The 42,698-nt window shown below is 60.9% G+C and carries 30 protein-coding genes; 16 read left to right on the top strand and 14 right to left on the bottom strand.

Annotated elements, in window-relative coordinates; genetic code table 11:
• Positions 1-209: 209 nt before the first annotated feature.
• The 7 genes from NKI38_RS28125 to NKI38_RS28095 form a co-directional block, all read right to left on the bottom strand.
• Entirely contained in the window at positions 210-1,568 is a 1,359-nt protein-coding gene (locus NKI38_RS28125) for a hypothetical protein (RefSeq protein WP_352663445.1), read from the bottom strand.
• Entirely contained in the window at positions 1,565-7,771 is a 6,207-nt protein-coding gene (locus tag NKI38_RS28120; protein WP_352663443.1) for a protein kinase domain-containing protein, read from the bottom strand. The genes NKI38_RS28125 and NKI38_RS28120 overlap by 4 nt, the downstream gene beginning before the upstream one ends.
• A gap of 31 nt (positions 7,772-7,802) precedes the next feature.
• Complete coding sequence (locus NKI38_RS28115; protein ID WP_352663441.1) at positions 7,803-8,462, bottom strand: 4Fe-4S single cluster domain-containing protein; 660 nt, start codon at positions 8,460-8,462, stop codon at positions 7,803-7,805.
• Entirely contained in the window at positions 8,459-10,324 is a 1,866-nt protein-coding gene (locus NKI38_RS28110; protein ID WP_352663439.1) for an AAA family ATPase, read from the bottom strand. Before NKI38_RS28110 ends, NKI38_RS28115 begins: the two co-directional genes overlap by 4 nt.
• 324 nt (positions 10,325-10,648) lie before the next feature.
• Complete coding sequence (locus NKI38_RS28105; protein ID WP_352663437.1) at positions 10,649-14,023, bottom strand: TM0106 family RecB-like putative nuclease; 3,375 nt, start codon at positions 14,021-14,023, stop codon at positions 10,649-10,651.
• Positions 14,024-14,553: 530 nt separating this feature from the next.
• Positions 14,554-15,675, bottom strand: coding sequence for a hypothetical protein (locus NKI38_RS28100; RefSeq protein WP_352663435.1), 1,122 nt, complete (start codon positions 15,673-15,675; stop codon positions 14,554-14,556).
• A 50-nt stretch (positions 15,676-15,725) separates the two neighbouring features.
• Positions 15,726-20,252, bottom strand: coding sequence for a hypothetical protein (locus NKI38_RS28095; RefSeq protein ID WP_352663433.1), 4,527 nt, complete (start codon positions 20,250-20,252; stop codon positions 15,726-15,728).
• A 370-nt stretch (positions 20,253-20,622) separates the two neighbouring features.
• Here NKI38_RS28095 and NKI38_RS28090 point away from each other — a divergent pair, with 370 nt between their 5' ends.
• Positions 20,623-21,009, top strand: a complete 387-nt coding sequence (locus tag NKI38_RS28090; RefSeq protein WP_502899401.1) for a hypothetical protein — start codon at positions 20,623-20,625, stop codon at positions 21,007-21,009.
• A gap of 266 nt (positions 21,010-21,275) precedes the next feature.
• Here NKI38_RS28090 and NKI38_RS28085 read toward each other — a convergent pair whose 3' ends face one another.
• Positions 21,276-21,740, bottom strand: a complete 465-nt coding sequence (locus NKI38_RS28085) for a Ros/MucR family transcriptional regulator (protein WP_352663430.1) — start codon at positions 21,738-21,740, stop codon at positions 21,276-21,278.
• Positions 21,737-21,904, bottom strand: coding sequence for a hypothetical protein (locus NKI38_RS28080; RefSeq protein ID WP_352663428.1), 168 nt, complete (start codon positions 21,902-21,904; stop codon positions 21,737-21,739). The genes NKI38_RS28085 and NKI38_RS28080 overlap by 4 nt, the downstream gene beginning before the upstream one ends.
• A 194-nt stretch (positions 21,905-22,098) precedes the next feature.
• Here NKI38_RS28080 and NKI38_RS33580 point away from each other — a divergent pair, with 194 nt between their 5' ends.
• The 3 genes from NKI38_RS33580 (at position 22,099) to NKI38_RS28070 (ending at position 23,114) form a co-directional block, all read left to right on the top strand.
• Positions 22,099-22,311: a Y4oE-related protein gene (locus NKI38_RS33580; RefSeq protein ID WP_502899400.1), complete on the top strand. Its 213-nt coding sequence runs from the start codon at positions 22,099-22,101 to the stop codon at positions 22,309-22,311.
• A 98-nt stretch (positions 22,312-22,409) separates the two neighbouring features.
• On the top strand, positions 22,410-22,595 hold the full coding sequence (locus NKI38_RS28075; protein WP_352663426.1) for a hypothetical protein: 186 nt from the start codon (positions 22,410-22,412) through the stop codon (positions 22,593-22,595).
• Between the two features lie 306 nt (positions 22,596-22,901).
• Positions 22,902-23,114 (top strand): cold-shock protein, encoded by a 213-nt coding sequence (locus NKI38_RS28070; protein WP_127298034.1) that lies wholly within the window; start codon positions 22,902-22,904, stop codon positions 23,112-23,114.
• Positions 23,115-23,604: 490 nt separating this feature from the next.
• On the opposite strand, the gene NKI38_RS28065 is transcribed toward NKI38_RS28070, so the two are convergent.
• Together NKI38_RS28065 and NKI38_RS28060 are read right to left on the bottom strand one after the other, a co-directional pair.
• A complete protein-coding gene (locus tag NKI38_RS28065) occupies positions 23,605-23,826 on the bottom strand; it encodes a hypothetical protein (RefSeq protein ID WP_352663424.1) in 222 nt (73 codons plus the stop codon).
• A 190-nt stretch (positions 23,827-24,016) separates the two neighbouring features.
• A complete protein-coding gene (locus NKI38_RS28060) occupies positions 24,017-24,259 on the bottom strand; it encodes a DUF982 domain-containing protein (RefSeq protein WP_111543962.1) in 243 nt (80 codons plus the stop codon).
• A gap of 416 nt (positions 24,260-24,675) precedes the next feature.
• Between NKI38_RS28060 and NKI38_RS28055 the strand changes: the two genes are divergently transcribed.
• From NKI38_RS28055 to NKI38_RS28040, 4 genes are all read left to right on the top strand, one after another.
• Entirely contained in the window at positions 24,676-25,872 is a 1,197-nt protein-coding gene (locus tag NKI38_RS28055) for a DUF932 domain-containing protein (protein ID WP_352663422.1), read from the top strand.
• A gap of 281 nt (positions 25,873-26,153) precedes the next feature.
• Positions 26,154-28,304, top strand: coding sequence for a ParB/RepB/Spo0J family partition protein (locus tag NKI38_RS28050; RefSeq protein ID WP_352663420.1), 2,151 nt, complete (start codon positions 26,154-26,156; stop codon positions 28,302-28,304).
• A 117-nt stretch (positions 28,305-28,421) separates the two neighbouring features.
• Entirely contained in the window at positions 28,422-28,814 is a 393-nt protein-coding gene (locus tag NKI38_RS28045) for a hypothetical protein (protein WP_352663418.1), read from the top strand.
• 125 nt (positions 28,815-28,939) lie between these two features.
• On the top strand, positions 28,940-29,572 hold the full coding sequence (locus NKI38_RS28040) for a DUF1419 domain-containing protein (protein ID WP_352663447.1): 633 nt from the start codon (positions 28,940-28,942) through the stop codon (positions 29,570-29,572).
• Between the two features lie 427 nt (positions 29,573-29,999).
• On the opposite strand, the gene NKI38_RS28035 is transcribed toward NKI38_RS28040, so the two are convergent.
• Entirely contained in the window at positions 30,000-31,190 is a 1,191-nt protein-coding gene (locus NKI38_RS28035; protein WP_352663416.1) for a DUF1173 domain-containing protein, read from the bottom strand.
• A gap of 186 nt (positions 31,191-31,376) precedes the next feature.
• On the opposite strand from NKI38_RS28035, the gene NKI38_RS28030 reads away from it, so the two are divergent.
• From NKI38_RS28030 to NKI38_RS27995, 8 genes are all read left to right on the top strand, one after another.
• Positions 31,377-35,891 (top strand): strawberry notch-like NTP hydrolase domain-containing protein, encoded by a 4,515-nt coding sequence (locus NKI38_RS28030; RefSeq protein WP_352663414.1) that lies wholly within the window; start codon positions 31,377-31,379, stop codon positions 35,889-35,891.
• 12 nt (positions 35,892-35,903) lie between these two features.
• Positions 35,904-36,956, top strand: coding sequence for a DUF7146 domain-containing protein (locus NKI38_RS28025; protein ID WP_352663412.1), 1,053 nt, complete (start codon positions 35,904-35,906; stop codon positions 36,954-36,956).
• A gap of 248 nt (positions 36,957-37,204) precedes the next feature.
• Complete coding sequence (locus NKI38_RS28020; RefSeq protein ID WP_352663410.1) at positions 37,205-38,146, top strand: DUF2493 domain-containing protein; 942 nt, start codon at positions 37,205-37,207, stop codon at positions 38,144-38,146.
• A 63-nt stretch (positions 38,147-38,209) separates the two neighbouring features.
• Positions 38,210-38,470, top strand: coding sequence for a type II toxin-antitoxin system prevent-host-death family antitoxin (locus NKI38_RS28015; protein ID WP_352443212.1), 261 nt, complete (start codon positions 38,210-38,212; stop codon positions 38,468-38,470).
• On the top strand, positions 38,460-38,879 hold the full coding sequence (locus NKI38_RS28010; RefSeq protein ID WP_352442715.1) for a hypothetical protein: 420 nt from the start codon (positions 38,460-38,462) through the stop codon (positions 38,877-38,879). Before NKI38_RS28015 ends, NKI38_RS28010 begins: the two co-directional genes overlap by 11 nt.
• Positions 38,880-39,168: 289 nt before the next feature.
• The gene (locus NKI38_RS28005; RefSeq protein WP_352442678.1) at positions 39,169-39,702 is read left to right on the top strand and encodes a hypothetical protein; all 534 of its coding nucleotides are present in this window, start codon (positions 39,169-39,171) and stop codon (positions 39,700-39,702) included.
• A 703-nt stretch (positions 39,703-40,405) separates the two neighbouring features.
• On the top strand, positions 40,406-40,729 hold the full coding sequence (locus NKI38_RS28000; protein WP_006205585.1) for a DUF736 domain-containing protein: 324 nt from the start codon (positions 40,406-40,408) through the stop codon (positions 40,727-40,729).
• A gap of 57 nt (positions 40,730-40,786) precedes the next feature.
• Positions 40,787-41,128 (top strand): hypothetical protein, encoded by a 342-nt coding sequence (locus NKI38_RS27995; protein WP_352663408.1) that lies wholly within the window; start codon positions 40,787-40,789, stop codon positions 41,126-41,128.
• A 118-nt stretch (positions 41,129-41,246) separates the two neighbouring features.
• Here NKI38_RS27995 and NKI38_RS27990 read toward each other — a convergent pair whose 3' ends face one another.
• Positions 41,247-41,654 carry a hypothetical protein gene (locus NKI38_RS27990; protein ID WP_352663406.1) on the bottom strand — a complete coding sequence of 136 codons (408 nt, stop codon included), beginning with the start codon at positions 41,652-41,654 and terminating at the stop codon, positions 41,247-41,249.
• Positions 41,651-42,331, bottom strand: coding sequence for a nucleotide-binding protein (locus NKI38_RS27985; RefSeq protein WP_352663404.1), 681 nt, complete (start codon positions 42,329-42,331; stop codon positions 41,651-41,653). Before NKI38_RS27985 ends, NKI38_RS27990 begins: the two co-directional genes overlap by 4 nt.
• Between the last annotated feature and the right edge of the window lie 367 nt (positions 42,332-42,698).

Raw genomic sequence — 42,698 nt, 5'->3', positions numbered from 1 at the left:
CAGATCGACGCCTCTACCCGCTCAAGGTCTATGAATATCGCGCCATCGCAGAACGAGGCGCCCCTCCCGCGGAGCGGGTTCGTGCATGAGGCGCAAACCGGCCAGCCGCCGCCATTGCAATGCCGGGTCGGGCCAGAAGTCCACTGCGATTATCCAGCATTGCCTTGCGCGGAAATGCATTATTCGTCCGCAGGCATGTTTCTAGGAAGTCAGTTTTTCGTAACCCGCGAATTGTGGGTGCTAGTTAACAATGCCGAGTGCGACGCAGAGTCGATGGATGGAACGGTCTTGACTGGCGTCGCGCCAACCCCCAGCGCCTTAACTATGGAGAGGCCTCCCCCATTTGCCGCTAACAGCTTCTGCAGAGCTTCGAAGTCAGTGCAAAACTCCTTTTCAGCTCTCACATCGCGTCCGACGTCACTCAGCCGATGCGGATCATCAAATGCAACGGTCCTGATCTGGAGCAGGCTTTCAGGATTTCCACCCAGCTCGACGCCATAGTCAGGCGACTTCGAGCTTCGAAGCACGACGCGACCGTGCTCTACCCAAGCTGTCTCCATACCTTGCCGGACTTCGTATCCCAGCTCTGCCAGCCCCTCCAGCATCGCGCGCCTTCGGAGAGACATCGCTTGCACATTCCTGATGGTTTCAAGGGCTAGCTTTGCTTCATCCAACGTAGTCTGCAATCTATCTATAGTTACCCCGGGAGCAAGCGCTTGCTCTACCTTCAGAATGAGACTGTCCGCGACCTGACCTTCAATTGAAGCGAATTCCGCGCGCACTCCCTCGAGCTGGCTCCTGATTTCAATCTTGTGAACGGCTTCACGCCGCGCAGCCGAGAGATCTATGGTGAGGCTGTCGGCCAAAAGGCCGCGCCGAGTGCCACTTTCTGTGGAGACCGTGTCTAAGCGCGCGGCGAAGGTCGTAGCCGCCTCCGGATCGAAAATACGCAGTTCGTCCAATTTCCGGTCGAGTGTAGCGACGAGAGGGTCGTCCACAAAATCCGCGCTTTGCTCTTCAAGCCAGGCAGCGAGGCTCGTGCGTTCTTCTCCGACACCAAGTGAATCAGCAAGCGTGCGCTGTCGATCGGATATGGCCCCATCTGAACTTGCAGGAGCCAATTCGTAAAATGCAGCGCTGATGGCTTTTCGAATAGCCTCGTCCGAGTGCCGGGACGGATTCGAAAGCTCATCCGGCACCGGCAGGCCTTTGTCGTGCAATGATCTCGCGAGTGTTTCTGCTGAGCGCTTGAGTTGATGAGCACGCTTCCTCGCCGTGGCTGCTGAATCGGCGGCTGCATTCATGCGCCGGTCCATGTCGGATTTGAGGAACGAGATTTCTGCGGGAACTCGCTTCTGCACTTCCTCAAAATTGTCGGCAGCGAGCAGGGCTCGCATCGCCCTCACCCGATCGCGCGTCTGTTCAATGTCTTGCTTGTCGACGCATCGATTCCTCTCACCGAAACGTTCCCAAGAACCAACCATTGCCTCGAAAGCAGCGATCTGGCCTTCGCAGATTGCAACCAGTTCCTCACGAGTAACAATTCGCACCACCTTCGGGCCGCTCATTCCGCCGCCTCCCTGTACAATGCACTTTCAATAGCTGCCTTAAGCCGTAGCCGCTCTTCGTCACCGGTGTGATACCAGCCGTGGGAAGATGCGCGATAGACTTGTGGGATTGCTCGACGCAAAACGGCCGGGCGCCAAATCTCCCTTGCACGGGCGCTTGCAAGAATTCGGTGCTGCGGGGCGTCGCACTCGATGCCGATGCCATAGAGCCCGGTTCGAGGATTCTCGATAGCGATGTCTATGCCGAAGGCGCTTCCATCGTTTGCGGCGTGAGCTGTGACGCCCAGGCTGGACACGTAGTCAAAAACAGACTTTGCGAACCCGTCGAAGTCACCGTCGTTCTCGTTCTGGTTGCCACTTCTTTCTGTGACCATGCGCCCAAGCAGTGTTCGCCCGGCTTCGAACTCGCCGCTCGACACAGCGGTTGCGTACTCCATGTAGCCTTGGAGATAGTCACGGGGAATGGAGGGGCGCCTTCGGCTCGCCAACATGTCCGATATCTCGGCAATTGGCATCGAAGTCACCATAATTATCTTAGATTTGGCGCGGGTTACGGCTACGTTTAGCCGACGCTCCCCACCCTTCTGCCCGAGCACACCGAAGTTTCTACGGAAGCTACCTTGCGCATTTCGCCCGAAGGTTGACGAAAAGATTATGTAGTCGCGTTCGTCGCCTTGAACGTTTTCCACGTTCTTTACGAAGAAGCCTACGTCCTCACCCTTCTCAACCCGATCTCGTTCCTTAGCCAGAATGGCACGAAACCATTCATCCTTGTCGGCGGCATCGTCCAGCATTTCCTCGATCAGGTCGGCCTGTTTTCGGTTGAACGTAACAACACCGGTGGTCGGAAGTCGTTCGCCAGATCTCCAGATTGCTGCGACGACTTCGACGACTTTCTGGGCTTCGGTTCTATTGGTCTGGTCCTGATATACACCGTCGACTTTGACGACCTCGATTGGGCGAGCTCTGCGTATCTCTTCGTCTGGATGCCTAACTGGAACGTTGAGCCGATTTGCATAGAAGGATGCGTTCGAGAAGCCTATGAGTTCGCGGTATTCGGACCGATAATGGATCTGTAGAGTGGTCGTCGGCAGAACTGCCTTGGCGAGTTGGAGCAAGTCTGGGCAGTCTTTGATCTCTCGCCGGTTCCAAGTCTCCTCGTAGCTTTCCCGCTCAGCTTCAGTGGCATTTTCCTCTGGCTCATCGCCATCGAAAACGTCGGCTTCGTCATTCTCAACTTTGCTGGAGAAGAAGGCGGTTGGGGGCATCTGCTTCTCGTCGCCGCTGACAATAACCACTTGCCCGCGAAACAGTGTCGGAAGTGCATACTCAACTGGCATCTGCGAGGCTTCGTCATAGATGACGATATCGAACAATCCCCGGCGAAGCGGCAAGACGCGGCTCGCCACGTCCGGGTTCATCAGCCAGACCGGACGGAGTTCCATTAAGCCTAGGTCCGGACCCTTCTCCATAAACTCGCGAAGTCGTTGAGCCCTTTGGCCCCGCAATCTTGTGATCGGCTCCCATTCCCGGTCAGATGCGACCTTGGTGAAGTCTATGCCGTTGGTCAGCATCTGTCGGTTTGCGCGGCGCATCGACTGCTCCGCCTCAAATAGAGACCGGACCTTGCTCTTCAGTTCCGCTGCCTCGTACAAGAGTACCGGATAGGCCGCTTCGAGGCGCGACTTCCAGACCAGAAGCGCCTCCCGCCTGATGATCCGACGCGTCTCGTCCTCAAGTCGTTCAGGAGGTATCGCCGCTAGGTCGTGCGACTTCGGCCTCAGCAGCCGGAAGATTTCAAGCGCCTCTGACGACAATGCACTGAGGCGCAGTCTGAACCGCTGATAGGGGTCCAATTTCGCCAATGTCCGCACGATCGGCTCGATGGCAGCGGCATTTGCTTGATCGACTTCGACCGCGTGGACGCAATGTGCGATCCATTTCTCTTCAAACCACTGCGCCAGATTACTAACGGCTGCTCGGCTGAATTGCTTCGCTTCGTATCGTTCGAACGCCTGTTCGATGCTATCCCTTAGACCCTCGAAGGCGGACAACGTTCCCGCCTTGAGAGTGGCTTCCATCCTGGCCGGCTCCGGATACGCCCGGGCAATATCGGCAAGTTCCTGCCCTTTGGAAACGGACAATGCTCGATCGGTCGCTAACCGAGCGAGATGCGTAGGGTCCAGTTCCGATAGCACGGTAGCTTGCTCTTGGATCTCGCCGAGCGCGGACACAAGTTCTCGCCTAATCGGTCTCAGGCTGCGCTCCCAAAGAGTTGCCTCAAGGAATGTGCGCGGCTCGTCGGGGTTTAGCGCGAGATCCGTGAGAAGCGCCCGTAGTTTTCTAGCTCGCATCCAGCGGAACGGATTTAATCGGCCCAGCGAAGACGGCTCCGCGGTAACGGAAGTGGCAAGGTCGATCGAACCCGAGAGCTCTGCATCGGAAAAAGTGACTGCCCGTTTGACATATCCAACCGGTGGGGGCGGCCCTCCGATCGCCACAAGCTTTTCGGCCAGTTGCTCGAGTCGCTTAACGAGCTGCAAAGCTGGGCTCAACCCGTCCGAATTCCGGCTGAAAAGGTCATGCCACCGAACGAGTTCGCTCCGCCGTTCTTCTGTGAGCCCGAGAAATTCCGCGTCGTGCGCCGTGTGCCAGCTTCGGTAGGGCTCTGGCTCTGCCATTGGGGACGCATTGGCGGTGCGAGCGAGAACACTGATACGCGCTGTCTCACTCCGTACGAACGCAATCAGGTCTTCTTTGAACGCCTCAACATTGGCCGGATCAGGGTTGAAGATTTTGAGCACTGCAAGGGGATTGTCTTCGAAGTCAGCGGGTAGCCAGTAACGCACATGTGGCCCGCACGTCTCTTCGAGCGCAGAAACCTCCGCCGGCACCAGGGCCGAGAGAAACCTGCGCAGCGCAGGGATATTCAACGGGGCGTGTCCCTGCTCTATTTTTATCAGCTCTCCGAGGATAGCGCGGTAGGTGAGTCCAGTTTGCTCATCCTCTGCATGCAGCGCCAGGTGATGCTTGTCGAGTTCACCTTCGACGGATTCAATGCGTTGAGCCAAGCTCTGGCGATCGCGACGCCACGCCTGGCCGGCAAATGCACCGCGCCGGCTTTCTAGCTGGTCTCGGATTGCCTTGAGCATCGGCTCGCGGTCGCCGTTCATGTCCGTGACCATAACAAGGCGGCCATCTAGCCCCTCGGCCACGAGCCTCTTCTTTACGACCTCAAGGGCAGCCTGCTTCTGGCAGATGACCAGCAGGCTCTTCTTTCTGCCGATCGCATCCGCGACCATGTTAACAATCGTTTGGCTTTTCCCCGTTCCGGGCGGCCCTTCGATCAGCAGGCCAGGAGCATTACGGGCTTCCAGAACTGCCGCCTCCTGTGAGGGATCACTGTCAACAGTGAAATACCTATCCACTTCAGGAATGGTAGCCCGGGTCGTCAGATTGGGTTCCGTTTCAGTGACCTTCAGAGCTGTTTCCAGTCCACTGCCACTTAGATCCTTACTCTTCAGTTGTCGCAGATCTTCAGCTATCGCCTGCCCCATGTAGGCAAGGTGGAAAAAAACAGCAGAGCAAGAGATCAGCGGTCTGCCGAAATCCGCTTGTGCATCCTTATTCGGCAGTCGGTCCAGCGTTCTGCCTGTGGGATCAGCGAGGTTGCCAAAGCCATCAACGACGTCGGAGGCAGTCAGGGTAGCTCGACCGAGGAGATCCTTTGCAGCGTCTTGCCAACGGCGTGCTGCATCTATGCCGATCATCCCCTCGAAAGCGGGATTGAGGCGAACCTCCTCCCGGTCGCGATCGAAGACAACCGATGCATGGCCGCGATTGCCGACCTCAGGGATGACCTTGACCGGCCACAGGAGGATTGGCGCTATCTTCGTCTTGGTCCGATCATCGCGATGAAGCAAAAACGGAAAGCCAAGATAAAGCCCGTCTATTCCAGTGTCTCGCTTGTAGAGCGTCGCATGGGAATGCAGCGCGCGCAGTCTCCGCTCAAGCGTCTCTGATACCGCGAAGGCTGCCGGATCCAGTTCCTCGGCTCTCTCGGTTCTGGCCAGCAGATGATCTAGTAGGGCTGCCGCCGGCCTTCTCTCGGTTCCGAGTTCGACGATGTCCACTCGCGGCGTCGTCTTCCCGATAACCATCCGCGTCAGTGGCCCTCGCAGAATGCTGCCGGTCACTTTCTTCGAGAAATAGTCGAGCAGCGTCGCGACGTAAGCCTGCTTTGGGGGTTCCTTCCAGTTTTGCGAGGCAACCGAGAGGAGCACGATCGCCCTCTCAATTGCTATTCGGCGATCGAGGCGGAAGCGGTCCGCCCATTCGTCGACGCGCTCGATCCCGCATCTGGCGAAGCCTTCGAGACGTTCGTCTATCATCCTGTGCAGGTCGCGCCGGGAGTTGCCCAGCAATTGACGAAGTTCGCCGCCCTCAACTGGTGGCACGCCCGCTCGACGTGCTTCTTCTTGAGCCCGGTCCACGATCTCGTCGACCGACCTGAACTGTGACACTTCGGCGGACAAAAGGAGAATTAAATCCTCCTCCGTCGTCTGGCGCCTCTCTATTAGAGAAACAAGGCCGGAATGCTCTGTATCGGGAAGGGTTCGCCGCCGGTCTTCCAACAGGGCACCCAGTCTCGCCTTCGACGTGGACAGGAGATGGATCTGGAGCTCTTCCTCGTCGAGAGCGATGCTGAATTGCTGTGCCTTTGACCGAACTGATTCGCCCCGCAGCCTTAAACGTTGAAGCCATTCTTCTGCGCCAAGGCGGCCTAAAAACTCGGTAGCCGGGCCGAAGATGAGTTCCGTTCCCTCCCGGGGGTGGTCGAGAAGCCAACCGGGCGTGACGATATTGCCTTTGACAACAAGCGGCATCGCCGGGTGAAGCACCTTGAGCGCCATCGCCAGCCTAAGATCCTCAGAAAGTCCCTCGAGGTGACCAAGACGTCGGATCGCGGACTGCATGGAGGGATCGAGGCCAGCGTCTTCAGCCCACGCGGCGATCACTCCACGCGCAGCTTGATTTCGTGCTTCGTCCCAATTGGCGGGTTGTGCCGCGGCCAGGGCATAGCCGGAGGCTTTCCTAAAACTCTTGCCGCCAAGGTTGATCCCGGCATGGCCTTCCGTGTCTACGCCATGCACGGCCTCAGGAGGTAATTCGACATGCTTGCCCTCAAGCCAGGCTCGAACTTCTTGCCACTGCCATCTGGTACGGTGATCCCGAGCAAGCAGCCCGTGCAGTAGCTGATTTACGCTCGGATCAATGTCGTTGGGAATTTCAACCCCGTTGGTCAGCACGTGGATTAGGAACGCCTGTTCGTTGACGCCTTGGAAGCAATTGCCGTCCGTAACTATCTCAAGTACGATTATACCGAGGCTCCACCAGTCGGAGGCAGATGCCACGCCGCCGGCGATGGTTTCTGGAGCCATGTAGCGAGTGGTCTCAAGAGGGGCGACCACGTCAAGATCGTAGTCAGAGAGCCTCGCCGAGCCGAAGCCTGTCACCACAAGATCCAGCGGATCGGCGCTCCTCACCAAGATGTTGGATGCCCTGAGGTCGCGATGTCTTAACCCGGATTGAGAGAATGACCCGAGCGCTTTGCCGATCTCATAGACGACACTCCGGACAGCTTCCAGGTTTTGCCCGTCAGGCCTCGCCTCCTCCAGAGTTCCGCCTTTGATGTCCTCGCTGATCTCATAGGTCCGGTCTTCCCACCGACCCACCTCAAAAATCTCAGGAAGGTGGTCATGGGGCATCGTTCTGAGAGCGTCGTACACCGAAACGTCGGGCTCAGAGCCGTCGGCAAATAAGGACAAGACGCCTGTTCGCTCGTTGTTGCCGTGCGAGACGACGAACCGTTCGCATACTGCACTCGACGACGGCAGTCGTCGTTCGATCGTCCAGCCCGCGATCTCCGTGGGTACATGAACCGAAACTGGTCCTGTATCTGGGATCGCGGAGTCTCCAAAGGACGATCGCTCCAGGCTAGCCTCGCCGACTTCGGCGCCGCAAACTATGCAAATGAGATCGCCTTCCGAGACTTCGTGGCCGTTCGGACAACGCCTCAAAGCTGACTTCTCATTTGGCGCAGTATCTTTGCCGTGGCCGCGTTCGCGGATCGGGACCAACGAAAGATCCCAGTTGCACGTAGCCCCATCTGGCAGTTGCCCCTGGCAGAAGATTTCGCTCAACGGGCGCTCAGTGTTGCAATTGGGGCAAAATCTAATCATGGCTTGTTCTATTCGATCGGTCTTGGCTCGTTTCGACGCGGTGCCCTTGGCTTGCCAATAGCCGGGCGAGGCGATTTAGATCTTCCTTGCCAGGAATGCCCGCCATCCAGATCTCGCCGGATGGATCGACCATCATATCGAGCCTTCTTTCGTCCGGCCGGATTGGCCGTTCAAAGGAGGCAAGGCGTGCCTTCCCCAATTCTGTCAAAAGATGGAGCCGCTGGTTGTCGCTGCCCCTCAAGGCAAGTATTTGGGTAGAGCCGATATCATAGGGATCGGAGATGAGAGCGTCGATAAGCCCGCCCATGTTACGAAGGTGGTGGTCAAGAGCCTCGACGGGGTATCCTGAATAGACCAGAACATCCAATCGCGATCCCTGTCGGATTGCCCGCAGCAGAGTGGCCAATGCGTTAGGCTGATCGAAAGGCTCTCCGCCCGAAATGGTGATGCCGCTTGCTTTTGGAATCCATCGCGAAACTGCATCCACAGCCTGCTCGACAGTCGTCATGCCCCTTTTTTGAGCCCAGGTGTCGGCTGAGATGCAGCCGGTGCAACGGATCGAGCACCCTTGAAACCAGATGCCGATCCGAGATCCGGGCCCCAGCGTTGTGACCGGGAAATGGAGCCGCGATAGAGCGAGGGGCGTTGTCATGTCAGTCTGCTGCTCTGGCTCAACGTCACCGACGTAACGGCTCCGTGCGTTATGTCGGTGATCTCAAACGAGCCGCCGGCTACGTCCGCGTCAAAGAGAGCGCGAGAAAGAGGGTTCGCCAAGTGGGCCTCGACCATGTTTCTGATACCGCGGCCGCCATTTGTCAGGTCGTGTAGACAGAGTTCGCGAAGCGCCGAGTAGGCATTCTCGTTTATCGCGAGGGCGTATCCCAAGGACTTGGAGTTCTCGAGAAGTGCGGAAACAATTTGGTCAAAAATCTGCTCCGCGACGGGGCGTCGGATAAAGTCGAATACAATGATGTTTTCGCCGATGCGGTTCAAAATCTCCGGCCGGTTTAGGACCAGCTTAAAGTGTCGTTCGATCTCGTCGCGAACCTTCGTTGCAACATTCTCATAGGGCTCGTCGGGTTGGACGCTTGCGACCCTCTGTCCCGCTCCATCAGTCTTGTAAATTCCCAGGTTGGACGTGAACAGGATGACTGCCTCTGAGAAGTAGACACGATCGCCGCGACCTGAGGTCAGGACGCCATCGTCGAGAATCTGAAGGAACTTATCGAGAATTCGCGGATGAGCTTTTTCAATCTCGTCGAAAAGCACGACACTGAACGGCTTCTCACGGATGGCGTTCGTCAGCTCTCCGCCGACGTCATAGCCTATGTAGCCAGGCGGCGCGCCGATTAGCCGTTGGTCGGCGTGCTCGGCACTGAACTCTGACATGTCGAAGCGGATATAGGCGGATTCGTCTCCAAAGAGCAGACTTGTCACAGTTTTTGCGAGCTCGGTTTTTCCCACCCCGGTGGGACCGGCAAGGAAAGCAACACCACGTGGTCGGTTGCCCGAACCTGTACGCCCAATGCCGGTAACGGCTCGCTTGATAATGTCGAGCATGTGGACCACAGCGTGATGCTGACCTTTTAGGCGAGAGGCAATAAACTCGTCGGCCCCCGCGATCTTCTTTCGATCAAGGCGACGCCACGGGTCTTCAGTTACCCCGACCTTGTATCGCCTTACGGCATCACCGATCTCGGAGACCCGCAGGCCTTCATTCCTGCTCAATTGGGTGATGGCGCTCATGTCGATCAGCAGCAGCCCGTCCGTAAGGCTTACAAACATATCGACTGCTATTTCGAGTTCGTTTACTGGCGTCTCTCGAGCGCCCGGCAGGCTCTGGAGGAGCGTGCCGGCGAGAGCCTTGCGGGTCATCCCGTCAGGCGGCGAAATCGCGATATGACGGATCCTCGGGTTGCCTACGGTGAGAAAGTCGGGGAGGTCCGCTTCACGATCTGCCAACCAGATGACTGTGTTGAAAAACGGTTTTCGGGCTTCGCCAGCGGGCCGCGTTGATGCTATGTGGGACACGACTTGCGCGCGTGAGAATAGCATGTGCTCGGCTGGGGAAAGCGCATCACTGCGGTTCACCATTCGCGATGCAAAATCAACTATCAGTGCGGTTGGCTTTTCCTTGGACCTAACAAACCCGTCAATCACCGCCGCGAGTAGTTCAATTCCAGCTCCCGATGGGTTCTCCGAACCCAGGCCCGCCTTCGCCATCGCGGCCTGCAGCTCATCGTCCGTTCCCCCATTTGGAAGGCTGAATCCGGAGAATGGCCGGAACGAGATGACTTGCTCGTAGCCGCTGCCCTTCAGTTCTCGTTCCAGACAATGCAAAAGAGGGACAGCGGCGATTGTACCCTCGTCGACTTCCGACGCCTGCAAGTCCCTGATGTTGCCTGTAAGCACGAACTGGCTTTTCAGCGACAAAAATCGGGTCAGATCTCTAAGCCAACGGGGCTTAGAATAGGAAGAACTGTTCATGCGCCCCCCGAGGCTGGCGCCTTCCATGACGCCTTTGCAGAAAGATGCCGGCCCACGATTGGATTGGAGTTGGACCGGACCAAACCTTATGTGACTTTTAGAAAACCAGGGTAGGAGAAAGTGGGATCTCTAGCCAAGTTTCCTTTGCGCCAATGCTTACGAAACCTAAATGCTAAGGCGACGATTACCGCAATTGTTATTCCAATGGCGAGACTGCCAAAAACTGAAAATTAGCAAAGACCGGGCGCCATGCTTCAATCAGCAAACGATCATTACCGCGTCCGATCTATTATTTCATGGGTCGAACCCCGAGCAGATTCAACGCGTTTTTGTTGTGCTCCCGAAGCCGGGCTACGAGAAACTAGAATCAACGACGCTAGCCATTTCGAGATAGCGGCAGAAGCCATTGGCGAGCTGCATCTGACGCGGCGTCCGACATTCCGGCTCGAACACGTCAGGATTGGCCACGAGAATGCACAGTGCCTTGGCGCGGGAGGTGGCTACATTGAGCCGGTTCGCGCTGTAGAGGAACTCCATGCCCCGCCGAGCGTCGGCATGACTGGAGGTCGTGACGGAATAGATCACGATGGGCGCCTCCTGTCCCTGGAACTTATCAACGGTCCCTACTCGCGCGCCCGGGAGGCGCGCCTGGATTTCAAAGACCTGCGCGTTGTAGGGCGCGATAACCAGAATGTCGTTTAGGGTGAGCGACGCCTCGTTATCCTCGCGGTCGCGCCACCGTGCGCCTGAAGCAAGGATACCCAGCACAATATTGCGGATGCGGTCGGCCTCCTCCGGGCTGGAATTCTGGTTGCCACCGTGCTGCACCCCGACATAGCGCAGGCCGCTGCCGCCAAGCGGGCCGGCCATCAGGATGGCCTGGTTCTCGAGACCGGGACGGGGAAGGAGGCGGCTTTCGTAGAAAAGCTCGGAGGTGAAACGGCAGATGTCGGGGTGGAGGCGCCAGGTCTGGTCGAGGAACAGGCCCTCGTCCTCGGCGATGGTCTGCCGTCCGCCGAGAAGGTGGTCGAGGGCCGAGACCTCCGTACCCTCGGGGTGCGAGCCTTGCATCGGCTGCTCAAGCTGCTGTGGATCACCAAGCAGGACAAGGCTGGCTGCGGCCGGCGATATGGCAAGCACGTTGGCGAGCGACATCTGCGCGGCCTCATCCACGAACAGCACGTCGACGAGGCCAGCTGCATCGGGCCGGGCCCACAGGAACCCCGTGCCGCCGAGGACGTGGTAGCCGCTTGCAAAGGCGCCGAGGGCTTCGGGGTTCTTCGTGGTGAAGGTGAGGTGCGGGACATTGTCTTCCGCATCCGTGACCTTGTGCAGGCACTGCAGGTCGAGGTCTTCCTTCGCTACTTCCTCGGCGGCCTTCGCGAGCAGGTTGCGAATGACCTTATGGCTGTTGGCGGTCACGCCGACGCGAAGGCCGGCCCTGGCCAGTGCAAGGATCGCGTGGGCGCCGGTATGGGTCTTGCCCGCGCCCGGCGGTCCCTGGATGGCGAGCACGCCCTGCAAGGCCGGGACGAGGCGACAGGCCGCATCGACCGCGCTCTCGGCCGGCTGGCGCAGCGCCGCGCCGCCGGCATCGGGCGGCCGCCGCAGCAGCAAATCGCGCGCCGGCTTGTAGGCACCGGGACCGCCGATGCCATGGTCGGCCACGTACTCGCCGATCTGCACCAGGGACTCGGCCAGGACAGCCGTGTCGATGTAGGTATGGGCAAAGATCGCTTCGGGGTGAAAACCGGCAGTGTCGCCCCGCTTCTTGATGTCGATGAAGCGATGTTCCAGGTCGACGCTCTCGACCTTGCCGAACCGCTCGCCGCCGACGCTGCGCAAATCCTCGCCGCCGCGAAACTCCGCGTCCTGCGGGGGAAATTGATAGCGGTGGATTGGCGCCTTGGCGGTTCCACCCACGGTATCCACGAACTCGAGGCCGGCGACGCCTGCCCGCTCGTCCTCCAGTTCGTCCGCGGACAGCGCCGCCAGCCGGAAATATTCCCACCAGATCGCCTTCTCTTCCCGGCGATGCCAGTCGAGCACGTTGGCCAGCACGTAGAGCGCCTGCTGCTCGGCGCTGCGCTCCGTGGAGTCCACCGGAATGCCATCGGTCAACTTGGTCACAAGCGCATCGATCCGCGCCTGCCAGGCTGTAATATCCGGCGGAGCGTCCTCTCCAGGCGGAGCTGGCCGCGGAATCTCGATGCCGGAAGCGATCGCGTCAGCCCGCAGGCCCTCCAGCCAGTCCCGGAGCCACGCCGTCGAGACGCAGTCATCTTGGTTGTAACCCGCAACGACGGCACGATCGTCCGCATTGATGCCGGCCGCGTCCCCGAGCTCCAGGCAGGCCTGCACCTTGCTCAAGGCATAGTTGGCATCGGGCAGCGACACCGCGCGTTCGAATTCGTAAAGCGGCTCCAGCCTCTTGATGGAATAGCTCTCGACGCTGGCGCGGATGGCGTGGCGGACCACCGCGTAGAGATCGACCAGGACCTGCCCGCGCAGCAGCGTGTCGATCTCTTCCTCGCACGTGGCGTAGCGCCCCATCAGGCGTTTGAGCGCGCCCACCTCATAGGCCGCGTAATGATAAATGTGCATGCCGGGATGGTGCGCTCGCCGCTCGATCACGAAATCGACGAAGCGTTCAAAGGCGGCCTTTTCATCGGCCGGCGTGAGGCACCAGTCGGCGACGTAGGTGAGCGCGCCCTCCGCATCCTTGAAGGCATAGCCGAAGAGATATTCAAGGCCGCCTTCGCCGACGAAGGGGTCGCCCTCTAGATCGAAGAAAATGTCGCCGTCGTCCGGCACCGGCAGGAGACACAGGCCAAAGCCCGGTTCTATCGGCAGCGCTTCATGGAGCACCTGCCCGGCCGCGCGCCCTGCGACCTGTATCCGGGCCTGCTCCCGGATGCGATTGTAGGACGAAGCGGCGCCGCGCTCCGGCTTCCACGGCAGTGGCAGGGGGAGCTCGGCCAGCGCAGTCATGGTTGCTACGTAGTGGCCGGCGAGCTCGCCGCGCTGCACGGCCGTGATCCCGGCCACAAGGGACAGGTGATCGTCCTGGTGGCGCTGGTCGTCGCATCGGCCGCGCCAGCGGCAGATATCGCAATGAGCGACCGGCTCCGGATAGGTGCCGCCGTTTCCGTTCAAGGACGCGACGAAGCGTTCGCGGACATTGCGGTAGTAGGCGGCATAGTCGCTGAGTCGAAACGCCTCCGGCTCGAAGCCGGTAAGGGGCGCGACAACGTAGGCATGTTCTGGCACGAGGCCCTGCACCTGCCCGACGAGGTCGGAATAGAGGCAGAGCTGCAGCACCGTCCCGCCCTTGGTTTCGCGGGCGAGCTTGGTGTCGATGACTTCATAGGACCAGGCGCCGAGATCGCTTGGCGTCTCGACGCGCCGAAGGATGTCGGCCCGGCCCGTGAAGGGCGGCGCGCGCAATGCCGCCTGCACGACGATCTGCGCGCCGGCGCGCATCGCCTCGATCGTGCTGGCCACTGAGCCGTCATCGATGCCCTTGCCCTCGATGACCGTGACCGCAAAGCCGGACGCACGCAGGTGATCGACATAGGCCGCCTCATGCACGGCGCCGCGCTGCTGCAGGATCTCGAGCAGCGGATCCCAGATCTTCGGCTTCTCAAGCGCGCCGCTCGCCACCTGAAGGTCAAGCGCCGTCAGGTGGAGGCAGTTCAAGTGGCCCACCAGGTCGGTGGCGCTCAACTGTAACTCGGAGCCGATTCTCAGCATAAACAAAGTCTACGCAGATTAGTGATAGTCCCGCAATTCGGGTGATATGAGCGCCGTCATCGCCCGAAATCCCTTTGCCCGCCGTCGTCCGGTGCGCGAAGCCGTTTCAGACTCACTCCAGGGGTCTTGTCAAATGAACTGAGTGGGCCGCGAGCGGAACGGCAGGATTGAAGGGCGGAGACTCGGAAAATTGCCGTTTGTTGATTTAGCTGTGAAGTGTCCGCGTCCGACCCCAGCCATTCCGCAGCTTCTCTCTCAGCCGGATGACGACACGATAGTCCGGGGGATCGGGCCCGCCGACGTCCTAGTCTGCCAACGGTGCGTGATGGAGCAGATCGACGGCTGAAGATCGCACATAACCTCGCACATATTTCGTGCCGAAGTCGGCGACGAAATGGCTTCTATTTTCGTAAAACAAGCATCAGTACTCCGAGGCAGTGGAATACGCCCTGTACGCGGGAACTCAGCGTATTGCGCTGCCAGCACCACGATCACTAACGAACTCAAGAAATTGGATTGGTGCTTACAGCGCTGTGCCAGATTTCCAAGGCACCGCGCGGAAGCAGCGCCTCGACTGGCGTGATTTCGAAGACGACGCCGCGACCGATCACCTGAAAGTCAGATGCCTGAATTCCGCACCACAGTAGCGCTAGATCGCGATCCGCCGTGCAAAGTTGCACGGTCTCGCGAGGAAATAGCGCAAAAATATGGATAAGGATCTCAAGCGAACGCAAGTCTGACAGTGCGTTGTATGCGTCCTCTCTTGAGTAACCGGGTCGCAAATTCAACAAAGTGAAAGCAGGGCTCCGCCCATTCGGCACCGCAATTGAACTTGCGATCGCGAATACCAACAAAGATTGGCGTGGTACATCGAACCGATCTGCTGCATCGATGACGCTCGCAATGCAAGCCGCCACTCGCTTGCTACTAGTCGGTGCGCAGAGTGCCGGCGCAAGCTCAAGTAACATGGCATTTTTTCGACCGAAGCTTGCGCGGGTGTCTTCGATCAGGCCAAGCACACCTTCCAGACTCTTGGCTCCCACTACAATTTCTGCCTTGGGCAGAGCGCGCCTCAGCTTGCTCACCGCCTCGTCAATTTGCGCCCTGGCCTCATCGGAATCGGGGATGCGACGGCTGTTGCCTTCGAGAGCGCAAAGCAACGGATTGACGCGGATGGGACTGTCTTCGAATAGGTCGAGGAAATCCGGTTCGCGGCCCTTCTTAACGCCGCCTTCGAACCGGCTCACAATCTCGGTCATGACATTTCGGTCGATCAGAATTATGGAGTTGGACTTGATCGTCGCCAGAGCTGATGGCATCCATCCGCCTTTAACAAGCCCGATCGCTCGCGACGTGAAACGGCTCTGAAGAGTGGTATTGACGTGAACCATCTCGCCAGGAGAGACACCGTCGAAATCCGTGTGAAGGACCTGCCCATTGTACATATCGAGCGGGATCGTGACAGGCAAATTAGGAGATGCTCCGACGAGCTCCGCATAGCTCCGCGGTTGGATATCGACGTCAGCGAAGCTGATCGTCCTGCCGGCACCGCCGTTGGGCCCTTCGGCCTCTGTGAAGCGGAACGTCCCGCCAGCCCCTGGCGGGGTTTCGACATCCGAAGTCATGAATGATGGTTCCGTGTTAAGAGACTTTCAGGTTCTAGCAGCAACGTTAGTCAGGCCAGTTTCTGCTTGCGCTGACGCAATGCTGAATTCGCGTAATGCTCAAATACTGCCGGCACGTCGTCCGAAAGAATGCTACCTAGCCAGAGCGGGTCTTCACTGTCGGTAAGAAGGTACGGATCGGCACCTTCCGCGACAGCAACCAGCAAGCTCCATTGTCGGTCGACCGATGTAGAGGGAAAAGCGCCCAGAAGTGACTGGATGTTGACTCCCTGGCGGTGACGTTCAAGTGCAATCAGAGCTGCATGTCTGACTTCGCTGTCGCTGTCGTGATCGGCGAGATGGCCGAGCTCTTTCGCGAGTGCTGCGATAGGCAGCCACATCGCCAGTTCGGCTGCGGCTCTGCGATCGGAGACGGTGCCGGTCATTCGCGCTGCGATGAGGCCTGAAACGGTGTCTGGGTCGAGTCGCCGCAATGCCCGCCCCGCCGCGTTCCGCAGCGAGTCTCTTTCGGTCGTGACTGCCGCATTAATCAGCTTCTCCGCCGCGATGTCGGGAGCGATCCGGACGAGGAGACGACACAGGTGGCGCTCGATCTGTGGATGGGAGAGCAGCGCGAGTTCGATCGCGTCGACAGCTCGCGCTGCATCGAATTTTGCCAAGCCTTCTATGGCGCGGAGAGGCTCCGTGGTCACGAATGAGCGCCCGGCAAAAGCCTTGTCGAGGATTTGCTCGCGCAACAACGGTTCGCCCGCTTCCGCAGCTATGTCATACGGACCATCGCGGAGAAACCGTCCGCGCTGACAGCGGTCAACGGCGGCGCTGACGCTCAGCTTCCTGGTCGCAGGATTGGCATAAAGGACGCGGATCACCTCGTCGTCATGCTTCCCGTTGGCCGTCGCAGCGTCCCGACCCTGCAGCCAGTTCCCAAGCAATTCCAAGCCGCGATCGCCGAGCCCGGCCAAAGCATTTATGCCCATCCAAGCATTCTTCGCCGTGTGGGCCATACGGAGGGCAAGTTGCGCGAAATCAGCCGACTGATCGCCTAGCTCCCGAAGCGCGATGCACGCATACAGCGCCACCTTGCCTTCCGACTCGGCTCGCTGGAGGACCAACCGCACGGCCGGAATCAGATCCGTGTCACCACTCAACCAAGCAATCAGCAGCGCGATCACCAGCGGCTCTTCGCTCGGCGCTGTGCTCTGTAGTATCCGCAGAGCTGGGTCCGTTAGCGCATTTGGCATCCGGCCGCGATGACTCCGAAGCTCCGCAAGGTTGGTCGGCACTTCAGCTATCCCGCTGTCTTGCAAGATGTCGACCAGAACTTCGTCTGCGCCGAGGGCCGCAAGCGCTGTTATCGATTGGTGGAACTCGGCATATGGATCGGATTCCAGTTTTCCGTTGGAATCACGCGGGACTGGGCGGCGAGCGATCACGCCGAGCCTTTCAATGATGCCGTCGTCCGCGCGAACGAATGCCCAATTCAGCCCACCGTGGCGAACCCAAAAATGTTCAGATTCCAGCTCCCGTTTGACCAACGTGGTGATTCCCTGACCGCTCATAAGGATCAAGACTCGACGCGCGCTCTCGCGAACGCGATCACGGTAGTTGCTATTGGTACGCAGGCGGCTGCACGCGACTGCAGCAATCATTCGCTCCAATTCGCCTCCAGCCTTCTCCGAAAGGATTGCCAGCAGCTCAGGAGAGACGATGCGTCCGAGAAGATCCAGAGAGTGATAGAGCCAACCTGGATCGCCCTCGATGGATTCATCGAGACGGTCGTGCAGATCCTTTTCAAGCGCGCGAAGCATGAGCCTGAGCGTTGCCTCGTCCATTTCGTCAGGCCGCTCCCAGAAGAGATCTTCGATCAGGCGATGTGCGTTCGGTTCTGCTTCGGCAAGAATACGAATATGTTGTTGCGTCAATTCGGATTGCGCCCGCAATACGCCCGGAAGCCAGTGATTTCGGGTCAGATACCGCTCGAACTTCTCGACTTCGACGAGGCGTTCAATCGCGCCCTGTGGATCTAGGATCGACAAGGCATAGAGCGCCGCACCGCTCGCAGAATCTGCTGCCTGGGATAGGTGCTGGGTCACGAAGTCGAGTTTGCTACGATCCAAAAACCGCGCGATGCAATAGAGCAGGCTACGCGGCTTACTGGCACCAACTTTAGACATCAATACAGCCTTGGTCTCCTCCCATATCGCGAGCGCCTCGGGATGCTCCAGCCCGTTCAGCAGATATCCAAGCTCGGAAACAGGCTCCTTCTCCGCATCGGCTGCATGAATGCGCTTACGGAGCCATTCCGGGTCCAGCTCGAGGCCGGCACGCAGGGCCGTGGAGCTGGCCCTGTAGTCATCATGCCTTGAACCGTCTGTCTTGTCCTCGAGGGCATCCACGCGCTGCTGGTGGATTTCCCAGAGCCGATTGAGATGACGGATGTCGGGTGCGGCAGTGAGCACAGCGATGGCAACTGCCTGTGGGTCTTGGGACGATGAATGCAACAATGAATTGACGACATCCCCCAACTCGACATTGTCCTGCCGGGCGAGATTGGCGAAGGCCTTGCCGATTAACTTGGTCCGGTAGCCCCCGTCCGAGGCAGGGTGGTCGATTGCTTTCAGCCGCTCAAGAAGTATTGGGACGGCCCGCTGCCCGAGGGTCGGCAAGTGCTGAACATAGAGGTCCTCGCCGTAGCTTCCGAATTCCCGGCTGTCTTCCATTTGCGCGACAGTCTGGCCTAGGGCCTCGGAATTCTGCGCGTCCGCTGCCAGCAGCCAGAGCGTGTCCATCGGCACATAACCGAGCCCTCTGCGTTTAGGCTCATTCTCGTTGGCGAGGAAAGCGCCCAAGCTTTGGAGGGTCAATTGGTTGCGCTGGTATTGCCATACGAGAGACTTTGCTACCGCCCAATTGAGCAGGCGATCATGAGCAAACGCAACATCACCGCTTTCGCTGACACGAAGCCACCCGGCGGCATCCAGCCGCAAAGCCGCGTCGTCATTCAGTCCAATCTCATTCCACATCGGCCGGGGTAGAGGATAAGAGCCGTCCATCATGGAAACGGCGAGGGCGATTACGATCCCTTCGTCGCCGATCCGGCCCTTGGCGGCAATCCGCGCCCAGAATCCTTCGAATATCTCGTATTCGCTGCGTGGGGCGCTTTGCACCGAGGCGTACGGAAGGTCTAGGTAGAGTCCGGCCAGTATCGGGTTGCGCAGCAGCGCCTTCAAATCAGGCGGGAGATCCGTCCACCTTCGACCGCTTAACTTCAAAAGGCGATCAAGTTCGTCAACCGAGAACTCGCCAACGGCATGCACATGAACGACATCGCCATCGGTCATCTCCAGTGCCCGTGCCACGGCTTGCGGAACGGTTAAGACTAGGCGCATCCCCCAATCAGCCCAATCCTGACGAACGAGATCGCGCGCGATGTCGATATCCTGGACGTCGTCGATCGCCACGGTTAACCGGGAAGCAGAGCCCTCGCCTAGAAGTTCTCGCAGGAAATGCGATACCGCAACAAGGTATTTTTCGGAGGTGTCGCCAAGACCCGTTTGCCACACGTCGCGCGCCGCCTGCGTCAGAAGGTCTTCACACGTCTTGCCTGCAAGCACCAAGGTTGCGATCTGGCGCTCTTGCCCGAATGCCTCCAGCATCTGTCCGAGTTGCCACGTTTTTCCTGCGCCGCTTGCTCCCGCAATCAACAATATCGCCTTGTCTTCAGGCCAGTCAGGTATGGCACGCACGTCGCGGTCAGGTCGATATTTTAATCGGGCAAGCCGGCGGCACGTTAACGAGCTCATCGTTTCGGCAAGTTCCGCCGCCTTACGCAGCCGCTCCGGATTGAGGCCCACATAACGGAACATAGAATCAATCCTGGCGGCATCGAATTGAGCTTCGCCGTTGCTCAATGTCTCGACAAGCACGCCGATCAGACGCTCTCGGATTCCGCGCTCGTCACCAAGGTCGGGTGCATAGCGCCGTAACAGCTTTTCCACATCGGTTGCGCGGGCGCTGCCGTCGACACCAAACTCCATCTCAAAATGCGACAAGAGATGAAACACGACCGCGCTTTCGTCGGTAGCCGGTTGTTGAGACCCGGCTCGTGTCACTGTAGCGATGTGGTCGAAGAACTCGCGGTTGGTACCGGCCTGATCCTTGGCGAAACTTAGCTTCTCGACGTCGTCGAGGTCATCTGGTCCGGGCGCCGACTTTAAGTCGGCGAGAAAGGCGTTGAACGGGTTCAGCTTGCCAGGGCGCCCATCGGTCACGAAGCGATAGCAGGCATTCGCCGGACGCGATGGCGGTACGGCTTTGCGGAGATCGCTCAGGATAGATTCAATGCCAGCAAGAGGCCATGTGCCATCCTCCCGAGTTTTGTATTGTTCAACGAGGTAGAGACCGATTGCTTCTGCCCGCGCGTCTCCACCGCGACGAGGTTCCAACACAAGACATGCATCCTTGATCTCGCGGCCGACCAGGTTTCCAGAAAGCGTGACATCAGCCAGCCAGCCAAGGTGTTGAATGATTTGATAGAGAAAGCCGTTTATCGCAGCGGGTCCGCCGGCCTGCGTCATATCTGCACCTTGTAAGTGACATCGATTGAGAGCCGGGACTGCACAAACACAGCACTGTTGATGACGCTTGTTTGCCAATGCGGATGACAGCGGTCAAGCTAGCGATCTACACAACTGACAATCTTCGGGATGTGCTGTCGTCGAAATGTCGGCTTTCAGGTAACCGCAAAACTGAACTCTATGACCGACATTAGGCGCGAAGCTCACCCCCGGCGGCGAATTTGAACCCAATACCCCGTCATCCCATGTTCATGATATGTGCTTCGAAAGTCGCATAAATGGCAACGTGGAACGATGGGGGCGGTTGGTGTGTGGATAGTCAGACCTGGCCTATTGCCGATTGTGCCAGCCGGCGCGCATTTTCGCGGCCATGGTGGCGGAGCATGTTGAACTGGCGTTGTTTGAGCAGTCACTCGGCAACATCGAAGGCCTGCATCGGCCATTCTGTGATCGTGTGGCTGACGCTGCGGACAAAACCGCAGGATCAGTTCTTTTCGATGTTCGTGTCGACGGCGACAGCTGCGTTCAGCGTATGGCCGCGATTGGGTATGGCATCACCGGCACAGCAATAATCGTGCTGGCGAAGAACGGACAACTTAGATGCGCATCGGTAAACGGGGACACCGCCGTTTTGGTGGCAGAATTGGCTGCCTGGTATGCGTCTCCGCTGAGTGAACAAGCGAAGGGTGACCACTGCGGAGCGGCCATCATCCTGCTAGCCAAGCTTCGGAACTCAGGTCACTTCACCCGTTTCTAACTGAGCACCGTTCCTACCTTGCGGGCCAAAGCGGCGGAAAGATGATATTCGACTGCAAGTGTGCTTGGCGTCCAACTCGTCAAATTCATCGAGTATCGAAAACGTTCTAACCAGATGGCGCGGCGGCGAAGAGGCACCGGGCCCGCGGATACCAGCCACAAAATCATTTTTTGGAAAAGGGAAGGCGGGATGGCCCCGCCTTTTTATGTTCCCCGCAAATTAAGCCGATGGCTGCAGCGGTTTAGAAACGAAGCTCGTTGCCGAAATCAAGCTACGACCTTCTTGCGGGTCCGCTTCGTCGGTGCTGCCGGCTCCGGCTCTTTCGGTTTGCGGCCGAGCCCCATTGTCTTGGCTAATGCCGAGCGCGCGGCGGCGTAATTCGGCGCGACCATGGGATAATCAGCCGGCAGACCCCATTTGGCGCGATATTCATCTGGCGTCAGCCCGTGGTGGGTCGACAGATGGCGCTTCAGCGACTTGAATTTCTTCCCGTCCTCAAGGGAGATGATGTAGTCCGGTGTTACCGACTTCCTGATCGGTACCGCCGGCTTTAGCGCTTCCGGCATTTCTGCGGAAACGTTGCCGACCGTGCCTTTCAGTGCTGCATGCACTTGGCCGATCAGGGCAGGGAGCTCTCCAACCGGGACCGGATTGTTGGAGACATAGGCTGAGATGACATCGGCGGTGAGTTCGATGAGGACGTCGGTGTTGTTGTCGGCTTCTTCTGTCATGAAAACTCTCCGGGGCGGCTTGAAGACAGTCGGCGAAGTGTTGCTTCATAGTGGCGGTTGTCGGTGAAAGCAATAAAGCCCCGGTGGGAGCAGGCCCGGTCCTCATAAAGGCTGCCGCTGCTCTCCACCTCGATGAGGAAGGGATAATCGTAAACAATATCCACGCCAGACCGCCGAGTGCCACAGCACAAATTTGGTTTCGAGGCGGTCCCGCCTAAGCAGTGGTGCGGCTTGCGGTGTATAGTACTGCGCTGAACTGGTCGGATCTCAATTACGATTAATGTGATTTCTCGAAATGCAGGGGTGACGCAGGGCCGCCCAAGTATTAGTCTTTCCTAGGCGGGTTGAGGAGGCCAACGTGAGAACTTACGATAGCGTAGTTCCAGGATGGGAGTTCTTAGCCGAGGACGAGGCGATTGACGCTGCGATCGACAAATACGGCAAAGACCCGACGACGTCGGTCGCGTACTGTGCGTTCGAGACGTTTGGCGATCGAGGCGGACCCGAGCATCGGTTTTGGTTTGACCTGTTTGTAAAGCTCGCAAAATCGGATCACGTAGGTTGGGCGTAGAGCTCGGTCTCAGTTCTCGCGTCAGCGAATTTAGATGCTCCCACAAAGCCAAACAGCCATTCGACCTACGCCGGAAACAATCGTGTCTCGGGGCGTGGTTGAGCTTGCGGCATTCGTCGCCGGCGCCCTCCCGCATTGGCTATGCTGATCAGCGCGCCACAGCTGGCAGGTTCCTCAACCGCGTCGCGCTGATCGGCTCGCAGATCGGCGTGGGCTATGTCGCTATCCAGTCACATGACGTCTTCCTCTACGCCAGCATGATATTTTCCATCGCGTCGCGTTGATCCGCGCCCGGGCCCTGACTTGATTGAGGGAGTTTCGGTAGGTCTGCACACGCTGTGGCAGCAGGGGCCGGCCGCTGGGGTTGGCGTGGCGTGAATGTGCTGCTTTAGCGGTGAGAACAGCGACTTGGTGTTGCTTGGTCAATTACCGATGCGGCGTCGGCATTCAGCGGACCGCCGCTTGGCGCCAATGCTTAAGACAGGGCAAAGGCTTGCCATTACCGCCATTTGCTGCATCCTATCTGATGGCAGCGGCCGGTGCGGCCAGCCAAACGGACATGTAGACACCTGCGGCAAGGAAACACCTATATGGCGACTGGAACGGTAAAGTGGTTCAACGCGACCAAGGGCTTTGGCTTCATTCAGCCTGACAGTGGTGGACAGGACGTTTTTGTCCATATTTCTGCTGTCGAGCGCGCTGGCCTATCGACGCTCGTTGACGGCCAGAAGGTCAACTATGAGATAGAACAGGACCGGCGGACCGGCAAATCGTCGGCCGGCAACCTGAGCAAGGCTGGCTGAACCAGCCATGTGATTTCGGCAAGCGCATCAGGCACGCAAGCTTCAGTGCACCAAGATGATCAAGTCTGGTGGCCTACCGGCATGTCGTTGAAGTGTCACCTTTGCTGACCTACATGCGCGGTGCGTCGGATGTTTCCTCCCATTCGTCCGGCGCGTTCCCCTCTGGAGGTTTTAACCTTCATCCCTGGCCGGACCATTGGTCCGGCCTTTTTCTTGCGCGCGAGAAACGGGAAAACTGAGGCGACGACGCCCGGCGCCGCTTGGGCGATCTCGCTGCCAGAATTGTGCAGTATCGCGTTGCCACTTCACCGGGTGAAATGAGAACCATGATGAGAGCTGTCGAGCCGACGGTTTAACGTCGCCAGCCCGGCAGGCGAAAAACTGATCTATGGCCGTTTTCTCGACCTGCCATTCTTGCCGGTCATTCGAAGGGCAATGGCAATTCGCTGCCGGCTGTCGCCGACATTTCAAACTGATGTGGAAGAATTGACTATGCTGCAGGCTTGTCGAAGACCATAGGCAAACCACGTTTCGACGCCATCTCGACGACCAGTTCCTCGATTGCTCGATCGGAAAGGCGGGTCTGCAGTGTCGTACGGATTCGTTTGACCAGTTCATGCACCGGCAAAGGCGAGAGATCCTCGGCGTCATCGAGAAGCCGACTGACTTCGATCACAACGTCAGCATCGATGTCGCTCGGCAAATTTCGCATATGCCATCTCCGATCGAGGTAAATATTGCCGTCTTCCTGACCGTTGTCGAGTCAGGCGGATGAACGTCGGGTTGTTTCCACGACGGCAGGGCTTGATGTTCTGCTTCGGCTGCACACATCCCGGTCATCGCTGCGACGGGCGTGAAGCTCAGCTTCCCCCAGTCACTTTGGAAGCCCATCAATTTGGACCTCAGTCGCTGCGTAGGATTTTCGCTTCTAAGGCCGCTACAACGAAGGCCCGTCTAGCTACCGGCGGCTGTGCTTCACCACGCAGAACCTGAAGACATGCATCCATAGCCAGTTTTCGCTTGTTCGTCTGGTGAGGGAAACTCCGCAGCAGGATCGTGGCTGCATCGTTCACATCGAATATGATGCGCTCACGGTCATGCCGGCCAACTTGCACCACCACGGGCCGGACGAACCTGCTCGACATGCAATTACACTCTCAATTCCGACCGTGACACGGTCTTCGCGTATCATGACGTGGGGTCAATTTATACATTTGTGGCTAGGGCCAGAACAGAACTGACGGTTGCCCAATCTCAAGACAAGTTGCCTGTCCAATTTCAGCAGGCCGCTATCTGAATTCGTATGGGGTTCTGGTCTTGTTGCGCAAGAAAGCACCGCAGAATTCTGTCGCGGCCGGAAGGTGAGCGGCGCTTGGTCCAGGCGCGAGCTTTCCTGAAGGCCGAGCCTTCCTTCCTGGGTGCCAGCCGTGACGCGGCCGCTGCCGCAATGGCGTCGCTGATAGTGGCGCGTCGGTGCCGGAGAGGAAGGGGGCGGGCGGGTTGCGGTGGCGGGTAAAGGTCCGGGAGAGAGTCTCCCGGCGCCCGCCAAGGAGCAACACCCATGACCCAGATGGAAATTCTTGCGCCCAAGCGCAACGAGCGTGCCGGTTACAAGGTCGACCCCAGCCGCGGCCAGCGTATTGGCCGCGTGTCGTCAGAATGGTTCAACCGGCCGGCGGACGAGCGATACCTGTCGCTCACCGACCTTCAGAATTCGGTGAAGAGCCGGTCGGTGCGCAGCAAGACCCGCATCGTCGAAAGTGAGCGGATCCGCGTCGAGGCCAGCCGCGACGATCCGGAGCGCCTGAGGCTAATGCTGCCCGATGCGCCTGCCCCAGTTGCCCCCACGCATTGGAGTTTTGGCCAACTCGCCAGCCTGGTAGGCGCGCCGGCCACCTATCTTCGTCAGGTTCCAGCTCCGCTCGCGGCGATCAACCTTCAGCACGGTCTCCTCAACCACCGCGCCGAACAGGTTAAGACGCTGGAAATCGAGAACGGACGCCTCGAGCTGCGAGCGGTAACCGGTCCGGACTACGGCAGAATATTTGACTCAGAATTGATCGACGCCGTGCAGAGGATCGCTGGCAACGGCACCGGGGACACGCGTTGGAAAGTGCCCGGCGTGCTCGACTGGTCGACAGGTATCTACAATCCGCACGTCGACATCTCCCGCGACACCACGACGCTCTACGCGTCAGATCGCGATGTCTTTGTGTTCCTCGTCGACGATCTGAACCCGATCGAGGCCGGGCGGCTGCCAAATGGGGAACCGGATCTCTATTTTCGCGGCTTCTACTGCTGGAATTCCGAAGTCGGCGCCCGCACCCTCGGGATGGCCAGCTTCTATTTGCGCGCAGTGTGTCAGAATCGAAATCTGTGGGGCGTGGAAGATTTCGAGGAAATCACCATCCGCCACTCAAAATACGCGGCCTCCCGTTTCGCGCTGGAAGCCGAGCCGGCGCTGATCCAGTTTGCCGATTCCTCGCCCATGCCGTTCGTCAACGGCATCAAGACGGCGCGGCAACGGATCGTTGCCAGAGACGACGAAGATCGCCAGGGTTTTCTGCGCAAGCGCGGCTTCTCCAAGTCCGAGACCACGAAGATCATCGATACTGTTCTCATGGAGGAAGGCAGACCACCGGAATCGATTTTTGATTTCGTGCAGGGCATCACGCGGGTCGCGCGCGACAAGCCGCATCAGGATGTCCGCCTGGACATGGAGGGCAAAGCCAAGAAGCTTCTCGACTTCGCCGCCTGATCCTGAGGAGGCCGACAACGAACAATTCCGTCGCCGGCCTCGCCTCCGGGCCGTCTCTATCAATTCCAGCGCGGTCCTCCGCGAGCCAAGAGGACGGCGCTCTTTTCGTGGGAGAACCCGGTTACGCAAGCAGGAGGCCCCTCGGGCGGCTCGGTCGGGTCGAGATCCGCGAGCCGGGGCCGGGTCGGCGTGGCCTGGAGGCAGAGGGGGGAGGGGAGGGTTCTGACGGGCTTGGAGGTTCGGGGAGAGGCCCCGGGCCGCCCGTCATGGAGAACCTGACCATGGCAAAGAACGCCATTCAGAAGATTGCGATGAACGCCGCAGAGAATATTCCCTATGACAAGCTGATGCTGTCGCAGAAGAATGTCCGGCGCATCAAGGACGGGGTATCGATCGAGCAGTTGGCCGAAGACATCGGACGGCGAAAGCTGATCCAGAGCCTGAACGTCCGTCCCGTGCTTGACGGCGAGGGCGAGGAGACCGGCACGTTCGAGGTGCCCGCCGGCGGCCGGCGTTATCTCGCGCTCGGCATTCTCATCAAGCAGAAGCGCCTGGCCAAGAACGAGCCAATCCCCTGCATCGTCAACCGCGGGCAGGAGACCTCGGCCGAGGAGGACTCGCTTGCTGAAAACCTGCGGCGCGCCGACCTGCACCCGCTCGACCAGTTTCGGGCCTTCAAGACGCTTAGCGATCAGGGCCTCGATCCCGACGAGATCGGCGCCCGCTTCTTCGTATCGCCTGCGACGGTGAGACAGCGTCTACGGTTGGCATCGGTATCGCCAAAGCTTCTCGAGTTCTACGAGAACGACGAAATCCGTCTTGAGCAGATCATGGCGTTTTCGATCTCCGACGATCACGCGCGCCAGGAACAGGTCTGGGAGCGGATTGCCAGCTCGCACACGCAGGAACCCTACTACATCAGGCGCCTGCTGACCGAGACGGCGGTGCGGGCCGATGATCGTCGGGCCGTGTATGCCAGCGCCGAAGCTTATGAAGCGGCTGGCGGTATCATCCTTCGCGACCTGTTCGAGCAGGATTCCGGCGGCTGGTTCCAGGATGCCGCGCTCCTCGAGCAGCTTGTCTTCGACAGGCTGAAGGTGGATGCCGAGGCAATCCGCGCCGAAGGCTGGAAGTGGGTCGAGGCGGCGATCAGCTTTCCCTATGGCCACACCTCCGGCATGCGGCGCATCTACGCCGAGGCGCAGGAGCTCAGCGCCGAGGAGATCGAACGCTACGACGCGCTGAAGGCCGAATACGACAAGCTGGATGCGGACTACGCCAAGGCCGAGGATGCCGACGAAGCAATCGAGGCGAAGCTCGACCAGCTAGGTGCCGAGCTCGATGCGATCGATGATCGTCCTCAAAGCTACGATCCCGACCAGAAGGCCATTGCCGGTGTGTTCGTTACGCTTGCCGCGAACGGCAAGCTCCAGGTCGACGCCGGCTTCGTGCGGTCCGAGGACGAGCCGCGGACCGAAACCGGCGATGTCGATGAGGGCGAGGAAGGGGGCGCCGACGGCGAAACCCGATCCAATGGCGACGATGATGGCGATGGTGTTGTCGTCAACGGCAAACCGGTGCACGACGCCTCGGGCGACGACGGCGAGGACGATGGCATCAAGCCCCTCCCTGATCGGCTCGTCTTCGACCTGACCGCGCAGCGGACGCTGGCACTGCGCAACGCGCTCGCCGGTGACGTCGACATCGCCATCATCGCCGCACTCCATGCCTTCGCCCTGCAGGTCTTCTATCGCTTCGCGCCGAACACGTGCCTGGAGATCAGCATGAAGAGCGGCAGCTTCAGCCAGGTCGACGGTCTTGCCGAGACATCGTGGGCCAAGGAGATCGCCGAGCGCCACGAAGCCTGGGACCGCGATTTGCCCGATGAGGCGGAAGGCCTGTGGGACTTCCTTCTCGGCCTCGATGAAGCAAGCCGCAAGGCGCTGTTCGCGCACTGCATCTCGCTGACCCTCAATGCGGTGGTCGAACCCTGGAACAGGCGAGCGAAGGCGCTCGAGCATGCAGACGTGCTTGGCCGCTCGCTCCAGTTCGACATGGTCGACGCGGGCTGGACGCCCACGGTCGAGTTCCTCGGGAGGCTCACCAAGGCGCGGATTCTACAGGCTGTCCGTGAAGCGCGTGGCGCAGACTCCGCGCAGCTGATCGACCACATGAAGAAGGACATCATGGCCCGTGAAGCCGCCCGTCTTCTCGAAGGATCGAACTGGCTGCCAGAGCCGCTGCGCGTCGAGGTCGATGAAGGGTCTGCCGATGCTGGCGACGCGGCCGCCGGCGACATGGCGGAGGAAGCGGCTCTCGACGGCGATGCCGCTGAGCTGCCGGCCTTCCTCGCCGACGATACGGATCCGTCCTCCGATGAGCCGGTGACCACCGACGGCGACGAGCCCGACCACCTCCAGGCCGCCGAATAACCGGCCTCACGCTCGCACCGGGCCCGGCACTCCCGCCGGGCCCAATCCAGTTCCAATTCACTCTCGAGCCCAGGATCACCATCGCGACCCGGGCGCTTGCGTTTTATGGAGATCGACATGTTCGACTGGAACAGAAGCTGCTTCTACGACGAGCAGCAGAAGAGACGTTTCCACACCACGGCCCGTTCACGCCTGAAGAAACTTGCCGCTGAATTAAACCTGCCATCGGGCAGCTATGACCTGCGCTCAAACAAGGCGGGCATAGCCGTTTGCGGTGAAATTACCCTGCACCACGACGACGCCTACATCCAGCTCGGCCAGTTCGGTTTGTCCTCAGGTCACGGCATCCTGATCCGCACCTGCAAGGGCCGTAAAGACTACATCGGCGGGGCCAACCACTTCGTTGCGCTCGGCATGCTCGACGACATCCCGGCGCTCGCCGCCGCCGTCCGTGCCATCACTGGGCTTGGTCGAGACGCTTCGCGTTCCTCCGAACGACGCGCCGCCTGAACCCTAGCAACCCCCATCATCGCCGGTGCACGCCGGCCGCGGCCGGTCGACAGCGACAACACCACAAGCAGTTGCGACGACGCGATTCATGCTGCGCGTGGCCGACCTGCGTTCAGGAGAACCCCATGACCGCACATCCACCCTTCAGGAAGGTGCTCGACGGCGTCGCCACCCGCGAGCAGATGTTCCAACTGTTCAGCCGTCACAAAGACGCTCCCGGCATCGATCCGCTTTCCGGCACTCCCTATTCAGCCGAGTGGTTCGAGATCAACGCGTCAGAATATCACTTCATGCTTGATTTGCTGCCGCCGCTCTTCATGCGCACCGGCATGTTCGGCATGTCGGAGTTCAAGGCCGGCAACGTGACCAGCGTATTCTTCGCGATCCGGATCCGGGGCCGCGAACGCTGGTTTCATGGCTTTTGCGACCTCACGGATCGACAGTCCCCGGACAAGATGCGCGCCGCCATCATCGCCCACGAGACCGGCGCGAGCGACAGCATGACCCGCGAGGAAAAGCTCGAGGCGATCTGGAACGCGACGCATCCCGACTTCAAGGGGATCGCCGGCGAGATCAATCCCCACGCCTGGCCCGCGGGGCATCGTGGCAAACGCGTCGTTCTCGTCAACAACGGTGGCCACGGCACGATCCTGAAACTGCTCGAAGAGCTGTCGGACGACGAGATCGACAGCCGCATGCCGGCAATTCGCGCACGCCGCGCCAGGAGGGGAGGGGACAACGATGAGGACCCTTCGTAAGCAGCCGACACGGGCGGACAAGCCCAGCGATGAAGCGTATTCGGCCTATACCGCCGGCTTGGGCGTCCCAGATCGTTGCCGATACCGGCGCACTGCTACCCACCGGAGCCATCGACCGCAGTGCCGCCCCGGACGGACGCCGATGCGAAAGCCAACTCTCCAGGGTTTCGCTCGCCGATGCAACGCGGGGTTCGGACAGGTCGAATGGCATGCCGAGTTCAACGCTGAGAACGACCAGGCGCCCACTGTGCTTACGCCGCGGACCTTCGCAAACCCGCAGCATGCTCACCGAAAAAGACGATCGCTGGTCACCCCTCACCATACCGTCATGGTCCAAGACAGCGGGGATCCTTGTCCAACGCATTGTCTGAATCGATGGCCGCCGATCGATTCACCACATTGATGGAAACCTAGATGTCGTCCCAGCCTATGGAAGGGCCGGCATCTCCCCGTCACCGACCCGCCAGGTCCACGCACCCATCTCCGGTCGGTTCGCGATCATGTCCTGCAACGAAGCCTCGTATGTTTCGTCCGAACCGGCGGGGACGACAAAGAGCGCGATCGGCTCATCCCTGTTCTGGAGCAAAGCGTTGGCGATCGGCTGGTCGGTTTGCAGGTCGTAGCGCAATCCCTTCACGCTCTTCTCGTGAAGGCGCGCAAGCGCATCGACGAGCCGCTTTTCCGGCACCGTCTCGTAAGGAATCCAGTTCTCTGATACCACCATCAACGCGACCTCCTCGACAATGGCGAGGCCGGCCGGGTTCAGTCCGAAGGTCGCGATCGCTATCAGATGTGAGCTGGAATCTGATCCCCACAGCGACAATTCTTTCTCGAACCGTGCCTGCAAGCGGCGGTGCAATGCATGGTCGATGATGAAGGGAAAGCCGGGCAAATGTCTGATGACAAGTTTTTGGCCGGAGCGGGCAGGAACAATCTCTTTCACCTCGCCGACCAGAACCAGTAGCTTTCGTGGGCCGGATTTCGGCGGTAGAGCGGCAGCAAGGGCAGCGTTACGACGATGTTCGATCGCTTGCCTGTTCTCGGCGCGAAACGGCTCGGGTACGAATAGGAGATCCGCGAGCAATCCGCCCCTCACCGTCATTTGCCCGGCAGCCTCGAGCAGATGCCAGCGGACATTCCACCAATGTCGCTTGCCGGCCCATCGGGATGTCCAGACCGTCAATTCGGCCTCGTGCCAGAGATAATGAAGGAGGCCACGCAGCGACATCCTCCTGGGATCGGCGGTTACGCTGGCGGAACTTTGCCCCGCAGGCACGGACGCTGCCCGGCTCCCTGTCTTCGACAGGCTGAAGTCCAATTTGAGGGCCGCCATGCCGCTTTGCGGATCGAGCTGTATTGCGCTGCCCATCAAGGCGCCCAGGCCGGACAGTTCGTAAGGCGATTCATGTGAATCGCAGGACGGATCATGCCCGCCGCCGCTCAGCGGCATGCGCTTGATCAGATGAAGGTCGCCGATGCGAGCGATGTACATCGGGCAGCCCGGCTCGCGGCACAGGCATAGCGGACGCTCGGTGCGGGCATAGGCGCTCGCCAGCGCAGCCTGCAGGTCAGGCGCTCCCTCCTCGTAGACCTCACCGCCAATTCTGAATCGTCGCATCACCTCCGCAGCTCCAGGTCGCCGCCGCATCCCTGTCCGCGCATTCAAGCCATGGGTTTGCGCTGAGTGCAACCCCTTTGGTGCATCGGCGCCAGAGGCAGAGGGGAGCCGGGAGGAGTGCGGCCCGGCTGGCGCGGAGAGAGTGCCGGCGCGGGCGCCACTCCCCCTCTCGCGAAGGACATCTCCATGAACATCGTTTCGACCACCTCGACCGTTGCCCGGACGGCCGCTCCCCTCGCCGCGCCGGCACAGATCTATCAGGCGGGAATGCGGCTTCTGCCTTTCCTCGAACAGGGCGAGCCTGTCACCACCGCCGCACTGCGCGTTGCCATGACCGACAGCTTCGGCGGCAGCGATGCGCAAGGGTTCTGGGTCTGGAAGGACGCCTATGAGGCGCTCGAAGTCGCCCAGGTGCTGTTTCTGCGCCGGTTCGGCCCGGCGATCCTGTCCCGGTCGACCACGCCGCAGGCAACACTGGCGATGATGAAGCGCATCGCTGACCTTCTTCCCACCCATACGCGACGGTCCGACGAGAGCCAGGCCATGCAGCAGCTCTCCACGCCCTTGCCGCTGGCCTTCGTCACGGCGCACGCCGCGGCGATCGCAACTTGCGACCTCGTTCTCGAACCCTCGGCCGGCACGGGCCTGCTGGCCGTCCATGCGGAGATGGCGCGCGCATCGATCGCCCTCAACGAGCTTGCCGCCACGCGGGCCGATCTGCTCGGCCTGCTGTTTCCAAGGGTCCCCGTCTCGCGGCACGACGCCGCCCATATCGACGATCATCTCGATGCTGCGATCAAGCCGTCCGTCGTCTTGATGAATCCGCCCTTCAGCGTCGGCGCCTATGTCGATGGCCACGTCACTGACGCGGCATGGCGGCATCTCTCCTCCGCATTCGCACGCCTGCGTCCGGGTGGACGCCTGGTCGCCATCACGGGCACCGGGCTGTCTCCGGAAAATCCCAAATGGCGGCTCGCCTTCGAACGGTTGCAGCAGCAGGGCACCGTCACCTTCACCGCGGCGATCGACGGCCGTGTCTACGCCCGCCATGGCACTACCACTGAGACCCGCCTGACAATTATCGACAAGGTACCGGCCGCCGACCCGACCGGCTTCGTCCGGTCGCCCGGCAAGGCCACGGATGTCGAAACGCTGCTCGCCTGGATCACGGATCTGCCGCCCCGGACACCGGACGGCTTTCCGAACTCGATCGGTGCGTTGTCCAACGGCATCGTGCGCAATGCCGCCATGCACATGGGTGCCAGACCGGGAGCGAGAGTCGCACCCCTCGGTGTCTCAACTGCTGCTCCGAAGACCATACGATCGGTCCGTCCGACTGCGCGGGCGAAGCCCGCTCGCCGGGTCATGGCAAGCAGCGCGCCTGCCGTCCCGCTCGCCTATGAGCTGCGCGACTGGATGCCGCAGCAGAGCGGCCGGCTCACCGACACGATCTACGAACCGTACGCGCTCCAGTCGATCGACATTCCCCGCGCCAAACCGCATCCGACACCGCTCGTGCAGTCGGCCGCAATGGCCGCCGTCGCGCCGCCAAAACCTTCCTATCGACCGCTTCTTCCTGATGCGATCATCGACGAGGGCCTGCTGTCGGACGCCCAGCTAGAAAGCGTCGTCTATGCGGGTGAAGCCCATTGCGGCCATCTCACCGGCGCCTGGACGGTTGACGAGACCTGCGATGTCGTCTCGGCCGCGCCAGAAGGCGCTGCGAACGCTGTCCGCTTCCGCCGTGGCTGGTTTTTGGGCGACGGGACCGGCTGCGGCAAGGGACGGCAAGTCGCCGGCATCATCCTTGACAACTGGCTGCGGGGCCGCCGCCGTGCGATCTGGATTTCCAAGTCCGACAAATTGCTGGAAGACGCCCAGCGCGATTGGGCAGCACTTGGCCAGGAAAAACTTCTTGTCCAGCCGCTCTCACGTTATCGGCAGGGCACACCGATCCGCCTTGCCGAGGGCATCCTGTTCACGACCTACGCGACGCTCCGCTCGCAGGAACGGGAGGGCAAGAAATCCCGGATCGCCCAGATCCTCGATTGGATCGGACAAGACACGGGAAGGGCCGAAAGCCCGACGGGGATTAAAGAAAGCCAGACGGGGGCCGGAGAAAACCTGTCGGGGGCCAAAAAATCTTTCGATGGCGTGATCGTCTTCGACGAGGCCCACGCCATGGCCAACGCCGCTGGCTGCAAAAGCGAGCGAGGCGACGTCGCGCCCTCGCAACAAGGCAAGGCGGGCCTACGGCTCCAGCATGCACTGCCTGACGCCCGGATCGTCTACGTTTCCGCGACGGGTGCGACCGCCGTCGAGAACCTGGCCTATGCGCAGCGTCTCGGCATCTGGGGCAGCGAAGATTTTCCATTCGCCAACCGTGCCGAGTTCGTCGCGGCCATCGAGGACGGCGGTGTCGCGGCGATGGAAGTGCTCGCCCGCGATCTCAAATCGCTCGGCCTCTATACGGCGCGTTCGCTTTCCTATGACGGGGTCGAATACGACCTCCTCGAGCATGAGCTAAGCGACGAACAAATCCGCATCTACAACGCCTATGCCGACGCGTTCCAGGTCATCCACAACAACCTGACCGCCGCACTCGAGGCGACCAATATCACCAGCGACGTCGGAACGCTGAACCGCAACGCCAAGTCGGCGGCGCGCTCAGCCTTCGAGAGCACCAAGCAACGCTTCTTCAGCCATCTCATCACCTCGATGATGACACCGACGTTGATCGGCGCGATCGAGCGGGACCGGGTGGAGGGTCATTCGGCGGTCGTGCAGATCGTCTCGACCGGCGAGGCGCTGATGGAACGGCGCCTTGCCGAGATCCCGACCGAGGAATGGTCGGACCTGCATGTCGACGTCACGCCGCGCGAGTACGTCGGCGGGTACCTGATGCATGCCTTCCCCACCCAACTGTTCGAGGAATACTCGGACGCCGAAGGGAACCTCTATTCGCGGCCCGTTCACGACGAAGATGGCAACCCGGTCCAGTGCCGCGAGGCGGTTCGGCGGCGCGACGAGATGGTCGAGCGGCTTGCGTCGTTGCCGCCGGTCGGAAGTGCCCTTGACCAGATCATCCACCATTTCGGCACCGACACCGTCGCCGAGGTGACCGGCCGCACCCGGCGTATCGTCAAGAAGACAGGCCGCGACGGCATCGACCGGCTGGCCGTCGAAAACCGCCCTGGCTCGGCCAATCTCGCCGAGACCCAGAGTTTCATGGATGACGACAAGCGCGTTCTGATCTTCTCCGACGCCGGCGGCACAGGCCGCTCCTACCACGCCGATCTCGGGGTCAGAAACCAGAGGCTGCGCAAGCACTATCTGCTCGAGGCCGGCTGGCGCGCCGACAACGCCATCCAGGGTCTCGGACGGACCCACCGCACAAATCAGAAGCAACCGCCGCTGTTCCGGCCCATGGCCGCCAATGTGAAGGCCGGCAAACGCTTCCTGTCGACGATCGCCAGGCGGCTCGACACACTGGGTGCGATCACGCGCGGCCAGCGCCAGACCGGCGGGGCAGGGCTATTCCGTGCCGAGGACAATCTCGAAAGCCCCTATGCACGGGCCGCACTTCGCCAATTCTACATGCTGCTGCATCAGGGCAGGATCGAAGGTTGTTCGCTCACGACCTTCGAGACCGTCACCGGGCTGTCGCTGACGACCGACGAGGGCGGGCTGCGCGACGAACTGCCGCCGATCACGACCTGGCTCAATCGCCTGCTGGCGCTGCGCATCGAAACCCAGAATCTGCTGTTCGAGGTGTTCGAGCAGCTGATGGCGGCTAAGATCGAAGGCGCCATCGCCGCCGGCAACTACGACAGGGGGCTGGAGACGATCACGGCGGAGAGCATCGTCGTCACCGATCGCCGCACCGTCTACGCGCACCCGGTCTCGGGTGCGCAGTCGCATGTGCTGACCGTCGCGCGCAAGGACCGGATTCTGCCGCTCGGCCTGGTCGACGCACTGGCCATCGTACGAGCGGAGCCCCAATCGGTTCTGCTCGTCAACTCGCGCTCCAGCCGTACAGCCATACAGCTTCCGACGGCGAGCCTGATGCTCGACGATGGCGCGATAGAGCATCGCGTGCGCCTGCTGCGGCCGACGGACGAGCTGCGCTTCGGCCTCGACGCCCTTGCCGAAACCCACTGGCAGCCGACCGACCGAAACCTGTTCTGCGATCTGTGGCAGGCAGAAGTCGCTGCCGTCCCGGAGTTCACCACCAGCACCTTTCACATCGTGACGGGTTTGCTATTGCCGATCTGGCGTCGGCTGCCAGACCATGATTGTCAGGTCTACCGGATCCAGACCGATGCCGGCGAACGCATCATCGGCCGTCACATCGCGCCGACGCTTGTCGCGACCATGTTCCGCAATCTGGGGCTCGGCGTTGTACCCAAGCTCGCGCCGGAAGATGCCTGGACCGGGCTTGTCGACGGACGGATCGGACTGCAACTCGCCGATGGCCTGATCCTGCGCCGCAGTCGCGTCATGAACGACTATCGTGTCGAATTGATCGGCTTCACAGACGCTTTTGTTCCCCGGCTGAAGGCGCTGGGGCTGATCTCCGAGATCATCTCCTGGAAGCTCCGGCTGTTCATCCCGACAAGCGACGAAGGCTCCGCCATTCTCGCCGCGCTCCTCGACCGCCATACGCTGGTTGGCGTCACCGACCGTACCGAGGCGGCTTGAGGGGAGGCGATCATGACCGGCTCGGCCTCCGAGCTGGCACGCCGCCTTGGCGATCATGCCGAGGCGGTGTGCCGCGAATATCTCCCAAATGGCCATCGCTCCGGCAACTACTGGATGGTGGGTGATGTCCGCAACACGCGCGGCCGCTCCATGCATGTTCGCCTCAAGACCAGCACTAAGGGCCCTGCGGGTAAGTGGGTCGATGAGGCGACCTCCGAATTTGGCGATCTGCTCGATGTCATCCGCGAAAGCTGCGGCCTCGTCGACTTCCGCGAAGTCGCGGATGAAGCACGTCGCTTCCTCTCCATGCCGCTGCCACTGCCCCAGCCCCCTGGCGCGCAGCGCCAACCTGCTGCGGCACGCGGCTCTCCCGACGCCGCGCGTCGCCTGTTCGCCATGTCCCATCCGATCGCCGGCACGTTGGCCGAACGCTACCTTGCCGGTCGCGGCATTTTGCTTTCGACGCATGAGCGCGCGCTGCGCTTCCATCCTGGCTGCTACTACAGGGATCTCGTCACGGGCGAGACGCGGACCCTGCCTGCGCTGATCGCCGCTGTCACCAGCCTCGACGGGCGTATCACCGGCCTGCAGCGCACTTACCTGTCCTCTGGGCTGGACCCGAGTGGCAAGGTCGGCAAGGCGCCGGTCGCCGATCCACGCCGCTCGCTTGGTCACCTGCTGGGCAACCGCATCTGGCTAGGCCAACAGTCCGGTGCGCCCGTAATGGCCGCCGGCGAGGGCTTCGAGACGATGGCGTCGCTCCGGACGGTGATGCCGGCGCTGCCGTTGGCTGCCGCCACCTCAGCCAATCACCTCGCCGGCCTGATCTTCCCGCCTGGCTGCCGTCGCCTCTACATCGCAGCCGATGCCGACGCCGCCGGCCGGCACGGCATAGAGCGTCTCAGCCAGCGCGCCGGCGAGGCAGGGATTCTCGCCCTGGTGCTGCGGCCGCAGCTCGGCGATTTCAATGACGATCTGCGCCATCTCGGCCCGGCCCATCTCGCGGTATGGCTCAGCGATCAGCTCGTCCCGGAGGATGCCCGTCTCTTCCTGCCGCCCGAATGATCGGGCGGGGCCGGCAGGCGGGCAGGGTCGGCGTCACCGGAAGCCTTGCGGGCATGGCGACGGTCCGCCGGAGAGGCCGCGCCCGCGGCCTGCCTCAGAGGCGACCCCTGCCACGCCCCGGTCACGGCCGCAACGGCTTCGCCGTCCTGCGCTCGCGCTCCGGCCTTCGGTGCGGCCGCGCACGGCGCGCGGCCGGGATGCGCTGTCAGGCCGCGATAGGCGCGGCCACAACCGACGGAGACACCGCCATGACCTACGACCTTCCTCTCGACGACGCCTACGAGCCCTCCCACGCCTCCTCGCCGACCGACCGCGTCATCCTCGAACTGCAGATGTACGGCCATCGCCCGCATCAGGACGAACCGGATCCTCGGCCGCTTCCCGACGACGAGGTGATCCGGGCCGGCCTCGCCGGGATCGTAGAAACCTTCGCCGGCATGCTCGGGGACACCAGGCTCGAACCCGATCTCGACGACCTACTCTGGTCGTTCGCAAACGTCTTCCACCGTGCCGCCGAGCGTGTCGCCCGCAGTCTCGACCGCAACGAGGAGGCGCAGCGCTCGAGTCAGCAGGAGCAGGACGGCTCGGAGGTGAAGTCGGTCGAGCTGGAGCGGCTGACCGCCGAGGGCATCAGCTATATCGAGCGACGCAACGTGCTCGAAATCATGCGCGACGAGGCCGCCGACCTCTACGAGGCACAAACCGGATCGGCATGGCGACCGCGCACCGGCTCCAAGGTCAGCCACCATGCGATGACCGCGTCGGTGATCGACAGCCGCGACTTTCTCGCCGCCCGCCGACACGCCGAAACCGAGGTGCTCGTTCCAGCCGGCACCAAGATTGCCTTCGCCGGTGGCCTCGACTGCAACGATCACGACCGGATCTGGGATGCGCTCGACAAGGCTCGCGAGAAGCATCCCGACATGGTGCTCCTGCACGGAGGCAGCCCGCGCGGCGCCGAACGCATCGCCGCCTGCTGGGCCGAGAACCGCAAGGTCACCCAGATCGCCTTCAAGCCGGACTGGACCCGGCACGCCAAGGCAGCCCCGTTCCGCCGCAACGACCAGCTTCTCTCCGTGGTGCCCTACGGCCTGATCGTCTTTCCCGGCTCCGGCATTACCGACAACCTTGCCGACAAGGCCCGTCGGCTCGGCATCCCCGTCGGGCGGTTCGCGGAGGGCGGCGCGTGAGCGCCGTTTTCTTGCAAATCTGGCGAATCCAGATAATATGGAGATCGATCAAGGAGTCTAGCCATGCGCCAGTTCACGACGGGGGATCTCAACAAGCAGGTTGGCGACGTCACCGACGTTGCCAGCCGCGAACCCGTTATTCTTACCAAGCACCGGAAACCCCGGTTCGTGCTGATGAGTTACGAGCACTACGAACGGATGCGCATCGGCGGCGATCCCCGCCGCGCATACCATGTCGCCGAGATGCCGGAGGAACACACGGAACTCTTCGCCGCCGAGATCGACCGATTGGCGCGCGGGGAAGGATACGATGATGAGCGGTAGATTTCTGCCCGGTCAGGTGATCTCCTATCCTTATCTTTGGGCATGGCAATACGAGCGCGGCGAAACGGAAGGCCGCAAGAGCCGGCCGACCTGCGTGGTCATCGCTGTCCGCGGCGCAAGAGATGGCCTGACCCATCTCGCGCTCCTGGCTATAACCACCCAGCCACCGACCAGCGATCGGGTCGGTTTGGAAGTCTCCGCTATCGAGTGCCGCCGCGCCGGTCTGACCGATCTCAAACGCTGCTGGATAGTGGTTGACGAATACAACTACGATATTGCCGAACGCTCCTGGTACATCGAAGCCGACGGTAAGCCCCTCGGTCGTTTCAGCAAGGCATTCATGATGAAGATCGCAGGCGCCTTTATCGAAGCGCGCAGCGAGGGCCGCCGCGTCAGCCGTCTGGATTGACGTTCTCTTTTCGCGGCCATGCGCTCGATCCAGGACGGGAGCCTCTGGCTGGCCGACAAGACCACTAGCTCCAGCGCGAAGCGCCACTAGCCAGATGCGCGTAGCGCCTCCGGCAGCTGCAGGATCCGGGCGCGCCGGCCTGCGGCCGGCCGGGCTCTCGTCGCGGCGTCCCGCCGCTTCCCGAGCCGGCTTTGCCGTCTCGGCCTTCGGGTGACGATCCCTCGCGCAGGGCCAGGGGAGAGGGCGGCCGGCGCGGGGCGGGGGACGCGGGAGAGAAGGGAAAGTCACCATGTCGATGATATTCATAGGTGGATCACGCGAGATATTCGAGCTGCCGGAACCTGCCATCGCTCGCATCGGCGCAATCGTTGCTGCCGAGCACGGCGTGCTGGTTGGCGACGCGTCGGGAGCGGATGCCGAGGCGCAGGGCCTGCTCGCGGGCTACAAGTACGAGCATGTCGGGGTCTTCCATGCCGGCAAGGAACCCCGCAACAATCTGGGCGACTGGGCCGCCTACCATGTCCCGTCACCTGGAGGCACTCATGGATCTTGGTACGACGCCGCCAAGGACCGGGAGATGGCGCGGCGCGCCGACTTTGGCATGATGGTCTGGGACGGCGCATCACCCGGTACGGCCGTCAACGTGCTTCGGCTCGCCATCGCAAACAAGCCGTGCGTCATTTACGATCTGGCCAGGGGCCGGATGGCAACGACGTACAATGTGGAGGACTGGTGCGCCATGCTCCGCCATGCCGGTTCGGACATTCGCCGCCAAGCCGAAGCCCGCATGATGCCGGAGGAGCGTCTAACGTTGCCAGGATGATGGCTGCCGACAGCCCGGCGGGTTCAATCCGATATGTTGATCCGGCTCCGCGCCGCCTAATCCACTGTATGTGCGGACGGAGCCGGCCCCTTTCGAAACCGGTCCACGCGCAGAGCCGCGGGGCGTTGTGCGGATGATCATCTTGACGCTTCTCGCCTCTGAAGCGGGTGCAAGCGTGCCGAACAACATCCTGGCTTGCCGGGTCATCCAACCTGACTGCGCGGTATCGTCCCCGAGGGGCGTGAAGGCCGCTGCCAGCCGGCTCCGATCTCGAAACCACTCTGCCGCGAGACCGAACATGCAAGGCGGCCACGCGCCGGGCTGCTGTTCGATGTGTTGGCGATGCCGACGACATGACCCGAGAGGCTGCAGCATGTTCCTGCGATCCGGCAGCGTTGCGTCGGCGGTCTAGCGATGGCGGCCTGAGTTCTTTTCCTTCGGTCGCATCCGGGGCCATTCCCGTTTCATGTCGCCTTTGTAGACGACCGCCTGCTTTGTGCGGTCAACCCCCGTTGGGGGTACACTCGGCGAATATTCAGGAAAATTCGATTTCTGTTTCTTGTCTGCGGGCAGGCGAAGGGCCTGCCCGCAATTTTTCGGCAAATAGAATTTTCCAGAATTTTCGCCGAGATGACCGCAGCAGGACGGCCCTCTCCTTTGGCGCCATCGGGAATGGTCCCGATGCAACCGAAGGAGAACTACCATGGCCACCACGATCGCAAACCTCACCACCAAGGCCGACGGTTCGATGGAAGGCGTCTTTGCCACGCTCCGGGTCAACGCCCCGATCACGCTCATCCCGAACACCAACAAGTCGCGCGAGGACGCCCCCGACTACCGGATCGTCAACAAGCGCACGGGCTTCGAGATCGGAGCCGGCTGGCACCGCATCTCCCAGCGTTCGGGCGAGGAGTACCTCTCGGTCAAGCTGGAAGCCCCCGAGATCGGCGTCATCTTCGGCAATCTCGCTCCCGCCCCGGGTGGCGAGGAAAACAAGAAGGTCATCCTCTGGAACAACCCCCAGTGAGGCATCGGCGGCCGGCCCCTTCCGGGGCCGGCTCCCCACCGGCAAAAGGAGGTTGCAATGAGCCGCTACACCATCACTGTCACTGGCACCGTCACCGGACAGGGCCGCTCGGATCCAGACGCTGTCATCGGCTACGATCCACCACTTCGGACCTACTTCCTGCAAGCGTTCCCGCACGAAGAAACCGACGAGCCCGGTCTTTGGCTCGGCACCCGCGATCGGGCGTTCAAAACGCTTGAGGATCTTCGCCGCGCAGCCATCTCACACGGCTACGACTTCATGCCGCTGTCGCCCAAACTGGCCGCAAAGCTGGTCGACGATAAAGCGGCAGCCAGCGGGCGTCCGGTGCGAGACGCAATCCTCGGCGAGGTGCTGAGACACCTCAACCAACCCAAGTAGGCAACACGTCTCAGGGCCCGCGACGGAGTGTTCCGTCGCGGGCCCTTTTTTTGCACGTTGCAAAAGAGTCACAAACATCAACCGCCATGGCATGCGAGAGCGACTCCAAAACCGCCGATTATTCCTTCGGCAGTTTGTGGTTATGTATGCGGATATAATCCTGGACAGCCTTTCGCAGCAGTTCGGTCATGCTGTGCCCGTTGCTGATCGCCAGCAACTTGAACTGCCGCTGCTCCACGGCCGTCAAATAGTACCCGCAGCGGATCATCTCTTCCTCGCGAATCTTCTTTCCGGCGATGGGGTCCTTTTTCTGACCCTGCCGCATCAGCTTGCGGAAATCGGGCCCAACTGCCGGGGACGGCTTTGTCGGTTGCTGCGTCTGGGGCGCAGCTTGCTCCTTGGCCCCAGACATCTCGGCCTTCGGCGGGATGAACATACTGGGCAGCGCCGGCGGCTGCGTGGAGATCGCCTTCATCATGCGGGCTTTCTTGTCGTCACCGGGTTTCGGTGCGGTCTCTTCACTCATGCCGCGTTCCTTGTGGCTTCGATGAAGGTTTGCAGAAGGTCGTCGAAAACCCCTTCGCTCTCGGCAATCGCCTTCGCGTCAGGCACCTCGGGGCTGTAAAGGGTCTGCCCGGTCTGAAGGTCGCGGTAGGCAACGCGATTGTGCAGGACGTGTTCCGCAATCGGTGTCCCGTTGGCCTGGATGATGGCGCGCAGTTCTGTCAGGGCTCGCGCCCTGCCATCGATGATGGTCTGCTTGGTCAGCACGAATATCGCAGGCAGCGGTCTACCCCGGCTCTCGACCGCCAGCGGGATGTAGTGGTCGGTGATCTGGATGGCGGCGGTCACATCGTCGAGGGCAAAATAGACCGGCACGACGACAATGTCGGCCGCGAAGAGCCCGGCCATGAGGTTGCCATTTGTGGTGCCTTCCGTATCGATCAAGACGACCGAGCGTTCTCCGTTGTGAGTGGTTGCCGCGCGAAGGATCTCCTGCGGCGTCATCGCGCTCACCATCGTAAGTTTGTCAGGACGATTGCCAGCTTCGCCGAGCATCTGGAACCAGCGGTTCATGTTCTGCCGCCGGTCGCCATCGATGAGAGTGACCGAATAACCCCGATGCAGTGCGACGGATGCGAGGGCACGCAGCATCGTCGATTTGCCAGTGCCGCCCTTTGGGATGGCAGCGGAGATGATCATGGGGGCCTCCTTCCGGCGTTGTCTCCTTGTTTCCATGTTAACATGGAAACAAGCCATCATGGACACATGAAACAAAATCACGGTCGAAACATGGTGACATACTCAACGGGGAAGACTGGGTTGGCAACCCAGGCGCGCATAGATAAGGGCTCGCTAAAGGTGCAGTTTTTGCGCAGCTGCTATCTTCAGGAAAGAAGGGGTCCGGTGGCCCATCGACTACGCTTTCCGACTAGGCATCAACGCATCATGGACACATCGCATCAAACCACGATGGGAACGTTTCGCCCGCGCTGGGCTGGTGAGAAGACGCGCGACCTGAAATGTTTTTCATTCCCTTGTTTAGGGAACGTTTCGCCCGCGCTGGGCT

Origin of the sequence: Mesorhizobium sp. M0621, assembly GCF_040320745.1 — a bacterium.
Lineage (GTDB): Bacteria > Pseudomonadota > Alphaproteobacteria > Rhizobiales > Rhizobiaceae > Mesorhizobium.
Note: the sequence above shows the minus strand (reverse complement) of the source record. Positions and strands in the feature narration are given on the sequence as shown.

What these genes read in the sequence shown, in the direction of transcription:
- NKI38_RS28125 (WP_352663445.1), bottom strand. Translation starts at nt 1,568, where the DNA reads ATGAGCGGCCCGAAGGTGGTGCGAATTGTTACTCGTGAGGAACTGGTT.
- NKI38_RS28115 (WP_352663441.1), bottom strand. Translation starts at nt 8,462, where the DNA reads ATGACAACGCCCCTCGCTCTATCGCGGCTCCATTTCCCGGTCACAACG.
- NKI38_RS28110 (WP_352663439.1), bottom strand. Translation starts at nt 10,324, where the DNA reads ATGGAAGGCGCCAGCCTCGGGGGGCGCATGAACAGTTCTTCCTATTCT.
- NKI38_RS28100 (WP_352663435.1), bottom strand. Translation starts at nt 15,675, where the DNA reads ATGACTTCGGATGTCGAAACCCCGCCAGGGGCTGGCGGGACGTTCCGC.
- NKI38_RS28095 (WP_352663433.1), bottom strand. Translation starts at nt 20,252, where the DNA reads ATGACGCAGGCCGGCGGACCCGCTGCGATAAACGGCTTTCTCTATCAA.
- NKI38_RS28090 (WP_502899401.1), top strand. Translation starts at nt 20,623, where the DNA reads ATGGTGGCGGAGCATGTTGAACTGGCGTTGTTTGAGCAGTCACTCGGC.
- NKI38_RS28085 (WP_352663430.1), bottom strand. Translation starts at nt 21,740, where the DNA reads ATGACAGAAGAAGCCGACAACAACACCGACGTCCTCATCGAACTCACC.
- NKI38_RS28070 (WP_127298034.1), top strand. Translation starts at nt 22,902, where the DNA reads ATGGCGACTGGAACGGTAAAGTGGTTCAACGCGACCAAGGGCTTTGGC.
- NKI38_RS28065 (WP_352663424.1), bottom strand. Translation starts at nt 23,826, where the DNA reads ATGCGAAATTTGCCGAGCGACATCGATGCTGACGTTGTGATCGAAGTC.
- NKI38_RS28060 (WP_111543962.1), bottom strand. Translation starts at nt 24,259, where the DNA reads ATGTCGAGCAGGTTCGTCCGGCCCGTGGTGGTGCAAGTTGGCCGGCAT.
- NKI38_RS28055 (WP_352663422.1), top strand. Translation starts at nt 24,676, where the DNA reads ATGACCCAGATGGAAATTCTTGCGCCCAAGCGCAACGAGCGTGCCGGT.
- NKI38_RS28050 (WP_352663420.1), top strand. Translation starts at nt 26,154, where the DNA reads ATGGCAAAGAACGCCATTCAGAAGATTGCGATGAACGCCGCAGAGAAT.
- NKI38_RS28045 (WP_352663418.1), top strand. Translation starts at nt 28,422, where the DNA reads ATGTTCGACTGGAACAGAAGCTGCTTCTACGACGAGCAGCAGAAGAGA.
- NKI38_RS28040 (WP_352663447.1), top strand. Translation starts at nt 28,940, where the DNA reads ATGACCGCACATCCACCCTTCAGGAAGGTGCTCGACGGCGTCGCCACC.
- NKI38_RS28035 (WP_352663416.1), bottom strand. Translation starts at nt 31,190, where the DNA reads ATGCGACGATTCAGAATTGGCGGTGAGGTCTACGAGGAGGGAGCGCCT.
- NKI38_RS28030 (WP_352663414.1), top strand. Translation starts at nt 31,377, where the DNA reads ATGAACATCGTTTCGACCACCTCGACCGTTGCCCGGACGGCCGCTCCC.
- NKI38_RS28025 (WP_352663412.1), top strand. Translation starts at nt 35,904, where the DNA reads ATGACCGGCTCGGCCTCCGAGCTGGCACGCCGCCTTGGCGATCATGCC.
- NKI38_RS28020 (WP_352663410.1), top strand. Translation starts at nt 37,205, where the DNA reads ATGACCTACGACCTTCCTCTCGACGACGCCTACGAGCCCTCCCACGCC.
- NKI38_RS28015 (WP_352443212.1), top strand. Translation starts at nt 38,210, where the DNA reads ATGCGCCAGTTCACGACGGGGGATCTCAACAAGCAGGTTGGCGACGTC.
- NKI38_RS28010 (WP_352442715.1), top strand. Translation starts at nt 38,460, where the DNA reads ATGAGCGGTAGATTTCTGCCCGGTCAGGTGATCTCCTATCCTTATCTT.
- NKI38_RS28005 (WP_352442678.1), top strand. Translation starts at nt 39,169, where the DNA reads ATGTCGATGATATTCATAGGTGGATCACGCGAGATATTCGAGCTGCCG.
- NKI38_RS28000 (WP_006205585.1), top strand. Translation starts at nt 40,406, where the DNA reads ATGGCCACCACGATCGCAAACCTCACCACCAAGGCCGACGGTTCGATG.
- NKI38_RS27995 (WP_352663408.1), top strand. Translation starts at nt 40,787, where the DNA reads ATGAGCCGCTACACCATCACTGTCACTGGCACCGTCACCGGACAGGGC.
- NKI38_RS27990 (WP_352663406.1), bottom strand. Translation starts at nt 41,654, where the DNA reads ATGAGTGAAGAGACCGCACCGAAACCCGGTGACGACAAGAAAGCCCGC.
- NKI38_RS27985 (WP_352663404.1), bottom strand. Translation starts at nt 42,331, where the DNA reads ATGATCATCTCCGCTGCCATCCCAAAGGGCGGCACTGGCAAATCGACG.